This window comes from Chryseobacterium hilariae, assembly GCF_051400735.1.
Taxonomy (GTDB): domain Bacteria; phylum Bacteroidota; class Bacteroidia; order Flavobacteriales; family Weeksellaceae; genus Chryseobacterium.
The window spans coordinates 281,005-338,675 of the sequence record NZ_JBLFFJ010000006.1 but is presented as its reverse complement, the minus strand read 5'-3'; the positions used below and the strand labels follow the sequence as shown (position 1 = coordinate 338,675).

At 36.3% G+C, this 57,671-nt stretch carries 51 protein-coding genes and 1 tRNA gene; 28 read left to right on the top strand and 24 right to left on the bottom strand.

The features are described from left to right. The first annotated feature begins 298 nt into the window (after window positions 1-298). Window positions 299-550 carry a helix-turn-helix domain-containing protein gene (locus ACMGDK_RS18140; RefSeq protein WP_436809216.1) on the top strand — a complete coding sequence of 84 codons (252 nt, stop codon included), beginning with the start codon at window positions 299-301 and terminating at the stop codon, window positions 548-550. A gap of 37 nt (window positions 551-587) precedes the next feature. Here the strand turns inward: ACMGDK_RS18140 and ACMGDK_RS18135 are convergent, their stop codons facing one another. Beyond that, a complete protein-coding gene (locus tag ACMGDK_RS18135) occupies window positions 588-1,883 on the bottom strand; it encodes a tyrosine-type recombinase/integrase (RefSeq protein WP_436809215.1) in 1,296 nt (431 codons plus the stop codon). Between the two features lie 1,037 nt (window positions 1,884-2,920). Continuing rightward, a complete protein-coding gene (locus tag ACMGDK_RS18130) occupies window positions 2,921-3,370 on the bottom strand; it encodes a hypothetical protein (protein ID WP_436809214.1) in 450 nt (149 codons plus the stop codon). A 207-nt stretch (window positions 3,371-3,577) separates the two neighbouring features. Between ACMGDK_RS18130 and ACMGDK_RS18125 the strand changes: the two genes are divergently transcribed. The 8 genes from ACMGDK_RS18125 to ACMGDK_RS18090 all read left to right on the top strand — a co-directional run bounded on the left by ACMGDK_RS18125 (window position 3,578) and on the right by ACMGDK_RS18090 (window position 12,912). Continuing rightward, window positions 3,578-4,129, top strand: a complete 552-nt coding sequence (locus ACMGDK_RS18125; RefSeq protein ID WP_436809213.1) for a YMGG-like glycine zipper-containing protein — start codon at window positions 3,578-3,580, stop codon at window positions 4,127-4,129. A gap of 55 nt (window positions 4,130-4,184) precedes the next feature. Next, on the top strand, window positions 4,185-5,810 hold the full coding sequence (locus tag ACMGDK_RS18120; protein WP_436809212.1) for an LIC_10190 family membrane protein: 1,626 nt from the start codon (window positions 4,185-4,187) through the stop codon (window positions 5,808-5,810). Between the two features lie 57 nt (window positions 5,811-5,867). Beyond that, window positions 5,868-6,938: a chorismate synthase gene (gene aroC / locus ACMGDK_RS18115; RefSeq protein WP_436809211.1), complete on the top strand. Its 1,071-nt coding sequence runs from the start codon at window positions 5,868-5,870 to the stop codon at window positions 6,936-6,938. A 17-nt stretch (window positions 6,939-6,955) separates the two neighbouring features. Beyond that, entirely contained in the window at window positions 6,956-7,519 is a 564-nt protein-coding gene (locus ACMGDK_RS18110; protein WP_436809210.1) for a thioredoxin family protein, read from the top strand. 47 nt (window positions 7,520-7,566) lie between these two features. After that, entirely contained in the window at window positions 7,567-8,106 is a 540-nt protein-coding gene (locus tag ACMGDK_RS18105) for a TlpA family protein disulfide reductase (protein ID WP_436809209.1), read from the top strand. 85 nt (window positions 8,107-8,191) lie between these two features. Next, window positions 8,192-8,533 carry a YkvA family protein gene (locus ACMGDK_RS18100; protein ID WP_111955123.1) on the top strand — a complete coding sequence of 114 codons (342 nt, stop codon included), beginning with the start codon at window positions 8,192-8,194 and terminating at the stop codon, window positions 8,531-8,533. A 125-nt stretch (window positions 8,534-8,658) separates the two neighbouring features. Beyond that, window positions 8,659-10,038 carry an orotidine-5'-phosphate decarboxylase gene (gene pyrF / locus ACMGDK_RS18095; RefSeq protein WP_436809208.1) on the top strand — a complete coding sequence of 460 codons (1,380 nt, stop codon included), beginning with the start codon at window positions 8,659-8,661 and terminating at the stop codon, window positions 10,036-10,038. A gap of 54 nt (window positions 10,039-10,092) precedes the next feature. Next, complete coding sequence (locus ACMGDK_RS18090) at window positions 10,093-12,912, top strand: aminopeptidase (RefSeq protein WP_436809207.1); 2,820 nt, start codon at window positions 10,093-10,095, stop codon at window positions 12,910-12,912. A 290-nt stretch (window positions 12,913-13,202) separates the two neighbouring features. Here the strand turns inward: ACMGDK_RS18090 and ACMGDK_RS18085 are convergent, their stop codons facing one another. Next, on the bottom strand, window positions 13,203-13,970 hold the full coding sequence (locus tag ACMGDK_RS18085; RefSeq protein WP_436809206.1) for a T9SS type A sorting domain-containing protein: 768 nt from the start codon (window positions 13,968-13,970) through the stop codon (window positions 13,203-13,205). Between the two features lie 415 nt (window positions 13,971-14,385). On the opposite strand from ACMGDK_RS18085, the gene ACMGDK_RS18080 reads away from it, so the two are divergent. Then, window positions 14,386-17,577: a DUF8818 domain-containing protein gene (locus tag ACMGDK_RS18080; RefSeq protein WP_436809223.1), complete on the top strand. Its 3,192-nt coding sequence runs from the start codon at window positions 14,386-14,388 to the stop codon at window positions 17,575-17,577. Between the two features lie 192 nt (window positions 17,578-17,769). Further along, window positions 17,770-18,765 (top strand): tRNA dihydrouridine synthase DusB, encoded by a 996-nt coding sequence (gene dusB / locus ACMGDK_RS18075; protein ID WP_426046382.1) that lies wholly within the window; start codon window positions 17,770-17,772, stop codon window positions 18,763-18,765. A gap of 46 nt (window positions 18,766-18,811) precedes the next feature. Here dusB and deoC read toward each other — a convergent pair whose 3' ends face one another. From deoC to ACMGDK_RS18050, 5 genes are all read right to left on the bottom strand, one after another. Continuing rightward, complete coding sequence (deoC, locus tag ACMGDK_RS18070; protein WP_436809222.1) at window positions 18,812-19,558, bottom strand: deoxyribose-phosphate aldolase; 747 nt, start codon at window positions 19,556-19,558, stop codon at window positions 18,812-18,814. 4 nt (window positions 19,559-19,562) lie between these two features. Next, a complete protein-coding gene (locus ACMGDK_RS18065) occupies window positions 19,563-20,033 on the bottom strand; it encodes an Lrp/AsnC ligand binding domain-containing protein (RefSeq protein WP_436809205.1) in 471 nt (156 codons plus the stop codon). After that, window positions 20,017-20,985 (bottom strand): endonuclease/exonuclease/phosphatase family protein, encoded by a 969-nt coding sequence (locus ACMGDK_RS18060; RefSeq protein WP_436809221.1) that lies wholly within the window; start codon window positions 20,983-20,985, stop codon window positions 20,017-20,019. The genes ACMGDK_RS18065 and ACMGDK_RS18060 overlap by 17 nt, the downstream gene beginning before the upstream one ends. 383 nt (window positions 20,986-21,368) lie before the next feature. Then, window positions 21,369-22,040, bottom strand: coding sequence for a tRNA (guanosine(37)-N1)-methyltransferase TrmD (trmD, locus tag ACMGDK_RS18055; protein ID WP_436809204.1), 672 nt, complete (start codon window positions 22,038-22,040; stop codon window positions 21,369-21,371). Next, window positions 22,037-23,299: an NAD(P)/FAD-dependent oxidoreductase gene (locus tag ACMGDK_RS18050; RefSeq protein WP_436809203.1), complete on the bottom strand. Its 1,263-nt coding sequence runs from the start codon at window positions 23,297-23,299 to the stop codon at window positions 22,037-22,039. Before ACMGDK_RS18050 ends, trmD begins: the two co-directional genes overlap by 4 nt. Window positions 23,300-23,364: 65 nt before the next feature. Here ACMGDK_RS18050 and ACMGDK_RS18045 point away from each other — a divergent pair, with 65 nt between their 5' ends. Next, window positions 23,365-24,228: a glycoside hydrolase family 25 protein gene (locus ACMGDK_RS18045; protein WP_436809202.1), complete on the top strand. Its 864-nt coding sequence runs from the start codon at window positions 23,365-23,367 to the stop codon at window positions 24,226-24,228. 73 nt (window positions 24,229-24,301) lie between these two features. On the opposite strand, the gene ACMGDK_RS18040 is transcribed toward ACMGDK_RS18045, so the two are convergent. Next, window positions 24,302-25,948 (bottom strand): alpha/beta fold hydrolase, encoded by a 1,647-nt coding sequence (locus ACMGDK_RS18040; RefSeq protein ID WP_436809201.1) that lies wholly within the window; start codon window positions 25,946-25,948, stop codon window positions 24,302-24,304. A gap of 142 nt (window positions 25,949-26,090) precedes the next feature. Continuing rightward, window positions 26,091-26,603, bottom strand: coding sequence for a 5' nucleotidase, NT5C type (locus ACMGDK_RS18035; RefSeq protein WP_436809200.1), 513 nt, complete (start codon window positions 26,601-26,603; stop codon window positions 26,091-26,093). Window positions 26,604-26,844: 241 nt separating this feature from the next. On the opposite strand from ACMGDK_RS18035, the gene ACMGDK_RS18030 reads away from it, so the two are divergent. Beyond that, entirely contained in the window at window positions 26,845-28,737 is a 1,893-nt protein-coding gene (locus ACMGDK_RS18030) for an ABC-F family ATP-binding cassette domain-containing protein (RefSeq protein ID WP_436809199.1), read from the top strand. A 104-nt stretch (window positions 28,738-28,841) separates the two neighbouring features. Here the strand turns inward: ACMGDK_RS18030 and ACMGDK_RS18025 are convergent, their stop codons facing one another. Next, window positions 28,842-29,897, bottom strand: a complete 1,056-nt coding sequence (locus ACMGDK_RS18025) for a Gfo/Idh/MocA family oxidoreductase (protein ID WP_436809198.1) — start codon at window positions 29,895-29,897, stop codon at window positions 28,842-28,844. A 185-nt stretch (window positions 29,898-30,082) separates the two neighbouring features. On the opposite strand from ACMGDK_RS18025, the gene ACMGDK_RS18020 reads away from it, so the two are divergent. From ACMGDK_RS18020 to ACMGDK_RS18010, 3 genes are all read left to right on the top strand, one after another. Then, entirely contained in the window at window positions 30,083-32,359 is a 2,277-nt protein-coding gene (locus tag ACMGDK_RS18020; protein WP_436809197.1) for a TonB-dependent siderophore receptor, read from the top strand. Between the two features lie 88 nt (window positions 32,360-32,447). Continuing rightward, window positions 32,448-32,963, top strand: coding sequence for a hypothetical protein (locus tag ACMGDK_RS18015; RefSeq protein ID WP_436809196.1), 516 nt, complete (start codon window positions 32,448-32,450; stop codon window positions 32,961-32,963). A gap of 160 nt (window positions 32,964-33,123) precedes the next feature. Then, window positions 33,124-33,714: a hypothetical protein gene (locus tag ACMGDK_RS18010; protein WP_436809195.1), complete on the top strand. Its 591-nt coding sequence runs from the start codon at window positions 33,124-33,126 to the stop codon at window positions 33,712-33,714. A 99-nt stretch (window positions 33,715-33,813) separates the two neighbouring features. Here the strand turns inward: ACMGDK_RS18010 and ACMGDK_RS18005 are convergent, their stop codons facing one another. Further along, entirely contained in the window at window positions 33,814-34,449 is a 636-nt protein-coding gene (locus tag ACMGDK_RS18005) for a peroxiredoxin (protein ID WP_436809194.1), read from the bottom strand. 95 nt (window positions 34,450-34,544) lie between these two features. Between ACMGDK_RS18005 and ACMGDK_RS18000 the strand changes: the two genes are divergently transcribed. Next, window positions 34,545-35,429, top strand: a complete 885-nt coding sequence (locus ACMGDK_RS18000) for a mechanosensitive ion channel family protein (protein ID WP_436809193.1) — start codon at window positions 34,545-34,547, stop codon at window positions 35,427-35,429. 194 nt (window positions 35,430-35,623) lie between these two features. Here the strand turns inward: ACMGDK_RS18000 and sucC are convergent, their stop codons facing one another. From sucC to ACMGDK_RS17970, 6 genes are all read right to left on the bottom strand, one after another. Then, window positions 35,624-36,814 carry an ADP-forming succinate--CoA ligase subunit beta gene (gene sucC / locus ACMGDK_RS17995; RefSeq protein WP_111955165.1) on the bottom strand — a complete coding sequence of 397 codons (1,191 nt, stop codon included), beginning with the start codon at window positions 36,812-36,814 and terminating at the stop codon, window positions 35,624-35,626. Window positions 36,815-36,945: 131 nt separating this feature from the next. Next, a complete protein-coding gene (locus ACMGDK_RS17990; protein ID WP_436809192.1) occupies window positions 36,946-38,223 on the bottom strand; it encodes a chloride channel protein in 1,278 nt (425 codons plus the stop codon). Then, window positions 38,223-38,609 carry a DUF423 domain-containing protein gene (locus tag ACMGDK_RS17985; protein ID WP_436809191.1) on the bottom strand — a complete coding sequence of 129 codons (387 nt, stop codon included), beginning with the start codon at window positions 38,607-38,609 and terminating at the stop codon, window positions 38,223-38,225. The genes ACMGDK_RS17990 and ACMGDK_RS17985 overlap by 1 nt, the downstream gene beginning before the upstream one ends. Before the next feature lie 2 nt (window positions 38,610-38,611). Continuing rightward, a complete protein-coding gene (locus ACMGDK_RS17980; protein WP_436809190.1) occupies window positions 38,612-38,803 on the bottom strand; it encodes a hypothetical protein in 192 nt (63 codons plus the stop codon). Next, the gene (locus tag ACMGDK_RS17975) at window positions 38,800-39,687 is read right to left on the bottom strand and encodes a hypothetical protein (protein ID WP_436809189.1); all 888 of its coding nucleotides are present in this window, start codon (window positions 39,685-39,687) and stop codon (window positions 38,800-38,802) included. Before ACMGDK_RS17975 ends, ACMGDK_RS17980 begins: the two co-directional genes overlap by 4 nt. A 166-nt stretch (window positions 39,688-39,853) precedes the next feature. Continuing rightward, on the bottom strand, window positions 39,854-41,182 hold the full coding sequence (locus ACMGDK_RS17970) for a hydroxymethylglutaryl-CoA reductase, degradative (RefSeq protein ID WP_436809188.1): 1,329 nt from the start codon (window positions 41,180-41,182) through the stop codon (window positions 39,854-39,856). Window positions 41,183-41,324: 142 nt separating this feature from the next. Here ACMGDK_RS17970 and ACMGDK_RS17965 point away from each other — a divergent pair, with 142 nt between their 5' ends. The 4 genes from ACMGDK_RS17965 to gap all read left to right on the top strand — a co-directional run bounded on the left by ACMGDK_RS17965 (window position 41,325) and on the right by gap (window position 45,761). Then, the gene (locus tag ACMGDK_RS17965; protein ID WP_426046402.1) at window positions 41,325-42,584 is read left to right on the top strand and encodes a putative DNA modification/repair radical SAM protein; all 1,260 of its coding nucleotides are present in this window, start codon (window positions 41,325-41,327) and stop codon (window positions 42,582-42,584) included. 103 nt (window positions 42,585-42,687) lie between these two features. Next, the gene (locus ACMGDK_RS17960) at window positions 42,688-43,446 is read left to right on the top strand and encodes a TIGR03915 family putative DNA repair protein (protein ID WP_436809187.1); all 759 of its coding nucleotides are present in this window, start codon (window positions 42,688-42,690) and stop codon (window positions 43,444-43,446) included. A 290-nt stretch (window positions 43,447-43,736) separates the two neighbouring features. After that, entirely contained in the window at window positions 43,737-44,723 is a 987-nt protein-coding gene (gene pfkA, locus ACMGDK_RS17955; RefSeq protein WP_436809186.1) for a 6-phosphofructokinase, read from the top strand. A gap of 30 nt (window positions 44,724-44,753) precedes the next feature. Then, window positions 44,754-45,761: a type I glyceraldehyde-3-phosphate dehydrogenase gene (gap, locus tag ACMGDK_RS17950; protein WP_111955181.1), complete on the top strand. Its 1,008-nt coding sequence runs from the start codon at window positions 44,754-44,756 to the stop codon at window positions 45,759-45,761. Between the two features lie 87 nt (window positions 45,762-45,848). Here gap and ACMGDK_RS17945 read toward each other — a convergent pair whose 3' ends face one another. Continuing rightward, window positions 45,849-46,679, bottom strand: a complete 831-nt coding sequence (locus ACMGDK_RS17945; RefSeq protein ID WP_436809185.1) for a hypothetical protein — start codon at window positions 46,677-46,679, stop codon at window positions 45,849-45,851. 430 nt (window positions 46,680-47,109) lie between these two features. Between ACMGDK_RS17945 and ACMGDK_RS17940 the strand changes: the two genes are divergently transcribed. The 5 genes from ACMGDK_RS17940 (at window position 47,110) to ACMGDK_RS17920 (ending at window position 53,165) form a co-directional block, all read left to right on the top strand. Further along, the gene (locus tag ACMGDK_RS17940) at window positions 47,110-47,883 is read left to right on the top strand and encodes a response regulator transcription factor (RefSeq protein ID WP_436809184.1); all 774 of its coding nucleotides are present in this window, start codon (window positions 47,110-47,112) and stop codon (window positions 47,881-47,883) included. Window positions 47,884-47,957: 74 nt separating this feature from the next. Further along, complete coding sequence (locus ACMGDK_RS17935; protein WP_436809183.1) at window positions 47,958-49,154, top strand: oxygenase MpaB family protein; 1,197 nt, start codon at window positions 47,958-47,960, stop codon at window positions 49,152-49,154. Window positions 49,155-49,357: 203 nt separating this feature from the next. Then, window positions 49,358-50,365 carry a recombinase RecA gene (recA, locus tag ACMGDK_RS17930; protein ID WP_426046412.1) on the top strand — a complete coding sequence of 336 codons (1,008 nt, stop codon included), beginning with the start codon at window positions 49,358-49,360 and terminating at the stop codon, window positions 50,363-50,365. Window positions 50,366-50,583: 218 nt separating this feature from the next. Further along, window positions 50,584-52,476, top strand: coding sequence for a molecular chaperone HtpG (gene htpG, locus ACMGDK_RS17925; RefSeq protein WP_436809182.1), 1,893 nt, complete (start codon window positions 50,584-50,586; stop codon window positions 52,474-52,476). 305 nt (window positions 52,477-52,781) lie between these two features. Next, window positions 52,782-53,165, top strand: a complete 384-nt coding sequence (locus ACMGDK_RS17920; protein ID WP_436809181.1) for a helix-turn-helix transcriptional regulator — start codon at window positions 52,782-52,784, stop codon at window positions 53,163-53,165. A gap of 164 nt (window positions 53,166-53,329) precedes the next feature. Here the strand turns inward: ACMGDK_RS17920 and ACMGDK_RS17915 are convergent, their stop codons facing one another. Beyond that, window positions 53,330-53,626 carry an MGMT family protein gene (locus ACMGDK_RS17915; protein WP_436809180.1) on the bottom strand — a complete coding sequence of 99 codons (297 nt, stop codon included), beginning with the start codon at window positions 53,624-53,626 and terminating at the stop codon, window positions 53,330-53,332. Between the two features lie 118 nt (window positions 53,627-53,744). On the opposite strand from ACMGDK_RS17915, the gene ACMGDK_RS17910 reads away from it, so the two are divergent. Next, window positions 53,745-53,891, top strand: coding sequence for a hypothetical protein (locus tag ACMGDK_RS17910; RefSeq protein ID WP_436809179.1), 147 nt, complete (start codon window positions 53,745-53,747; stop codon window positions 53,889-53,891). 229 nt (window positions 53,892-54,120) lie between these two features. Here the strand turns inward: ACMGDK_RS17910 and ACMGDK_RS17905 are convergent, their stop codons facing one another. From ACMGDK_RS17905 to ACMGDK_RS17890, 4 genes are all read right to left on the bottom strand, one after another. After that, a complete protein-coding gene (locus ACMGDK_RS17905) occupies window positions 54,121-55,095 on the bottom strand; it encodes a deoxyhypusine synthase family protein (RefSeq protein WP_306845031.1) in 975 nt (324 codons plus the stop codon). A 178-nt stretch (window positions 55,096-55,273) separates the two neighbouring features. Further along, complete coding sequence (locus ACMGDK_RS17900; protein ID WP_436809178.1) at window positions 55,274-55,654, bottom strand: GreA/GreB family elongation factor; 381 nt, start codon at window positions 55,652-55,654, stop codon at window positions 55,274-55,276. 347 nt (window positions 55,655-56,001) lie between these two features. Next, window positions 56,002-56,394, bottom strand: coding sequence for an alternative ribosome rescue aminoacyl-tRNA hydrolase ArfB (arfB, locus tag ACMGDK_RS17895; RefSeq protein ID WP_436809177.1), 393 nt, complete (start codon window positions 56,392-56,394; stop codon window positions 56,002-56,004). 73 nt (window positions 56,395-56,467) lie between these two features. Then, window positions 56,468-57,496, bottom strand: coding sequence for an AMP-binding protein (locus ACMGDK_RS17890; protein ID WP_436809176.1), 1,029 nt, complete (start codon window positions 57,494-57,496; stop codon window positions 56,468-56,470). Between the two features lie 99 nt (window positions 57,497-57,595). Between ACMGDK_RS17890 and ACMGDK_RS17885 the strand changes: the two genes are divergently transcribed. Continuing rightward, a tRNA-Gln gene (locus tag ACMGDK_RS17885) sits at window positions 57,596-57,666 on the top strand. The last annotated feature ends 5 nt before the right edge of the window (window positions 57,667-57,671 follow it).

Sequence of the window (57,671 nt, the reverse complement as noted above, 5' to 3'; positions counted from 1 at the left end):
CCCCATATTTTAATTATGGTTTTTAGGGTAGTTTTTAGCCAGATAAACAAAGTGTTTTCATAAGTGTTATTTTTAATGTTATTGTTTTACTTTATTTCTATAACAAAGATATAATCACAAGACGACAAAGCGTGTCGTATTATATAAATGCATAAATTAATTTACAATGACAAAAATAAAAATGAATTTCAAATAATTATTGTGAGTTACCATAAGTAAATATTATTTTCTGCAAATATACAAATTGTAGTAATATAAGGTTACAAAAATGCAGTACTTTATATTTCACTTTGTATAAGTGAAAATAATAGACGAAAATAAAATTACTGAATTAAAAGCCAGAATTCCTGTTGATGTTGGTAATCAGATTAGAAAGTTCCGTGAAAAAAAGAATCTTTCCCAGACTGAGCTAGCTGAGCTGATAGGGAAAGATAGACAATATCTATATAAAATTGAAAAAGGAAAAGTAACCTCAAATGTTTTCACTATAGCAGTTATTGCTTTAGCACTTGAGATTTCATTAAGTGAATTAATGAAAGAAATAAGCTAATCTAAAATTTTAGCATTTTAATAGCAAATTTCCTCTCTTAAGATATTTTATGTTTGGCAGAAAGTTCTTTAAATGTTTTAGCTGTTTGCATAGCCCAATCATCAGCAGTTCTTCCGATATAGTTTAAGAACTGTGCTTCCGATTTGTGTCCGGTAATTGCCATAATCTGCGGTGTCGTAAACATTTTATTTCCGTAAAAGTTTGTAGCAAATGAACGGCGGCAAACATGAGAAGAAACAAGTTTACATTTCTCCGTTTTTACAATTTCATTCTTTTTAGTGACTTCATTGAAATATCTGCCTTTTACTATATCATGAATCCCAGCCAATTCACAAACCTTTTTAATATGTCTATTGAACAATACAGAATTAGAATCCGGGTTATCTGCAAATACAGGTGGAAAATCACCATTATATTTCTTTAAGATTTCTTCAACCTCATCATGTAAAGGAATCACAACCTTTTCTCCTGTTTTTTGCTGCTTAATTTCCAGAAACCTGAATGAGTTGCCATCAGCATCTGTTTTAGTGTAAATCATTCTTTTTGTCATACGTAGAAGATCACTAGCTCTTTGTCCTAGATAACAACCTAGAATAAGCCAATCTTTTGCAAGATTCCAATTTTCTTCAAGTGTAACAACATCTTTAATTTTAGCTATTTCTTCAAGTGACAAAAATACTTTATGTTCGCTATTTGTAGTCCCTGTAGAAAAACCGGTAATCTGATAATGTATTTGCTTTCCATTATTCCTCGAATCAAAGATTACAGTTTTAAGGTTTTTAATAAAGCGAGTAGCAGTAGTCTCCATCAATCCACAATCTACGATGAGGTAATTTTTAAAATCAATTAATACCTTCCCACTAATATCTTCTATTAGGTAGTTCTTTTTCTTTTTTTTCTGATATGCTTCAAAACGATCTTGAAGGTTTTTTAGCTTATTAATTGTGCTTTTAGTGTATGATGAAATTCCCTCTTTGAATTCAATAAATTCTGTAAGATAGTTTAAGAAAATACTATCATCTTTTTTTTCATCAATTCTATTATAAAAAGAGTTTATTTTTTCGTCTAACCATTCTTTCGTAAATAAAATACCTTTTGTATAATCAGAATTGTATGATGTTAAAATGTGAGTTTCAAGATTTTTTAATTGAGTAGTAATTTGTTTATTTGTCGGATTGTTTTGTTTAGGAAGTGACTTTTCTTTGCTCCAATCACTCATACTAATTACAATACCTGTTTTGGATTGAAATTCTTTTCTATACCCAACTATAAAACGCAAGTATATCTGAGATGTTGAAGTTTTGGATCTTGTGAAAAACTTAACTGATGCCATGATTTAAATTTGAATAATCAAATATACAAACTTTCCCGATATTTTCCCGATAAATATAAGATTTATTGCAACTAAATACGGCTCAATAAAATCATAATTATCTATTAATAAAACAATTAAACTTTTTTTTAGATTACTTCACGTTTTAGCGATTATCTTAATTTGGGTACGCTAGGTACCTCATCATTAAACCCTATTCTATTTATTACAAATAGTTTAGGGTTTTTTCTTAAGTGTATCCACCACAATGAATGTACATTTTTAAATCAGGATTATTCTATAAACTTGTTTAATCAATAGGCTGATTATAGTTTAATCATTCAGATATCGAAAAAATTGAAATTTTTATTGTAGACCAAAATATTGTAGAATCCAATTTATTACTCCGGATCATATACAATTATCAACACTTATTCTACACTATCCTTCTCTAAAGCAAGGCTACTGTTTAAACCGTTAACACGGCTTGAACAGCATTGATACAGGATTAAGTAGGTATCAAAAAAAATCCCCGAATTGCTTCGGGGATAAAAACTAATAACCATGAAAACTCAAATTAAACATGAGTTGCTTCATATATTGAAAAATCGTGCCAAAGTCGTTCTTATGACCACTACTTTTTTTAATATTTTTTTCAATCTAATGTAAGTTATTTTAGCTGAACGAAATACAAAAAACCCTTACAGACCGCTAACTACAGCGCAATAGTAAAATGACAGAAGCTTTTAAAAATGAAGGCTTAATTAATATTTTATGATTAATATCATGTCTAACAATCTATACAGAATAGCTAAAAATAAAAAAGCCTCCTAGCGGAGGCCTAAAAAAACACAAATGATGAAAAAATTTTTATAATTAAATAAGAAAATTATTCTTTAATTCTACGGTTTAAAGGTAATACCTTAGCCTTTTTCATTTTATGAGTTCAATCATAAATGCTCTTTTTAAAGTCAAAAAGATTATATAAACTTTTGGTACTCTAATTCGGAAAGACTTAGAAACATAATAATAATTCTATTGAGAATTCAAAGTTTATTTTACTCAGCCCAGGTCACCGGAATATATACGGTAATGTATCCGTCAGCATCTACCTGAGCATCTGATACAGTTCCCGTCACAGATCCGTAACCTGTCCAGCCTCCCTGCCCCTGCATCGCAGAGAAAGTATAAGTTCCCGCAGGAATCCCTTCATAATAGGCAGGCAATGTCTGGAAGCCGCCTCCATAATAAGTATCGTAAACCTCGCCTGTCACTGTATTTTCAGCAAGGAAACTGCCTACATCGTGGCTTCCTGAAAGCGTTTTCGTTCCGTCCAAAGATATAAGACCGAATCTTACCTTATAAATTTTCGTTTTTGAAGCTTCTTTAGATGTTTCAGAATGAGGCTGAGACTGAATATCTGTTACCATATCATCATTCGAAGAACACGAAACGACAACAGCTGACAGAGCCACAAAAACCATCGTTTTAAAAATTGATATTTTCATATTAAAGTAATTTTGATATTTCAAAAATAACCAATTCATATGAATTGAATAAAAATTTTTAATTAACTTAAAATTACATCCGTAAATATTCAATTTTATAAAAAATTCATCACTTTAACATTTCTTAACTAATTTTGGCTTCATAATTGAAAATAACTAGAAAGTTGCTGGCCATTTTGGCTAAGACTACTTATTAAAATTTGAATTATGAGAAAGATAGTATTAGCAGGTTTTTTATCAGTCTTTTTACTGACAGCCTGCAAAAAGGACGAAAGAACCGCTGAAAAATCCCTGGAAGAACAGAAACTTGAATTTCAGGCAAGACAGCTTGAAATAGAAAAGCAAAAGCTGGCTATCGAGAAAGAAAAAATAGTGTACGAAGCACAGAAAAAAGCAGACAGCATTGCTGAAAGTAAAAAATCACGGGCAGCTGCTGCCAATAATTCAAAGCCTCAGATCATAAGAGAAACAAAAACAGTATATAGAGACAGAGGATCAAACTCTAATTCTGGAGGCGGAACCTATGCGGATAACGGAAGCAATTCCTCGCAGGGAACCACTGCCACCCAAAAGAAAGGTTGGAGTAAGGCAGCCAAAGGAACCGCTATTGGTGCCGTAGGTGGCGCCGCATTAGGAGCCATTGTTGCTAAGAAAAACAGGGGTCTGGGTGCAGTAATTGGTGGTGTAGTTGGTGGTGCAACCGGTTATACAATCGGTAGGGCCGGAGACAGAAAAGACGGAAGAGTTCAGCCACGTTAATTAATATTTTCACGATAACATTTAAAGATTGCTTATTTTTAGGCAATCTTTTTTTATGATTTTACTTTTACTTTCATCAGTTCTTATTCTTTCAGTACTTGCGGGCTGGGGGGAAATCATGGAAAATTTTGCCGGTTCTCTATTTGGTGGAATTTCGGGCAGCATTTTAACCGGAATATTAGGACTCAGCCTTATATGGACTGGTCTGGCTTTTTTTGTTCCTATTAATATATATGTAGAAATTCCCTTTATATTATCCGGAGTTTTTTTCTTTTTCAAAAAGACATTATATCAGAAAATTGATTCATTTTCAAAGAAAGATATTTTTCTAATGATCAGCATTTCACTGCTCATTTTATACAGCAGTTCCTTTTACCCTTATATATTGGATCATTTCGGATATTATGTTCCCACCATCAAATGGCTTACAGAATATGGACTGGTGAAAGGTATTTCCAATCTGGATCTTACATTAGGCCAAATGTCCGTATGGCATATTTTTCAGTCGGGCTTTTCCGGGTTTTCAGATCCTTATTTAAGAATCAATGCCATTCTTCTCATCGTTTATACTTTTTACATTTTTGAGAAGAAAAGCTGGATCCAGCTGAGTTTTATTCCCATACTGTTGCTTTTTTCGCAGTCACCAAGTCCTGACCTTCCTGTTATTACTTTATCATTGATTATTTTAAATGAAATCATGGCAGGAAACAAAAACATCAGTCTCCTCCTTGCTTATGCCGTTTATGTTTTTTCCATAAAACCTACAATGATATGGCTTCCAATACTCGTATTTCTGTGCTCTTTATTTATTTTTAAACCCAATTATAAAAACTGGACTTTAGGAATTGGGATTCTTATTTTGTTCTTTATTAAAAATATATGGACATTCGGATATCCTGTATTTCCTGTAGCCATAGGTGATTTCGGATTCAGCTGGAAACCCAATCCGGAAGTATTAAAAATTTCGTCGCAATATGCTGTTCAGAAAACATACGATATGCAGTATACCCACAAGGAAATTCAAAAATTTCCTTCTTATGATGCGGTCAGAAACTGGTTTACACTGGAAGGAATTAAGTCAAAAATCAATATAATCTTCATTTTAAGTCTGGCTGTTTTCTCTATTTTTGCTTTCATTAAAAAGAAAAAGATCATTAGCCTGATCTGCATTTCCCTATTGATAAAAAGTATACTGGTATTAGCTTTTTCGGCGCAGTACCGTTTTTTTCTTGATGTATTTTTTGTGATCGCGTTTATCCTGTTTATTCATTTCAGCAAAAAGAACTCACTCATTTTTCTCGCAATATCCGGTATATTGGTGATGGGAATTTTAAGTTTCCCCAATTTCATCCGCCAGTATATTCCGAGTTTCAGACCGGGAAACTTTATGGCCGGATTGAAAAAAGAACAGCTCTACAAACCTTCAACTTATCATTACAACAAATTTGAAACCTTCAAAACAGGAAATTTAAAGTTCAATGTGTCAAAGGATTATCCTTTTAATTTTGAAACTCCTATTCCTGCAATCTCAGCGGGTTATATTTTTGATGATGTAAAAGCGGGAATTTTTCCTCAGTACATTGACGAAAAAAACATCAGAAAAGGATTCATCTGGAAAAAACTCACACCGGACGAAAAAAAGGAAGTACAGAACATTATCCATATTATTAAAAAACACTAATAAATAGAACAAATCTAGAAACTTTATTATCTGAAGAAAAATAGGTAATTTTGTACTATGTTCAATACATTAGGTAATCTTCTTAGTCTTACAACATTTGGAGAAAGTCACGGCGTGGCTTACGGCGGTATCATTAATAATTTTCCGGCAGGTTTAACGGTAGATTTCGATAAAATTCAATATGAATTGGATCGTAGAAAGCCAGGTCAGTCTGCGATTGTCACTCAAAGAAAAGAAAGTGATACGGTAAAGTTCCTTTCCGGGATCTTTGAAGGAAAAACGACAGGTACCCCAATCGGTTTTATTATAGAAAATGAAAATCAGAAGTCTAAGGACTATGATCATATCGCAGATTCATACCGTCCGAGTCATGCAGATTTCACGTATGACCAGAAATTTGGTATCAGAGACTATCGCGGCGGCGGAAAATCTTCAGCCAGGGAAACCATCAACTGGGTCGTTGCAGGAGCATTGGCAAAACAGCTTTTATCCGGCATCGAGATCAATGCTTATGTTTCTTCCGTAGGCGATATTTTCTGTGAAAAACCATATCAGGCATTAGACTTTTCAAAAACGGAAAGCAATGATATGCGTTGTCCGGATGCTGAAACTGCAGAAAGAATGATCAAAAGAATCAAAGAGATCAAGAAAGAAGGCAACACTATCGGCGGAACAGTTACCTGCGTAATCAAAAACGTGCCTGTAGGAATTGGAGAGCCTATATTTTCTAAACTTCAGGCTGAATTAGGCAAAGCCATGCTGAATATCAATGCCTGCAAAGGATTTGAATACGGAAGCGGTTTCTGCGGTGCTAAAATGACAGGAAAAGAGCATAACGATGCTTTCAATACGGATTTCACCACAAAATCTAATCTTTCAGGAGGAATCCAGGGAGGAATTTCCAACGGAATGGATATTTATTTCCGTGTTGCATTCAAACCTGTAGCGACTATTTTAAGACCTCAGGACAGTGTAGATAAATATGGAAATCCAGTGGTAGTGGAAGGAAAAGGACGTCATGACCCATGTGTAGTGCCAAGAGCCGTTCCTGTCGTGGAAAGCTTAGCTGCATTTGTATTGGCTGACCTGTTTTTAATCAACAAGACAAGAAACATCAATAATTTTTAACATAAATATTTTTGGTAATGAAAAATTACTGGGATCAGGGAATTTCTTTTGAAGAATATGTCAGTATCGGAAAAGAAAGATTGGAAAATCCTTCCAGCCAACAGGAAATCGAATACAGGCAATACTACGAATTAGGGTTGCAGAGAATGGACAGAACATTAAAAAAATATGTCCCGGATGAAGAACAGTTAAAAGAGTTGGCTTCTAAAAATTTTGACGGAAAAATCCTGATTATTTCAGAAGCATGGTGCGGAGATGCCAGTGCTACGGTTCCTGCGCTTGTTACTTTCTTTAAAGGACACAATGATGTAAGAATTTTCCTGAGAGACAGTGACAAAAGCCTAATTAATCAATACCTGACTAACGGTACAGAATCTATCCCAAAAGTGATCATTCTGGATAAGGATTTCAATGTGAAAAATTCCTGGGGGCCACGTCCGAAATACGGATATGAATTATTAATGAAACATAAAGCAGATCCGGAAGCTTACCCAAAAGATAACTTTTATAACGACCTGCAGCTGTATTATGCTAAAAACAGAGGCAAGGATGCAGTCCAGGAGATTTTGGAACTCCTGTAATACAAACTGAATTCCATACAGCAAAAAATAACAGTAAAGATCCTCGCATGAAAAAGAATATCATTTATCTTGTCCTTATCATCATTATCGGTGTAGTAGCTTTTGTTCCTGGAGTAAAAGAATACCTGAGAGATCAGTTCTTCCCGATCGCCACGATTGAAAATGCGGTACATGTAAGTGAAGAAGATTATGACATTGAGCTGAAAGGAATCAATGTGCCAAGTACCAATCTTAAAACTTTTAAGAATAAGCCTGTTTTCCTTAATTTTTGGGGAACATGGTGTCCGCCGTGCAGAAAAGAATGGCCAAGCATTCAGAAATTATATGACTCAAGAAAAGGAAATGTAGACTTTATTCTTATTGCGATGAATGACAAGGAAGAGGATATAAAAAAGTTTTTAAAAGAAAATAATTATTCCGTTCCTGTCTATATTGCACAAAGCCCTATTTCCGAAAAAATTCTTCCAAAAGTATTCCCTACCACTTTTCTTATTGATAAGCACGGAAGAATCATCATTAAAGAAGATGCGTCCAGAGATTGGAACACAGAAACTGTGCATCAGTTTATTGACAACATCATCAAGTAATTATTTTTAACTAAATTTTATAATTTATTGGTATAGAATTTGCGAAATTTACTACGTTGAAAAATTTATTAAAACTAAACACAAAATGAAATATTCAAAATTGAATCTTGCAAAAGAAGCCATCAGCCACAAAGGCTTCGTTAAAAAAATTCCTGACATCTTCAGGATGGTCAAGTTATGGAGAAAAGGAGAATACCCGATGAGATCCATCGATATCATCCTTCCTCTTCTGGGACTTTTATACGTAATTTCCCCTATTGACATACTTCCTGAATTTGCCGTACCTGTTTTAGGTGTTATGGATGACCTGGCAGTATTGTCACTTACAATTCCAAAATTAATCAAGGAAGTGGACAAATTTTTGCTGTGGGAAGCAGAACAGAGGCTGAACGGCACTAAAATTATCGATGCAGAAATTGTAAAATAATAATTTACATAAATATTATTTAAGCCATCCTGAAACATTTCAGGGTGGTTTTTTCTTGACAAATGGTTGATAAATTTTTAAGCCTTGTTTCAAATCATTAAATTTGCAGTATCTAATAAAAAATAATGGAAAGTAAAAAAGAATTTTTCTTAGAGTGTTACAAGCTGGGCATCATTAAATTCGGAAGGTTTACGTTAAAAAGCGGTATCGAAAGTCCGTTTTACGTAGATCTGAGACCTTTGGCTTCAGATCCGAAAATCTTAAAGAATCTGGCTAATTATTTACTGGAAATGCTTCCACTGGATAATTTTGATTTAATCTGCGGAGTGCCTTATGCAGCGCTCCCGATGGCTACTGCGATGTCTTTGGAAAGCTACATTCCATTAATTATTAAAAGAAAGGAAGCCAAAAGCTACGGAACTAAAAAGCTGATCGAAGGAATTTACCAGAAAGGCCAGAACTGTCTTTTGGTAGAAGATGTAATCACTTCCGGAAAATCTCTTGTAGAAACGATTGCAGAGGTAGAACAGGAAGATCTTAAAGTAGCTGATATTGTTGTTGTTCTTGATAGGGAACAGGGAGGAAAACAGCTGCTGGAAAGTAAAGGTTACAGAGTTCATACCCTTTTCAATATTTCAGAAGTTTGCGCTATCCTTCAGGAAAACGGAGAACTATCTGATGAAGAAGTAAAAAGAATCCAGGATTTCCTTCAGGGAAACCATATTCAGTTTGAAGAAAAAACGAGAAGTTCTTACGAACAGAAATTAGAGCATGCGCAACATTCGGTTTCTAAAAAATTGCTGGAAACCGCTTTGGCAAAAAAATCAAACCTTATTGCTTCTGCAGATGTTACCACAACCCAGGAACTGCTTAATCTTGCTGAAAAAGTAGGACCTCACGTGATTGCATTAAAAACCCATATTGATATCATTTCAGATTTTGAATACGAAAAAACGATTGTTCCTTTAAAAGCTTTGGCTGTGAAACATCAGTTTTTATTAATGGAGGACAGAAAGTTTGCAGATATCGGTAATACGCAGGAACTGCAGTTCACCAGCGGTGTATTTAAGATTACAGATTGGGCAGATTTTGTCACTTCACAGGTGATCGGAGGATTTGAATCTTTGGACTGCTTTAAAAATGTAGGCGTTGTTGCTATTGTCGGAATGTCTTCCAAGGGAGCGCTGACTACGGCGAGCTACCGAGAAGAAGCTCTGAAAGTAGCCTTATCACATCCAAATGTGATTGGAGGAGTATCACAGAACCAAATTCCTGAAGAACTGTTACTTTTCACTCCAGGCGTTAATCTTGCAGATTCAGGGGACGGAAAGGGACAGCAGTACAATACTCCTGAACATGTTTTCAAAATGCTCCACTCCGATTTCATCATCGTAGGAAGAGGAATTTATAAATCTGAAGATCCTGAAACCGCTGCCATTACTTATAAAAATGAGGGCTGGAATGCGTATGTTAATTCTTTGCAAAAAAACGTGGTTCAAGGCTAAAATCCTGCTGGATATATTCAAAATAAGTTTATATTTGAGCTTTATCACAGGATTTTGAAAAAGATTACGACTTGCCTTGTTTTGTTTTGGGGAATTGTACAGGTTTCTGGGCAAAAAGACAGCATATACATTGAAGCTAAATTATCTGCGGACAGAAAAACGCTGGAGGTTAACCAGGAAATTGTGTATTACAATCATTCCGGTAAAGACCTGCAGTCTGTAAAGCTTCTCAATTGGGTTTCTGCTTATAAAAAAAAGGGCACATCGCTGGTATACAGAAAGCTGGAAGATAGAAACAGTGACCTTCATTTTGCAAAAAATGATCAGCTGGGTACACTTCTGGATCTGCAAATTAAAAATTCAGCACAGCCTGTTTCAGTGAATTCCACATCGGATGAGAATCTTTTTCTTCCTCTGAAGGAGGCATTGAAACCCGGCGAAAGCATCAAATTACAGCTTCAGTATAAAATGCACCTTCCCGATAAGAAATTTACGGGTTATGGTACTTCAGATAAAATCACTGCATTAAAATATTTCTTTATTGTTCCGGATCATTTTGATCCGGACAATATTTCCAAAAGAAACTACCATGATATTGAGGAATCGGTAAGTTTCAATACTTTCTGGACCGTCAATTTTGATCTTCCGCCTAACAGTTTCATCGAAAGTAATCTGCCACAGATCCAGATGAATGCATTTAAGGGTTATCTTGATTCTGATCCTGAATTTGTGATCTCACAGAACGGGCTTCCCTCCATAAAAATAAATGTAGAAGGAGCTGATACCGAGATCAAATTCGGATATAATCTGAAACCGGAAGAAAAACAGAATCTTGAGTTTTATCTGCCTTTGCATTTAAAATTCATTAAAGAAAAAATAGGTTTTCTCCCAAAAAATCTATTCATTTCGGAAAAGTTTAAATCTTCGGAAGATTTCTTCGGGAGTAATGATATCTCTTTCTGGAAATTTAGATTTCAGCTGTTCACAGACTCCGAGAAAACAGATCTTGATTATTTCGGAATCATGGCAAAAAAAATACTTGACGAAAGCATTATTGCAGATAAACAGAAAGATCACTGGTTTAAAAACGGTTTAAAATCATATCTGGAAATCCAGTACCTTCAAAAGTTCTACAAGGAGACTAAATTATTGGGTAATTTGCCTGAAACGCGTATTTTTGGCGTAAAGCCGTTAAAGTTATTCCATGCCTCTAAAGTAAAATTGATCGACCGTTACGGACTTGCCTATCAATACATCATGTCACAGAATCTGGACCAGAAGATCAGCGAAAACTTTACGGTTTTGAGCAACTTTAATGATATGGCAGTCAGCAGTTTTGAAACAGGAAGCCTTTTTAATTATACTGCCGAAAAAATGGGCTATGAGCAATTCAATAGTATACTGAAAGATTATATTTCCAAAAATACGGACAAGAAAATTGAGCCGGAGGAATTTCTTAAAGAACTGGCTGAAAAAGATAAAACATCAGAATATCTCGCCAAATTTTTAAAACAAAAGAACAGGGCTAACTTCAGACTGAAAAATGTCAGGAAGCAGGACGATTCTTTGAATATCAAAATTGGTAAAAATATGGATTCTCCCATCCCTGTACGTCTTGAAACACAGACCAGCGAAGGAGAAATAAAATCTTATTGGATAGAAACAAAAGAAAACGAAAGAATCACCAATTTTAGTCTTCCTGCTTCAGAAGATATCCATAAGGTAACCTTAAACTCGGATTATATTTTCCCGGAGTCTAAGTACCGTGACAATTTTTTGTATGCAAAAGGGTTGTTTTCGAATGCAAAAAAAATAAAATTTAAACTTATCAAGGACATCCCAAATCCTGAATATAACGAAATATACGTCAGCCCAAGGGTGCGTTTTAATAATACGTATGATAAATTCCTTTTGGGTGTTAATTTAAAAAACCAGTCTTTCTTCGATCAGAAGTTTCTGTACTCTTTTACACCAACTTACAGTACCGGAACCGGAAAACTGACCGGGTCAGGCGCTATCTCCTACTCTTTTCTTCCAGCTGGAAGTGTTTTCAGAAGTATTACTTTTGGAGTATCGGGCTCTTACTTCCATTATGATTACGGGCTGGCTTACAGGAAAGGTTCGATCTTTTCCAATTTCAACTTCAGAAAAAATCCCCGAAGTACGGTAAGCAGAAGCTTAGGGTTTTCTTACAATTATTTGGAGAGGGATCTCAGCCCCAAAATGATCGCTAATAAAGATTATGACAAATATAATCTCTGGAGTGCAGGCTATGGGTACAGCGACAGCCAGATGATCCATGAAAAAAGCTTAAGCTTAAGCACTCAGGGTATGGAGGATTTCAATAAAATAACTGCAGAAGGATTTTACAGATGGGAATTTGCTCCAAAGCAAAAGTTAAGCGTTAGATTATTTGCTGGTTATTTTATAAGAAACGAGACCCGGAATAATACGTTCAACTATGGAATCTCAAGGGTATCCAACTATTCTTTCTCTTACAATTTGCTGGGGGAAAGTGCTAACAGCGGTCTTCTGTCACAACAGTTTATCCTGGCTGACGGAGGGTTTAAATCTTTCATCCCGGGATCTGTCAATCAGTGGATCACTTCTTTTAACGTAGATTCAAGTGTATGGAAAATCTTTCATGTGTATGCAGATGCAGGGATCTACAAAAATAAAAACCGCCCAGCAGAATTTATCTGGGACAGTGGTATCAAAGTGAGGCTTATCCCCGATTTTCTTGAAGTATATTTCCCAATACAATCATCATTAGGCTTTGAACCTTCTTTCAAGGATTATGCAAAACGTATAAGATATACTTTGGTACTTAATCTTGGTGCCGTTATCAATGCTGCGAGAAGAGGTTGGTATTAAAATAAAAAAAGCAACTGTAAAACAGCTGCTTCTTTAACATGTTATATTGAAAACTAACTATTAATCGTTTTGAAGTAATTTCATTCAACATAATGACATTACTATTCATGGCAAGTATACATCAAATAAAGGACCAAAAATTAAAATATTCAAAAGAGCTAAAACAAAAAAAAATAATATGCATTATTAGATGTTTTAGTTTAAAATTTTAATAAAAATTCTATTATTAAAATAATAAAAAAGCTCCGGCCATTTCTGCGAAATGGCCGGAGCATATATTGAAACTAAAATTAGTCTTTCAAAATCTTCTGAGATACCGGCTCGTTATTTACAGTTCCTGTAACGATATAGTTTCCTTTTGCCAATTCATCAACATTCACAGTTTCATTTTCTTTTACAGAAAGAGATTTTACAACTTGCCCGAACATATTAAAGATTTTTACATCTTTACAATTTTTCGCAAAATTAATCTCTGATTTAACAAAGGTATTTTTAACTAAGCTATATTTTGATGATGAGAAATCAATTGTAGATAAAGATCCGTTTTGGATTAAAGAAAACTCATCAAAACTAGCAGTAGAATTATTATAAGCACGTACTTGCAATTGGAATTGTGCTGCAGATGCCGGAGAAGTAAAAGTTACTGTTTTTTGAGTCCAAACACTTACTTTAGCCAAATAACCATTATTATTTCTCAATGGATCTGTTGATGCATCACTTGTCAAATAGACAGGTGCTGCAGAAGCGTCTAAAAAGCAAGACCAAATTCTGGCTCCATTCCCACTACCAGACGACTTATACCAAAAACTAACTACATATTGGGTATTGGCACTGATAGGAATGTTTTGGTAAAAGCCATTTGTTGCTGTTGCTACATATTTAGCATAATTTAGTCCTTGGTATGGAGTATCCGTTTCAACAGTAGGTAATGTATAAGATGTTCCTGTACCAGCTGTCCAGCTGCTAACCCCACTTTCAAAACTTGGGTTTTGAACTAAATTCTGAGAAAATCCGAAAACACATGAAGTGATTCCTAAAATAGTAAAGATTTTTTTCATTATAAAAAGTTTTTAATTATGAGATAAAAATACAAAAAAACCTTTACTATATTAAAATGATGGCATATAATTAACAATTAATTAAAATTGCTTTTTAACTATCTTTCCCGAAACCCTTACTACCATTGATATTTCATATTGTAGACTAAATCACTCTTCCCAGAATTATTATATTTAAAATTGTATTTCCACTAATTGATGTAGATTTAACTATGAATAAAAATTCAATGATTACTAAATTCAATTATTAATAATTTACATCATAAAATCACCTGTAATTTTCAGTGATTTACAATAATTAGATTAAATTTCTGTTAATAATTCTAAACTCCTTTCCATTAACATTTTTTAGCTATTTTTACGAATTATTTTTAAACACTTGCGCAATCTTTTTCTTCTGATCGGTTTGGTTTTCATGGGCATATTTTCGGCCCATGCGCAAATATTTTCGTGGAAAAATCCAAACATTCCGGAAGACAGTATTAAAAAAGACAGCATCCTTGCGGCCCGTTTTGAACAGGACATTTTTGCAAAAGACACCCTGGATTTTGTGAAGACCAACAATAAAATAATCGTAGACGAAGCAGTACTTGTCAAAAACGATAAGAAAAGATTTTTAGGAGAACTGAACTCTAAAGGTTCCATCATCCGTGGAATCACTTTCGGTAATAACCAGGGACAGTCTGTACAGAGTTCCATGGATCTTCAGATTTCCGGAAGGCTTTCTAAGGATGTGACTATCCTGGCAAGTATTTCGGATCATAATCTTCCTATTCAGGCTGATGGCTATACCCAGACACTGGAAGAGTTTGATAAGATCTATATGCAGCTGAATATTAAGGATAAGTCGATCCTCAGAGCGGGGCATCTTGATCTTGTAGAATCCAAAAATTATTTTGCAAAATTCCAGAGACGAAGCATGGGGCTTGAGTTTCAGACTGAATTCGGAAAGGATAACAAAACTTTTGTGGATGTTTCCATGGGTGTTGCCCGGAGTGAATTTCACAGAGTGCGTTTTCAGGGTGTGGAAGGTAACCAGGGCCCCTACCGTTTAACCGGGAAGAATGGTGAGCAGTTCATCACCCTTATTTCAGGTTCTGAACAGGTGTTTATTGATGGTATCCTGATGAAGCGTGGTGAAAACCAGGATTATGTCATTAATTATAATACGGGAGAAGTAACCTTTACCAGTTTCCGCCCGATTTTCCAGCAGAATTTTATTACAATTTCATATAATTACACGAACAGGAATTACTCCCGATATTTGTTTTCCGGAAAATTAGAGCATCAGAGAGAGAAGTTTAAAGTAGGGCTGAACTGGTTCATGGAAAATGACAACAAAAATGCTCCTCTTTCTTTAAATCTCTCCAAAGAAGATGAACAGATCCTTGCCGACGCCGGCAATGATCCTAATCTGATGTATGCGCCTTCAGGAGTAGTTACTCCGTATGATGTTAATAAAATTCTGTACCGCTTAAATCCAGCCGGAAACTTCTACGAATTTTCGACAGATCAGAATGAAACACTTTATCAGGTTTCTTTTACCTACTTTGGTATTAATCAAGGGGATTACAAAATTACGCAGACAACCAATAACGGCCGCGTTTTTGAATATGTCGGGAATAATATGGGAGACTATAAAGCGGTAAGAAAACTTCCTTCTCCTCAGAAATCGCAGGTGTATTCGGTAAATTCCGAATATCTTTTAAAAGAAGGAAAAATAGGCGCCGATTTCTCACTGAGCAATTATGATTTGAATTTATTTTCGTCTAAAGACGCAGCTCAGAATATAGGATATGCATGGCGTATTTTCGGAAATAAAAGTTTTACAAAAAACAACTGGAAAGGAACTCCGAGTTTTGAATATCAATATATAGATAAGCAGTTCCATATTCTAGACCGTATCAATGATGTAGAATTCTCGAGAGATTTTAACCTGGTACAGGAATTCAGCCAGAGAACTCAAAACAGGTTTATATTCAGTTTTTTAAATAAATGGAACAATAAATCCACTTTGAATTACCGTATGAACTACCTGGATGAACAGGATACCTACAAAGGGATAAAAAATGATCTTGATCTTAGCTGGATCACAGGAAAGTTCTTTACAAAAGGAAACCTGTCATACCTTAATACGAATGCTACACTTCAGGACACGAAATTCATCCGGGGTGGAGTTTCTACAGAGTTTACCGGTAAAAAAGGAAGCTGGGCTGTCGGAGGAAGCATGGAACATAACGAGAAGAAGTATAATGATACGCAGCTCATGGATGTTACCAGCTTCAGCTGGAAAGAGATCTTTGTTCAGAAAAAAATCGGTGACAGCACACGTACTAAGCTTCTTGCAAAAGTGTATATGAGAGATAACGACTCTGTACGAAACAACAGGCTGGAGAGTATGAATAACATCCTGGGAATTATGGCGGAAAGCCAGCTTATCAAAACTGAAAGAACTACTTTAAATGCTTTGATACATTATAGAAAATTCTTTTACCAGAGTGATGAGGCAGACATGACCCGAAATAATGATTTCGTTGTCGGAAATATTCTATATAACCAGCAATTATTCAGAAACGGGATGCGCCTGCAGGCATTTTATGAACTTGGAAATGGGCAGGAAGCGCAAAGGGAATTCCAGTATCTTAAGGTAACAGACGGACAGGGTGTTTATAAATGGACCGATTATAACGGAGACGGTATCCAGCAGCTCGATGAATTCGAAATTGCAGAATATTCTGACTTAGCACAGTATATCAGAATTTATACAAATTCCGTACGTTACATTCCTTCAAATAAAAATAAAATCCAATTGGCATTATTCGTTAATCCGTCAATTGTTTTCAATTCTGAAAATGCATTTTTAAAACGCTGGAATTTTAATGTTTCATTAAACTCACAAAATTCTTTCTACAAAAAAGACAAGGTTCTGGTACTGAATCCTTTTGAAAAGAACAGTGATCAGATCCTGAAAAACCAAAATATTTTAGCTTCTGTTCAGTTTAATCCAACTGAGAAATCCGGCTGGAACGGAAACTACCGTTTTATCACCAATGATAACCTCATCAATGCCAATTTCAGTAATGAAGAACGTGAACAGGTTTCCCATTTTATCAATATAGGATATTGGTTTAACAAGGAATTCAGAGTTGATTGGGAAAACTCAATCCATGATCTTAAAAATTCATCCCAGCTATTTGCCACAAGAGATTACCGTTTAAATAATATTGAAACAAAGCCAAAAGCAACCTATAAATTTACAGATGCCATCCAGGCCGAGCTTTCTTCTGCATACCGTCAGAAAAAAAGAATAGACGGTGAAGAGCTTCTGAAGGCTTTTGATATTACAGGAACCATTCAGTGGGAGCGTAAAAAAACTTCTATCAGGGGAAATTTCTCTTTCATTAACAATGATTTTACCGGAAACAATTTCAGTATTGTAGGAAACCAGATGCTGGACGGCCTTAAACCCGGCAAAAACCAGGTATGGAGTGTTTTCATTCAGCAGGCTATCAACTCTTTCCTTCAGCTCAATTTAAATTATGAGGGAAGGAATTCCGGAGAGCGAACCATCCATATCGGAAGTATGCAGGTAAAGGCAAGCTTTTAATGAGTCATTGGATGAAAGTATACGAGTGTTAAGTTTCGTTGCTGGTTATTAGTTTTACTGTAAAGCCTTTGTCTCTCACTTGCGAAGCAAAATTCACTATTCACCTCAATTCCTTTCAAATAGATATCCAACATTTACAGTCATAGATATTATCATATTTTCTAAATGTTTATAATTTCGTAAATTTGCCGCATGGTAAAAATAGGCAATATAGAACTGCCGGAATTTCCGCTTTTGCTGGCTCCGATGGAAGATGTAAGTGATCCTCCATTCAGACGCCTGTGCAAAATGCACGGTGCAGATCTGATGTATTCAGAATTTATTTCTTCTGAAGGCTTGATTCGTGATGCAATGAAGAGCCGCAAGAAGCTGGATATTTTCGATTATGAAAGACCGGTTGGCATTCAGATATTCGGTGGAGATGAAGAGGCAATGGCGATGTCTGCAAGAATTGTAGAGACGGTAAATCCGGATCTGGTAGACATTAATTTCGGATGCCCTGTAAAAAAAGTAGTTTGTAAAGGAGCGGGAGCAGGAGTTCTTAAGGATATTGACCTTATGGTGCGCCTTACCAAAGCTGTTGTAAGTTCTACTCATCTGCCGGTAACGGTTAAAACCCGTCTGGGATGGGACAGCACCAGCATCAATATAGATGAAGTGGCAGAACGCTTACAGGAAACAGGCATCAAAGCTTTAACTATCCATGCCAGAACCCGTGCACAGATGTACAAGGGCGAGGCAGACTGGGAACATATTTCCAGAATAAAACAAAATCCTAATATTGAGATTCCTATTTTCGGAAACGGCGATATTGATTCACCGGAAAAAGCTCTTGAATACAAACAAAAATATGCATGCGACGGAATTATGATTGGTCGTGCAGCAATTGGATATCCCTGGATTTTTAATGAAATCAAACATTTTTTCAAAACGGGAGAGCATCTTCCGGAACCTGTTATTGCAGACCGTTTACTTGCTGTCCGCCAGCACGCAGAATGGAGCGCGGAATGGAAAGGTGAAAAATTGGGCCTTATTGAAATGAGACAGCATTACAGCAATTATTTCCGTGGGGTTCCTCATTTTAAAGAATTCAGAAAAAAATTCCTTGAGGTTTTTACTTTGGAAGAAATGGATGCTTTAATTAAAGAAACGCAGCAATTCTACGAAGAATATCAGGCACAGGTATAAAATAAAAAAACCATCAGATTTGAAATCTGATGGTTTTTTGTATGTATTAATATCCTCCTGATGAAGATTCATTTTTTATTAAATTCAAAGCAGAAGAGGTCCCGATTCTCTTTACTCCCATACTGATCATTTTTTCAGCATCTTCTGGGGTTCTTACTCCTCCGGCTGCCTTTACAGGAAGTTTACCTGCATTATCCAGCATAATTTTTATGCCTTCAAATGTAGCTCCGTTCGGCTTTCCGTCTTCTGTTTGGTAAAAGCCTGTAGAAGATTTAACAAAAATATTCGGCAGATCATTTTCGGAGAAATTTTCTACCGCCCAGTTTGAGATATTTTTAGTAATATCTGCAATCTGTACATCCGTGAGTGCAGCAATCTCAATGATCCATTTTGCGATCTTATGATTCTGGAGCGCCAGTTCTGTACATTTTACAAATTCATCTTTTACCAGTGCAAGATCTCCTTTGAGATAAGCCTTGTAATTAATAACAAAATCGAGTTCATCTGCTCCGTCTTCAATTGCTTTTGAAGCTTCAGCAAGTTTTTCATCAACAGAATAGGTTCCTTCATGAAAACCTATTACGGTTCCTACCACAATATTTGAATGTCTTTCCTGAATATACTTTTTGATATCGGCTACATAATCCGGACGGATCATTACGGCAAAAATACCATTGTCTATGGCTTCCTGTGCAAGCTTTTTATCTGTCTGTAATGTTTCTTCGTTTGAAATACCTGACTGTGCAGGTGTTTTCAAATAGGTTGAATCTAAATATTGGGCAATCTTCATAATCTTTTTATACTTTCAGTTGTCTGTAAATACCTTGTTCCAAAGATATGAAAGTTTCTGTTCTTGTCACTCCTTTCAGCTTCTGAAGTTTGTTCAGGATCTGCATAAGATGGTCATTGTCTTTACAAAGAACCTTTAAGAATATGGTGTAATTTCCTGTTGTATAATGGGCTTCTACTACCTCATTCACTTCTTTCAGAGATTTTACAAGCTCCGGATAGTGGCTGGGCTGGTCCAGAAATATTCCGATATACGAAATTACTTTATATCCAATTTTTTTAGGATTAAGGAACGAAATAGAGTTTTCAATAACTCCCGCATGCTCAAGTTTCTTAATTCTCTGATGTACTGCTGTTGTGGAAATTCCGACATTTTTCGAAATGTGGGCCAAGGATGTTTTAGCATTATCCATTAGCATGTAAATGATTTCCTTGTCAATCGAGTCTAAATGATAGCTTGTGTTACTTGAATTTTTCATTTTCTACTTTTTTATTTATGTTTTTGTTTTCTTCAAATTTTACAAAAACCGGAAAGTGGTCGCTGTATCCGCCTAAATACCGTGTACCGGCATAGGTTCGGAAGGGGCGTCCTTCAAAATTTCTCACCTGGCTGCTTATTTTTTCAGAATTAAAAATGTGGGCACTCTGAAAATTCAAAGCATCATTATCAAAAAGAGATTTTGAAATGATAATCTGATCATACAGCAGTCCAGACTTATAATGAAAAGTAGAATAATTTCTTGTATTAAACAACTCTTGAAAAGGGTTTACCAGGACCTTCTCGTGCTTGTTGTCGTAGAGAATTTTTACTAAATTTTCATCATCAGGGTTTTCGTTAAAATCACCACACAATATTACATGTTCTTTTTCATTATCTACAATTTTCAGAATCCGGTTCCGGATTTCATTAAGAATAAAGTCTCTTTTGGGCTTATTAACATCTTTTTCTCGCTTAGAGGGAAGATGGGCGATAAAAACATTAATAACAGTTTCTTTATACTTAATTTTAGAAAACAGTACATCTCTGGTTGTGTCGTAATTTTCTGTGTTTTTTCTATTTATAATTTCAAAGAAGAAAGTAATAGTTTCTGAGTCTATTATCTCTACTTTGTCTTTATGGTATAGCATAGCTACATCTACCTTTCTTTCATCCATAGAATTGTAATGTACAATTCCATATTCTGAATTAAAAGGTTCCATTTCCACCAAGTCTTCTAAAACTTTCCTTCCGGAAACTTCAGAAAGCCCAATTAAAAATGGGAGGGCACCATTTTCCTCCTTCATTAATTGAAAAACATGTGAAATTTTAAAAAGTTTATTCCTATATCTTTTTTCATCCCACCCTTTCAAGCCGGATTTTGTAGGATCTAATCTATGAAGAGGTTTCGGATCAGGTAAAAATAAATTTTCAACATTATAAAAAGAGAACATCTCCATCTGCAAAATTGCTATCTTAAAATTATGAATTTCTTTTTCGTTGTAAATTTATTATTTTTTTTCAAATTTTATTCATTTATTTATAATATTTTCCTGTTAATATTATGTAAGTAATATAAAATATTTAGCGAAAATTATCAATAAAAAACACCTTTATACAATCAAATTATTAAGCATTTAAAATTATCAACACATAAATCAAAATCAAAACAATATATGGTTGCTTAATTAACAAGAAAAAAATCATAGCTGTTTATGAAATACAATTGATAATTTTCATGCATTTCGGCTTTATGTCGATTCTTATTCCATTTCGGCAATAGACTCTCTCAACCATGAAAAAAAAATGCTTGATTACTCATTTTGCATTATTTTTTTCAGAGCAAATCAGGACGTTTTTCCTGTGTGATCCTTACAGCTTCCTCATGACGCCATTCTTCAATCCTGGCAAAATTTCCACTTAGTAATACCTTTGGCACCTCCAATCCTTTATATACCTCAGGTCTTGTATAAATAGGGGGCGAAAGAAGATCGTCCTGGAAACTGTCTGTAAGCGCGCTTTGCTCATCATTCAAAACTCCCGGAAGCAGCCTGATAATTGAATCAGCAAGAACACATGCCGCCAGTTCGCCTCCCGTAAGTACATAATCACCAATTGAAATTTCTTTGGTAATATGCAGGTCACGCACTCTCTGGTCAATGCCTTTGTAGTGACCGCAAAGGAATATCAGATTATTTTTTATGGAAAGACTGTTTGCAATTTTCTGGTTTAAGGTGATGCCGTCCGGTGTAAGATAAATTACTTCATCATACTCCCTTTGGGATTTAAGTTCAGAAATACATTTATCCAACGGCTCTATCATCATTACCATTCCTGCTCCGCCTCCATAAGGTTCATCATCGATCTGTCTGTGCTTGTTGATGGCCCAGTCTCTCAGATGATGGAAATGGACTTCCACTAAACCTTTATCCATTGCTCTCCTTAAAATAGAAGTCTGAAACGGACTTTCCATTAATTCGGGAAGCACGCTTATTATATCAATTCTCATTGTACTGTCTCGTTTTTCTTATTAGGTGAAATAATTAATCTTAAAGAAGAATCTTTGTTGAAATAGCTCCACATCCAGTTGAAAAAGACTGCAAGCTTATTTCTTACACTCAGGATCAGCATCAGGTGAAGGAACATCCAGAAATACCAGGCCAGGAATCCCTGGAACTTCATAAACGGAAGATCTACAACAGCTCTGTGTTTTCCAATGGTTGCCAGCGAGCCTTGATCCTTATATTCATACTCTACCCACTCACCGTCATTCTTCTTCAGGAAATTTTTCCCTAAATTTTTTGCTTGATTAATGGCTACGTTTGCGACCTGAGGATGTCCCTTCGGATACTTGGGCGTTTCCATGTAGGCAATATCTCCAACTGCGTAAATATTGTCGTAACCTTTTATTTTATTAAATCTATCTACTATATACCTGTTTTTTACTAATTTTTCTTCCGGAAAACCTCCGACTACATTTCCCGTAACACCTGCTGCCCAGATCACATTATTGGACGGAATGTCTTTTCCGCTCTTTGTGTATACCTTATTGCCGTCGTAATCCGTAACAACTTCACCGCTCAGAAAAGTAACACCCAGATCCTTAAGGTATTTTTCAGATTTTTCCTGCGCCTCACTGCTCATTACGGCAAGCGGCTTTTCTGTGGAACTTACCAGAATGATCTTAAGCTGATCAAAATTCATGTATGGATAATCTCTGGGAAGAATTTCTTTTTTCATCTCGGCAAAAGCTCCTGCCAGCTCTACACCGGTAGGTCCGCTTCCTACAATAACGATATTCCAGTTGCCATCATCGCTTCTGCTTTTTTCAAGGATGAGTTTTTCAAAGGTCATCAGTACATGATTCCTGATGCTTATTGCTTCCTGGGTATTTTTCATCCCGAAAGCCCTTGATTCCATGTCTTTGTTTCCAAAGAAATTGGTTTTGCATCCTGTCGCGATGATCAGTTTGTCATAGGTAAATTCGGCCTCATCCGTGATCACTTTATTGTTGGCAGGATCAATCTCTTTAACTTCGGTAAGACGAAACTGTGTATTTCTGGATTGCTGAAAAATCTTCCTGAAAGGGAAGGAAATATTGGATGGTTCTATCCTTCCGCATGCAACCTGATAAAAAAGCGGCTGAAACATATGATGATTCACCCGATCCAGAACAATGACTTTTTTGTTTCTGTTATTCAATGTTTTTGCAAGTTGCAGCCCCGCAAAGCCTCCTCCTATGATGATGATCTTTTCGCGTGTTTCCATAATACACAAATTTACTGATTTTATTTAGCATTTAGTAGTGAAATAAGTTAGTTTTGCAAAACTTTATGACACCAAAAAAGTACACCAAAAAAACTGCCAAAAAAGTACATGAGAACCGTCGGAAGAATTATTTTTTCCGGAGAAAAATAATATTGGCTGTTTTAATTCTTGCTTTAATAGGAACAGGATTTTACCTGAAACAGTCTGTAAGTTACTACTATGCGCTGTACTTTAATAAATTCAGACATAAAAAGCTGCACAACAGCGAAGTAGAAGCAGCAAGGATACAGAAGATTCTTACCGCTAATCTCGACAAAACATATGGTTTTGATGTTTCCCATTATCAGAACAGGGAAGATATCAAATGGGACAGCCTGAGCATTGGAAATAAAACAATTCCGCTGGAATTTGTAGTCATGCGGGCCACCATGGGAAACCGCAATGCCGACAAACATTTCGATGAGTTCTGGATGAAAGCCCAAAAACACAAACTGATTCGTGGAGCCTATCATTTTTACAGGGCTGATGAGGATCCTGTAATCCAGGCCAATAATTTTTTAGCCAATGTAAAACTGGAAAGCGGTGATCTTCCCCCTATTTTAGATATTGAAAAGATCCCGAAAAGAAAAACGAATAAAAAACTGATAGAAGATCTAAAAGTATGGTGCAAGATCGTAGAGGAAACTTATGGGGAAAAGCCTATCATCTATACTTATTATCATTACTATAAAGACTTCCTGAAAGGAGAATTTGATGATTATCCGCTCTGGCTGGCAAATTATAATGATGTACCCTCTCCCACTCCTAATGATCATTGGGACTTCTGGCAGTTTACGGAAAATGGCATCGTTCACGGGATTAATACCAAGGTAGATCTTGACATCTACAATGGAAGCACCTGGTCATTGAAAAGACTCACGCTGGATTAGGAGCGGAATTGAAATTATCATTCGTTTGTACACTTTCTCTCTTCATTACAAAATCAAAGATTTCAGGACCTCATCATTTCCCCAGAAACTTTAAAATATCTGCATTCAGCTCATCAGCATTTTCGAAAGGAATCATGTGGGTTGCATTTTTGTAGATTTTAAGCTCGGCATTTGGGATCTGCCTGGCTATCATTTCGGTATGTTCCTGTTTGATTACATCTTTATCACCTGCAATTACCAGAACCGGACTTTGTATTTTTGCCAGATCTTTTTTGCTGATGTGTGGCTCATTCAGCATAATTTCTACCAGTCGGCGTTCGTTGAATTTCCCGGGTTTATTCTCTATATCCAGTACCAGAAGCTGATTTTTCATATGGGAAATAAGCCTTTCATCAACACCTTCAGGAAAGGCATTAGCCCCAATAGCAATTAATTTATTCAGGTTTTCCGGATATTTTAAAGCAAATTCTAAACCTGTAACTCCACCGTCGCTCCATCCCGCAATATTAATTTTTTGCAGTCCCAATTTGCCTGCAAGTGCTTTTATATCTTCTGCAAATTGGGTATAGGTAAAATCTCTTTCAGAAGTATCGGTACTTTTGCCCTGTCCCCTGGTATCTACAACAATCACTTTAAACTGTTTGGAGAGAACCGGAATCTGCTGGTAAAAATCCTGTATGCTTCCTGAATTCCCATGAAGAAGAAAAAGCGGCTCGCCTTCACCGTAAACCTCGTAGTACAGCTTTGTATCTTTTAATTGAAGGTAATTGCCCGAAGATTCATTTTTTCCGTATACAGAATTCTTAGATTCTATGTTATATTGGGAAACATCAGGAATCAGCCCTTCAAGATCATCTCCGGAAGCAGCTGTTTCATCTTTGATATTCTTTGCGCTTTTATCCACTTTTACATCGATATTAATGGCTGGTGCCGCCAGGGTCATTTTCTGCCAGTCTCCATAAAATTGTCTGATAAATCCTGTCCTGAACAGTGCAGCACTGATATTAACCTTTCCATCAAATTCTTTTAAAAACTGAATTCCTATAAAGAATTTTCCCTGCACCCAGATATTATGATCATTCACGTTGAGTGTATATACTCCGTCTTTGATCATATCTTCTGTAAGTGCCACTGTGATTTCTTCATCCAGGATATTCTGATCAGGGAAACCATTTTTTCCTGTATAAAGACTGTACCTCATCAGCACCGGTTTGTCTGAAGTATAGCTGGCAATATTCAGGTTGATATTTTTGATTTTGGATCTTCTGCTGGCATTAAATTCCAAAGCAGTTTCGCCAAGAAAATCTTCTTTTTTGAGCTTAGGATTAACGGAATACAGAACACTTTTTGTTTTCGTATTGACGCCCCAGTTTTTATCAACCAGCTTTTTAACTTTAATATTGACTTCTTTTATATTTTTAACTTTTTCTTTTAAAAATATCTGCTGACCATCGTATTTCCTGAAATTCTGTACAGTTTCAGCATACGGCTCATATCCCGGAACCTCTATTTTTAGTTTTCTTGAAGGATCAAATCCGGAAAGATCAATAGAAAAATTTCCTTTCTCATCGGAAACAGTACCGGCGTTCTCTTTTTCTACCCCGATTTTCACGTAAGGCACCGGCTGCTTTTCAGTTCCCGAAATTACAGTTCCTGAAATCACCTGTGCATTAAAAAAATAAGCTGCTAAAAGTAAGAATAAAGCATTGAGTTTTTTCATAGGTATAAGTTTGTTGCAAAATTCTTTGTTTTCCCTCTTGAATACTCACAATACCTTATTAAATTTTAAAGCGGTTTAGTTAAATTTATTTTAAAATATCACCTGCTTGTGACAATATTTGTAAAAAATATATAAACTTTTTTTAAAGCATATTCATGATCTCTTCCCAGGAATGCACTCTTTTATAGTTTTCATTTTCTATCAGCTGATTATGAGGCTGGGTAAAAATGAATTTTTCTCCGGCAAAATGATCCAGGTTTTTTGGATAATCATCAATCATAATATCTCCGTGAACTACTTTTTTACTGCCACATAAAACAATCTGTTCCCAGCTGATAAACGGAAAGTGTTCTCCCAGCCAGTCAAACTTCTCTCTTAAGCTGTTTGGGAATTCCATTCCAGCTGAAACAATGTACAGATCATATTTGCTGTTAATATATTCTAAAGCAGCACGGCTTCCCTCCATTACAGGAAGCGTTCTGAAAAATCCAATTTCATGAACATGTTTTTTACCATTCGGGAATGCTTCAATTTCTGGCATTCCTGCCAGACTACTGATTTCAATTTCTTTCCCTGAATCTCTTTTCTCAAACTGCACAAGCTGATGATAAACATCTGCCATAACCCCGTCCATATCTACAATTACTTTTTTCATTATTTAAATCAGATTTAGCATTTTCAGCATCAAAAATCAAGCCTTCCAGTCTTCTCAAAATTACTAAATGGCTTTCAGAAAATTCATAGTATTTATATTACGAAATTTTAAATAATATCCTGAGCAATATATTTAAAAAATTAAATTTCAGCGCCCAAACCTTATTCCATAAAACTTTTCTAGTTACATTTTCGTACTTTTGCCGCTCAATTGAATTCTTAAATCAAACCATTAAATTCCAATGAATTACGTTTCTGTAGAAAATCTTACTAAATCTTATGGCGTCAAAGTTTTGTTTGAAAATATCTCTTTTCATGTAAATGAGGGAGACAAAATAGCCATTGTCGCCAAAAACGGAAGCGGAAAATCTACCCTTCTTAAAATATTAATGGGGAAAGAAATTGCAGACAGCGGGACTGTAAATATTAATAAAGACATCCAGGTGGTTTTATTTGACCAGGAAATTGAATTTGATTCTGATTTGACGATTGACGAATTTATGATGACTCTTGATTCCGCTCCTATTCAGGCCTTGAAAAATTATCATCAATCTCTGCTTTCTACAGATTATGATTTCATTGAAAAAGCTTTGGCTGAAATGGAGATTCATAAAGCATGGGATCTTGAGAATGACATGAAACAAATTCTTTCACAGCTGAAAATTACTGATCTGGAAGCCAAAATGGGAAACCTTTCCGGAGGACAGATCAAACGTGTTGCCTTGGCCAAATTACTGACTGAGACAAGAGCAGAGCACCGTCATACTCTTCTGATCATGGATGAGCCTACCAACCACCTTGATGTGGAAATGGTAGAATGGCTGGAAAGCTACCTGAGCAAAGCCAAAATAACATTGATCCTTGTAACTCACGACAGGTATTTCCTGGATGCAGTTTGCGGAATTATATGGGAAATGGAGGATAAAAATTTATATTTCCATAATGGTTCTTATGCCACTTATCTTGAAAACAAAATGATTCGTGAGGATAATATGAATTCCACCATTGATAAGGCCAATAATCTTTACAGAAAAGAGCTGGAGTGGATGCGCAGACAACCTAAGGCACGAACTACAAAATCGAAATCCAGACAGGATGATTTTTACGAAACTGAAAAAATAGCTAAAACCGACACCAGAAAAGAAACTCTGGAACTCGATTTCGAAATGAAAAGGCTTGGAAATAAAATTCTGGAGCTTAAAGATATTTCTAAAAGCTATGGTGATAAATTATTATTAAAAGATTTCAGCTATCAGTTTCAAAGAGGCGAAAAAGTAGGTATTGTAGGAAAAAACGGAGCCGGAAAATCTACATTGCTGAATATTATTCAAGGACTTGAACCAAAAGATTCCGGGGAAATTGAAACGGGGGAAACAATAAAATTCGGATATTTTTCACAAAAAGGGCTGAAGTATAAAGAAGATGAAAGAGTTATTGATTTTATCAAGGAAATTTCTGAAAACTTTCCTTTAGCCAACGGAAGAACCATCTCTGCCTCTCAGTTTTTGAGACTATTCTTATTTGATGACCAGACCCAATATTCGCCTATTTCAAAACTTTCAGGAGGTGAAAAAAGAAGGTTGCATTTAATGTATATTCTATATCAGAATCCCAACTTTCTGATATTTGATGAACCTACCAATGATCTTGATCTTCCGACTTTAACCGTGCTGGAAAATTTTCTGCTGAATTTTCAGGGCAGTTTAATTATTGTATCTCACGACAGGTATTTCATGGACAGAATTGTTGACCATATTTTAGCTTTTGAAGGGGAAGGAAAGATCAGAGATTTTATCGGAAACTTTTCAGAATACAGGGAAGCCAAAAGCCGCGAGGATGCACTGGAAAAAAATGCAGCTTCCAAACCGGAACCTGTAAAAGAAATTGTTGCAGCACCAGAAGTTCAACAACCTGCTGTTTCTCAAAAAAGAAAAATGTCTTTTAAGGAACAAAGGGAGCTGGAAACGATAGAAAAGGAAATGCCTGAGCTTGAACAGCATCGGGCTAAGATCATGGATCAGTTAAATAACGAAACGGATTATGAAAAAGTGGCCAAACTTTCTGCTGAATTAGAGGCCATTTCTGAAAAGCTTGAAGAATATGAGATGAGATGGCTGGAGCTTCAGGAAATATAATGAGTGAGAGTGTTTGAGAGTGGGAATATTTTAGGGTAATTGTGTTCGGAAGTATAAATCGGATACTTTACACTCAAACACTCCCACTTTCAAACTCCTCTTCCTTATAAGTATACTACTCTTCCTTCTTTTGAGCTTTCCATGGATGCATCTATGATCTTCATATTCTGGACAACTTCTCTTCCCTGAGATGGCAATGCATATCCGAAAACGATATATTCATAAATCTGCTGATAATAATCCATATAGTTTCCTGGTTCGCTGGCAGTCAGAATTCTTTCGGTTTCTGAGTTTTCATTTAAGACATTTAAAATTCCGTCTGTTCCTTGTAAAGGCTCTGTCCATTCCTTGCCATAAACCGGGACAGCTCCTGCAACCAGTTCATTTTCCTGATTATCGGTTCTTTCCTGCAGGAAACTACCTTTTTCTCCGTGAATAGCATAGGCATAATGAGCTTCTTTGGTAAACACAGATGATTTCAGCCTTACTCTCAGATTGTTTTTATAATAGAGCAGAATTTCAAAATAATCATTGGCAAATTCCTGTCCTTTCATGGAAAATACATCAGCAAAAAGCTTTTCAGGATAACCAAAATACTGAACGGCCTGATCAACAAGATGGGCACCAAGATCATGCAGGGAACCTGAACCTGTCTGCTCCGGATCCTCTTTATGCTGTTTTCCGCTGGGTGTGGTACGGAATCTGTCGAAACGGATTTCGACTTCTTTAATATCACCTAATTTTCCGTCATTCAATATTTTATGAACCTGCAGAAAATCGCGGTCAAATCTTCTGTTTTGGTACACACTCAGAAACAGTCCTTTTTCTTCTGCCAGACTTACAAGCTCTTCTGCTTCTGAAACACTAACGGTGAAGGGCTTTTCAACAATTATATTTTTTCCTGCTTCAAGTGCCATTTTTGCATATTCGTAATGGGTCTGTACCGGTGTATTTATGATTACCAGCTCTATATCTGCATTCTTAAGCATTTCCTCTACCGAACGGTAAATGGTAGCTTCCGGATATTTTTCTTTTGACTCTTCTTTACTTCTCTCTACTACGGCAGCCATAAAAAATCCGGGATGTTCTTTCAAAAACGGAGCGTGAAATATTTTTCCGCTCATTCCAAAGGCGCACAGCCCTGCTTTTATCAATTGCATAATATATAATTTTCAACAAATATATTCAATAATCCTCAGTTTAATAGGGTATATAAGCAATCGATTTTTTTACAGCATTCATAAAGTATGATTTAAATCATTTTATTATTTTTATCAATTCTAAATTAATATTTGGAAAATCCTTATTTTTGCCGCTATTTAAAACTAGTCTACATAAAAATAAAATGAACAAACAACTTGCATCTATAGGATTTTTACTGGCAGCCCTGTCTGTAGGCGCCCAAATGAAAAATGCTGAAGCAGATACCATCAGAACCCAAACCATTGAAGACATTAATCTTCATAAGACAGGTAATCCAAACCAGGCAAGACCTCTATCTACAAAGTCTGCCCTTACGGTAATGGAAACCCCTCAGCCAATTTCTATTGTAACTCATGAAATTATTGAGCAACAACAGGCGAAGCAGCTGAGCGATGTTCTTCAAAATGTAAACGGTATGTACATTACATCATCCAGAGGAAATTCTCAGGACAGTTTTGGAGGACGTGGGTTTATTTTGGGAAATGATAATATTTTTAAAAACGGTGCAAGAGTTAACAGTGGTGTTTTTCCTGAAGTAAGCGGTCTGGAAAGAGTTGAAGTGCTTAAAGGGGCCAATGCGATGCTGTACGGAAATACAGCTGCAGGAGGCATTATTAATATGATCACTAAGAAACCTAAATTTAATTTTGGCGGAAGTGTAGGATTAAACGGCGGAAGCTGGAACTCTTATAAACCAACAGTTGATATTTATGGGCCTTTATCTAAGAACATTGCATTCAGAGTCAATGGTGCTTATGAGTATGCTGAAAGCTTCAGAGATGTTGTAGAATCTGAAAAATACTATTTCAATCCTTCATTTTTATTCAATTTGAGTCCAAAATCTCAGTTAATTGTAGAAGCGGATTATCTTAAGAATAATTTTACTCCGGATTTTGGAATTGGTTCTATTACCAATGCTGACAAAAGCTATACTATGAATAATTTACTGTCCAGAAACGCATTCCTCGGAACAGACTGGCAGTATCAAAATGTAGAGCAATTATCCACTAATATCACGTTCAATCATCAGTTCAGCGAAAGATGGTCATTGAATGCCACTGCTTCTTATCAAAATTACACTAAAGATTATTTTTCCACAGAAAGGGTACAGTGGGAATATACAACCGGTAATCGGTTAGCATGGAAAAGACCTTTAAACAGAACTTACAACGAGCAAAATTATACATCATTCCAGGCTAATATCAATGGTGAATTCAATACAGGGAAAGTTAATCATAAAGTTTTAATAGGTGCAGATGCTGATTATGGTCTTGCAGATTCCTATACTTATTATGATCCAACTATTGCTGATCCTAAAAAGGCGTTATATGGGACTGGCTATTTGTTCGGTACAAACGGAAACCCTAACGGCCTTGTTTATTTGGATGATCCGTCTACATGGGCAGGTGGCAGCATGCCTACTTCGGAGCATGTAGCGAAATTTGAGCGCTCAAGAATTCCTACACAAAGGATTGGTGTATATGCTCAGGACTTCATCAGCATTTCAAAACAGTTTAAGGTACTTGCGGGCTTAAGATGGTCTTATGTAGAAAATAAAAGCACAAGAAAAGAAAACTTCAAGGACAATACCACTCCGTATGTTCCGTTTTCAAGTTCTTCCGATATGGCTATATCACCAAAAGCAGGTATCATATACATGCCCAATGATAATTTATCTGTATTCGCAACCTACACCAATTCTTTCTCCAATAACGTTGGTTTGAATAGACTTGATCAAAAACAAGCTCTTAAACCTACTTATATTGACCAATATGAAGTAGGAGCAAAGAAAAATCTGTGGAATAATGCCCTTGCTATTAATCTTACTGTTTACCAGATTCTATACAAAAATTATTACCAGGTTGCTTTAGATGATAAAGGAGCACCGCTAGATCCTAACGGGCTTTTAAAAGATTTTGCAGGAAAAATGAGAAGCCGCGGTGTGGAGTTGGATATCACAGGAAATCCTACAGAAAATTTATCCATTATTGGAGGTTTCTCTTACAACAATTCAGTATATCTTGATACTCCTGAACAATTTGGATATGTAGAAGAGCAGAGACTGGTAAGAACTCCCGCAACAACTGCAAATGCTTCAGTATTCTATAAATTCACAAGATTTGCCAAAGGATTAAAAATAGGAGCAGGCGCTTATTTCATTGGTGACCGATTGGCAGGATGGAATGACACAAAAACTGGAAGCAATAGTCTGGCTGCCAGAAATGGAGTAAGCAGAGTATTTGAATTAAAAGATTATACAACAGTAAACGTATCAGTAGGCTACGAATGGAATAAATTCTCCATCCAGGGAAAAGTGGGTAACCTTTTTGATGTAGTGAATTACAACGTACATGAAAACTATTCTGTAAATCCTATTACGCCAAGAAACTACTATTTTACACTGACATATAAACTTTAGAATTAAGTATTATAATAATTTCATCATTCAAAGTGGAAATTGCATTTTTGCAGTTTCCATTTTTAAATATAAAAACAAACATTACGATATGGATAAGATCAAAGACACAAGAAGTTTTATGAGGATTACACACCGTTATCTGGGATATTTTCTTGCAGGTATAATGGCTGTATATGCGTTGAGCGGTATTTTGCTTGTTTACAGGGATACCGATTTCCTTAAGAAAGAAAAAAAATATGATAAAACTGTTGCTGTCAATCTTTCAGAAAAAGAGCTTGGAAAAGAACTGAAGATTAAAGGTCTTGAAGTAGAAAAAACAGAAGGTACTGTTCTTTATTTCAAGCAGGGAACTTATGATGCCACTACCGGAAAGGCAAAATACACTAAAAAAGAGCTTCCTTTTGTACTGGACAAGATGGTTAAACTTCATAAATCCCAGTCAAAAGAAACCTTGTCGCCTCTGAATACATTTTTCGGGATCTCTTTATTTTTCTTTGTGATTTCCAGTTTCTGGATGTTTAATCCTAAAACAAAAGCTTTTAAACGCGGAATAAAATTTACTATTGCAGGCCTTATTATTTCGGTGATCCTTTTATGTATTTAAATTATAAAATCATCAAAAAAATGACCAAATAATTCACATTTCGATTACCCGGAAATTAACATTTATTCTGAGTTTTTATCTAAAATTAAGAAGCTTGGCACATTTCTTGTTTTTTCTTTAATCTACAAATGATAACATTTAATTATTAAAATAATAAATTATGAAAAAACTAATTTTTGCAGGAATATTGGCAGTAACAGGTTTAACTGCAACAGCTAACGCTCAAATTCAAAAAGGCAACTGGCTGGTAGGAAGCAAGTTGATATCTAGTAATTTTGGTTTAAACACTGGAGGAGGATACAATATCGCTATACAGCCACAAGGTGCTTACTTCATACAGGATAATGTAGCAGTGGGTGGATATGTGGATTTAGGAATCAATAAAGTTACTAATGGCAGCCCTACTGAATTCACTTATGGTGTAGGTGGTTTGGGGCGTTATTATCTATCACCGGGAGAAAAAGGTGTTGATAACTTGCTTCACCACGGAAGATGGTTCCTTGAAGGTAACCTAGGTATCGGAGGAAGATCAGTGGAGAATGCAGATTCTACAACTGGGTTAGACTTTGGCGCGGGTCCTGGTTATTCTTACTTTATTACTCCAAACATCGGTATTGAAGGTTTAGTAAAATACAAAGGAAGAGCAGGATTTGGTAGCGAAGGATTAAACTCGAATATTACATTCAACCTAGGATTCAGTATTTACTTACCTACTTCAAAGGCTAAAGAAGTGGCTAATGATTTAAAATAATCACTTTATAATCACTTAAATAAAAAAATGAAATCGCCCCGAAATATTTCGGGGCGATTTTCGTACAAATTAAAACTAAACTATAAAAAATCAAATAAATCATGTATTAGGCTGGGGCGTATATCTTAGATACGGCTTTATTTCTGTAACTCCTTTTGGAAATATCTTTCTGGCATCTTCTGTTGAAATAGCAGGCGGTACAATAACGTCATCCCCATTTTCCCAGTTGACAGGAGTGGCTACTTTGTGTGAATCAACCAGCTGAAGGGAATCAAGCACTCTGAGGATCTCATTAAAATTTCTACCTGTAGAAGCAGGATAAGTAATGATCAACCTTACTTTTTTATCAGGATCAATGATCAGTAAAGACCGTACGGTAGCTGTAGCTGAAGCGTTCGGATGAATGAAATCATAGAGCTCCGAAATCTGTCTGTCCTTATCTGCAATAATAGGAAACTGAACATCCGTATTCTGGGTTTCGTTAATATCTTTAATCCAGCTTTGATGGTCTTCTACTCCATCTACACTTAGTGCAATAACTTTTGTTTCTCTTTTATCAAATTCTGATTTCAGTTTTGATGTGTATCCCAGCTCTGTAGTGCATACCGGAGTATAATCTGCAGGATGTGAGAATAAAATTCCCCACGAATTCCCTAAGAATTCATGAAATTTAATATCGCCTAAAGACGTCTCGGCCTGAAAGTCCGGTGCTGTATCTCCTAGTTTAAGTGACATAATATTCTGCTTTATTAGTCTACAAATTTAGTAGACTTTTTGATACTGGCAAAATTTTTGTTGAAATTTATTTATATTTAACAAATTTTTTTTTCATGCAGAACAATGGATACAGCTACGTAGATGTTATTTACAGGGTTTTGGAGAGCTGGTATATGAGGTTTGCCGAGCTTACACCGAAACTTATCGTTGGAATTTTAGTATTTTCTTTTTTCCTTATCACCAGCAAATATCTTAGTTTAGGAGCTGTAAAGTTATTCCATAAATTTTTCCCTAAAAGCCAAAAAGAAGGCTCTCTTGTTACTTTAATCAGTATTTTCAGGTTTCTGATTATGCTGATGGGAACTTTTATAGCTTTGGAAATTATGGGCTTCAGTGGTTTCCTCTGGAAATTTATCGGAAGTTTGGGAGTAGCCGGGGTTATTGCCGGGGTGGCTTTGAAAGATCTGGTATCGAGTATTTTTTCAGGAATGCTGATCGGAATTGATAAAGCTTTTAAAGTGGGTGATTATATTACCATTGGAAATCATTCAGGAACTGTTCAGGAAATAGGATTTTTAACGACCAAGATTATTACTGATGACGGGAAGAAAGCTTACATTCCCAATCAGGTAATCTTCAACGCTCCTTTTTACAATATTACGGCATCACCACAGCGCAGGATTATTCTGAATTTTGAAATTCCGGCAGATGAAGATATTACAAAAGCTCAGAAAGGAATGCTGGATGTCATTAAAAGCCTGGATGGTGTAGACCGTCTGGATACTTCGGAAGTTATTTTCACCGATTTAAAACAGGGCAATTTTAACCTCCAGGCTAAATTCTGGATGAAAATAGGTGCCAATATGCTTCAGGTGAAAAGTGAGGCCTACCTGAAGATCAAAGAACGTCTGGATACTGATAATATACAGCTGGTAACGCCTACGAGCATCAGTATTACCAATGGAGAATCTCTTCCTGCAGAAAATCAGGATAAATAATATAAGCAGCTTCTTTAAGCGGTATTATGTTTTGAATTATTTTTTTACCATCTAATAGGTGGCTGTTTTTAAATCTCGTTTCAAAAGAATCATTTTCAGTTGACACAAAATATTTGTGACTTTGCGGTTAAAAAGAAATAAAAACCCGTTCCAAAAATTGGAACGGGTTTCTGTATTATTTTAAAAGTTCTGGCTTATGCTAAAACTTCTTTTACTTTGTTTGCAGCTTCTTCTAAAGTAATTGCTGAGTGTACAGGAAGACCTGAATCATCAATTAATTTTTTAGCTTCTACAGCGTTAGTTCCCTGTAATCTTACGATCAATGGAACTGGAAGGCTTCCCATAGCTCTGTAAGCATCTACAACACCCTGAGCCACTCTGTCGCATCTTACGATACCTCCAAAGATGTTGATCAGGATAGCTTTTACATTAGGATCTCTCAGGATAATTCCGAAAGCAGTCTGAACTCTTTGAGCATCAGCAGTACCTCCTACGTCCAAGAAGTTTGCAGGGTTACCACCTGATAATTTGATGATATCCATCGTTGCCATTGCAAGACCAGCTCCGTTTACCATACAAGCAACGTTACCGTCAAGTTTCACGAAGTTAAGACCAGCTTCACCCGCTTCAACATCCATTGGATCTTCTTCTCTTGTATCTCTTAGTTCAGCTAAGTCTTTGTGACGGAACAATGAGTTGTCATCCAAAGTTACTTTAGCATCAACAGCGATAATTTTGTTATCAGAAGTTTTCAGCACAGGGTTGATTTCAAAAAGAGAAGCATCAATTCCAGTGTAAGCATTGTAAAGAGATGCAATGAATTTTGTGAATTCTTTGAATGCATTTCCTTCAAGACCTAGGTTGAAAGCGATTTTTCTAGCCTGGAATCCCTGAAGACCCAAAGCAGGATCAATGATTTCTTTGTGGATCAAATGAGGAGTCACTTCTGCAACGTGCTCAATATCCATCCCTCCTTCAGTAGAATATACGATTGTATTTTTACCTTCAGCTCTGTCTAAAAGAATAGAAACATAAAATTCTTTAGTTTCAGATTCTCCAGGATAATAAACGTCTTCTGCAACCAAAACAGAGTGTACTTTTTTACCTTCAGCAGAAGTTTGTGGAGTTACCAACTGCATTCCGATGATGTTCTGTGCATTTTCTTTAAGCTTATCCATGTTTGGAGAGAACTTAACACCACCACCTTTACCACGACCACCTGCGTGAATCTGTGCTTTTACTACCCAAGCCTGAGCTCCGGTTTCAGCAGTAAGCTTTTCTGCAGCTGCTACAGCTTCGTCTACATTATTCGCTACGAAACCGCGTTGGATAGCTACTCCATACTTTGATAAAATCTCTTTTGATTGATACTCGTGAAGATTCATATTATTTTTATTATTTTATTATAAAATTTAAAGGTTGACAAATTTACTAAAAAGACATGGAAGTTCAAGTTTATTGACTTAAAAATTAAAGTGCAGTGAACTTGATTTTTAACATGTTTACGAAATTTACTCTATTCTTCGGATAATTTTTCAGACTGCGAACCGATGAAGGGTATCTTTGGAGCCAGGAAATATCCTGTTAAGCTGGCAAAAAGTATCGGAACGAAATAGGTAAAGCCGGTTAAGGTTCCCAGAATAATCGTGGTACTCATTGGTGTTCTTGTCACACAGGCATTAATCGCCGCCATACAGCTTACAATGGCTAAAGTAGTATCAACCGAAGGAAACAGCTGGTGAATAATCAGCCCTAAAGTGGTGCCTACAAAAAACAGCGGGATAATGAAACCTCCTCTCCATCCTGAAGTCACCGTAACCGCAATAGCTATGATTTTAAAAACCAGGATCACAACTAAAAAGTTCAACGCGAAATTCCCGTTGATCAGCTCGTTAATCTCATGATGACCAAAGTATCTTGTAATCGGAAAATTATAGGCAATAACTCCTAAAATAATTCCTCCAACCAAAGTTTTTATATAGATGGGAAACTGTCTGTATTCGAAAACCTTTTTGAAGAATTTTACAACGAAAATAAAGATCCATCCGAAAATAGTGGCTACTACTCCAAATAAAAAAGCGTAGATGAAATCATATACACCTGAATAATGATAAGCTTTCAGATCCCACGTTGCACCTATTCCCAAATGAATGATCAAAGCAAACATCACGTAACTGAAACAGCTCGCCACCAAAGCCGGAATAATGGCTTTATAATACTCTACCGCATGCTTGTGATGCAGGATTTCCAGTGAAAAAAGGCTTCCTCCAAGCGGTGCTCCAAACAGAGCCGTAAAACCTGAAGCCATTCCGGCAATGCTAAGGGAACGCAGCTCCTCTCCTTTCAGTCTAAAGATTTTTCCCAGCCAGGTTCCGGTAGATCCTGTGACCTGAACCAAAGGTGCTTCAGGACCGAGACTTCCGCCAGATGCTACACAAAACAGGGACGAAAGGATCATGGAAGGATTGTTTTTTGGCTCTAATTTTCCTTTATTAAACCTGATATTATTAACGATCAGATGGATTTCTCCCGGATCTCCGATGAAATGGATCACAAGTCCTGCCAGCAAACCGCACACAGCCATGGTAGGAATAACCATCCAGCCTTGAAATTCAGCTAGAAATTCAGTAAAATGTTCCAACACTATCCAGTAACCTCCTGCAATAGCTCCTCCCACAAGACCTGTGAAAGCCCACATGAAAAAAGTCCGGCTGAATACAAAAGGATTGAATCTTATGGGTTGATCCAGGAGATTCAATGTTTTTATTAACCGTCTTCTCCGATTGATTTTCATTAAATTCTGTTTTTAGCAAAGTAAAGAATAAGCATTCCCCAGCTCAGGATCATAAAAAGACCTCCCAGTGGAGTAATAGGTCCTAAAAACTTTAGGTTTGCTCCCAGATAATCCTGCAGGCTAAGGAAATAAATACTGAAAGAAAATAATATGGTTCCCACAATCATCAGAATGGAAGTCCATTTTTCAGACGAAGTTTCAAATTTTAAAATATATCCGATGATCAGTAAGAAAAATGCAGCATACATCTGGTATCTCACTCCTGTCTCAAAGCTCTCAAGTCTTTCCACAGACAATATTTTTTTTAAAGCATGTGCTCCGAAAGCGCCCAGAATAACAGACAGCATTCCATACGCAGCACCGAAAATTAAAGTAATTGTTTTCATTTTTATAATTCTTCTAATTCTAGATTTAAATATTTTTTTGTTTTGTAATCCTGCCAGGTTCCGATGATCTTGCTGCCTTTTTTATTGGCCTCAATAAAAGCCCTCGGAATCCATTTTTCCAATTCTTCATCGTAGTGATCATTCTCCGTGATGGAAATATGATCCCCGTTAATCTTTCCATTCCATTCTATCAATTTTTTATTTTTATCATACCAATACATGGCAGAAAAAGCATTTCTTCATTATCCGTGTAAAGATGTTTGATCAGAACCATAATGGGATATTTATCAATTTTTCCTTTCAACAGCTTATACTGGAAACTTGTTGCATCAGTTTTTTCAGAACCTGACAGAAGATTTTTTGCGTAAGGGCTCCAGTATTTCTCAAGATCTTTGTAAGGAATTTCAATGCTGTGACTTCCCAGATCATCCAATGCTCTCATTGCATGATTGGAACATCTTCCGGCAACAAAAGTCAATTGATCCTTTCCAAAATAGAATTCAATGTATTCCAGGGTATGCTCTAAAAAACAGTCTTCATACATTGCAATCTGCTCCTGAACTTCTTCTGTAGGATTTTTATCGGCTTTCAATTCTTTAAGAAAATCATCAACTCTTTTCCTGATTTTTTGATTGATTAAGTTTTCAATCGTTTTAACAGCGCCGGGCTGAAATAAATCAGGGCAATTGATAAAGTTTCCTGTTCTGAGATCAAAATTAATCCATTTGGAAAAACCTTCAGGATAAGCTCCCGAAGCCTCGCCATCTATACCAATACTTAAAATATTTTTAGGGGTTTCTAATTTTTCCCAACTGTAAAAATAGAGATAATTGGTATAGGAATTTGTCGCAGTGGCAGCCTTCTTAAATGGATCAGGACCGGAATTCGGTATATATTCCAGTTCATTGACCTGCAGAAAAGTATTGATTTTATTTTCTACCAAAGGATTTTCCGTGAAGGAAACCACCGGAAAAACAGTATCTTCAGATTTCGGCTGTAAATCGCCGATCTTTACATTTTTCTGCTGAGAAAAACTTAAACCAGAAATCAACAGGAAGAATACTATTTTCTTTCTCATTATTTTGAATGAATGTAGATTAAAATCAGTTTTGCCACCAACGTCGAGATTCCTAATATAATAAAGATATTAGAAAGCTTTTTAGAATTTCTGAAGCCCGGTGACGTCGTTTTCTTCAAAAAGATCCCGAAGATGATAAATACTATAGGTAGAATAATCTGCAGCATTATTGAGCTCTTAATCTGTTAAACTCGTGAATAACCTCATGATGGCTTACCGTTTTGTCTTTAAAATAGTTTACAAAATGCTGTTTTTCCTCTTCTGTAGCGCCCATTTGGTTTAGAATATTCAACAGGTGCATCTTCATGTGCCCTTTCTGGATACCGGTTGTCACTAAAGAACGGAGAGCGCCAAAATTCTGAGCAAGTCCGGAAACAGCCAGAATACTCATCAGCTCCTGTGCAGAAGGCTTTCCAAGTAATGCCAAGGAGAATTTTACTAATGGATGAAGATTGGTCAGACCTCCGACTACTCCTACAGAGATTGGAAGATCTATCCAGAATCTGAAAATTCCGTTGTCCGTTGTACAGTGCGTAAGAGATCTGTATTGCCCGTCTCTCGCTGCATAGGCATGAGCACAGGCCTCTGTTGCTCTAAAGTCGTTTCCTGTGGCAATTACTACAGCATCTACTCCATTCATCACGCCTTTATTGTGTGTAGTTGCACGAAAAGGCTCTATTTCAGCAATGGTAACGGCCTGTTTGAATTTTCTTGCAAATTCTTCATTGGAAATCCCACTGTCATCCTTTAAATCCTCAATTTTACACGAAACCTCAGCTCTTACGAGACAGTCCGGTGTAAAGTTGGAAAGAATATTCATCACGATCTGAAGCGAGTTTTTCTCTTCCTGTGTAAAATCTTCACTCGTTGCAATCTCCTGCTTCATTGTTTTTCCGAACTGCTCAAGACACGAATTGATAAAATTTGCACCCATGGAATCTACTGTGTCAAAGCTTGCTTTAAGCTGGTAGTAATCCGGCATTTCGGAGGTTTTATCAATTAATTTGATATCCAGAATTCCACCGCCTCGTTTTCTCATATTGGCGGTAATATCTTCTGTAGCTTCAAACAGTTTTTTCTTTAATTTGAAATTAAAGAAATGCAAAAGCTTATGAGATTCCACATTGAAGATAAAGTGGGTATGTCCTAATTTTTCGTTGTTGATGATGGTTGTTTTAAAACCACCTTTATCAATCCAGAATTTCGCGGCTTTTGAAGCAGCTGCCACCACTGAACTTTCTTCAACAGCCATTGGAAGGGCGAATAATTTCCCGTCAATTAAGAAATTTGGGGCAATTCCGTAAGGCATATAGAAATTGGAGATTGTATTTTCAGAAAACTCTTCATGAAGTTTCTGAAGATCAGCATTTTCGTTCCAGTATTGTTTTAATATATTTTGATATTCTTCGTTTCCTTCAAGGTATTCGCTGACAAGCCAATCGATTTTCCCTTGCTTTGTAAGTTTAGAGAAACCTTCTACCGGTTTATGATTCATAGCATAAATTTAATAAGTGTAAAGATAGTAATTTTGAAAGTTTCCATTGTTGATAACTTCCAGAGAAAAAGATTGACATTTATCAATTTTGGAACTACTTTTGAACAAAGTTTAGATACAAATTATAACACCCTTCTGAAAAATGAATTTTGAACGCCTGAAAGAAAAGCTCGAAATCCTTGCGGATGCAGCGAAATATGACGTTTCCTGCTCATCCAGCGGAGGAACGCGAAAGAATAAAAAAGGCGCTTTGGGCGACAGTTCCGTAAGCGGGATCTGTCATACCTATACAGAAGACGGACGATGTGTTTCCCTGCTCAAAATCCTGCTGACCAACCATTGCATTTACGATTGTGCCTACTGCGTATCCAGAAGCTCCAATGATATTAAAAGAGCGGCCTTCACGGTAGAAGAGGTAACAGATCTGACCATTAATTTTTACCGCAGAAATTATATTGAAGGGTTATTTCTCAGTTCCGGAATTTTTAAAAATGCAGATACCACGATGGAACGTCTGGTAAGGGTGGCAAAAAAATTACGTTTAGAAGAAAATTTTAACGGTTATATTCATTTGAAATCTATTCCGGGAGCAAGTGATGAGCTGATGCAGGAAGCGGCTCTTTATGCAGACAGGTTATCCATTAACCTTGAAATTCCTACAGAAAGCGGGTTAAAATTATTGGCTCCGGAAAAAAACCGACAGGATATGCTCAATCCTATGAAATATATTCAGAACGGGATTGCCCAATATAAGGATGAAAAGAAGATTTTCAGAAAAGTCCCGAAATTTGCTCCGGCAGGACAATCCACGCAAATGATCGTGGGAGCAACCAATGAAAATGATCTGCAGATCATCAAAGTTGCCGATCATTTTTATAAGAATTTTAATCTTAAAAGAGTTTATTATTCCGGATATGTTCCTGTTTTGGAGGATAAAAGGTTGCCTTCTCTGACTACAGAAGTTCCGATGCTTCGTGAAAACCGTTTGTATCAATCGGATTGGCTGATGCGTTTTTATGGTTTTAAAGCGGAAGAGATTCTGGATCCGAATATGCCGTTTTTAGATCTTGAAGTGGATCCTAAACTGAGCTGGGCCTTGAGACATTTGCATCAATTCCCTGTTAACTTACAGACTGCGGATTATCAGATGATTTTAAGAATTCCGGGAATTGGGGTGAAAACTGCTCAGAAAATTGTGAGTGCAAGACGTTTTCAGGTTTTAAATATGGATCATCTGAAAAAACTGGGAGCTGCAGTCAACAGGGCAAAATATTTCATTGACTTTAACGCTGGAAATGCTTATCTTAAATATTTAACGGATAAAAATTTCAGGAAGCTGCTTGTGGGTGGAAGCTCTTCCAAGTTTCATAACCAATTTTCGCAGCAGCTTAGTTTGTTTTAGAGGGATTGAAAAATTTAAGAATTAAAAGATTGAAAGATTTAAAAATAGGCATTGGAAGCCATCAGCGCCGTTATTTTATCTCATAAGCACATAATCGCATCACATGACCACACTCCTTTACGACGGCAGTTTCGACGGACTTTTCACCGCAGTATTTGAAGTTTTCGAGTACCGATATAAAGATGTGGAAATAGTGAGTAAGGAGAGGTTTCATCAGGAAAATATCTTTGCTGAAATCCATGAAGTCATTACTCAAAATGATAAAGCTGAACGGGTTTTAAACAAACTGGAACAAAATATCGGACAGTCAGGAATACATGAATTATTAAAAGTTTATTTATCAGAAGATCCTGAATCGGAACATCTTATTTTATCGGCTGTAAAACAGTCTGTAAAACATCCTGATGAAAATATTCTGCAAAATTATGCTGACAGTGATATTCTAAAAATCTCAAAAATCTGCAAATCCGTAAGCCGGGAAAGGCACAGAATGACTGCTTTTGTGAGATTTGAGAAAATGCATGATAGTGTTTTCTTTGCGAAAATAGATCCTGATTTTGATGTTCTTCCGCTTATCCGTAAACATTTTAAAGACCGGTATCAGGACCAAAAGTGGATGATCTATGATCTGAGAAGGAATTATGGAATTTTATATGATCTGGAAACCTGTGATTTCTTTTATCCGGAAGAAAAACTGGATCTGCATCAGTACCATCAGAAGTTTCATGATGATGAAAACAATTATCAAAAGCTGTGGCAAAGGTACTTTACAAAGACCAATATTGTGGAAAGGAAGAATCTAAAACTGCACGTTCAGCATGTTCCAAAAAGATATTGGAAGTATCTTACGGAAAAGCGGTGATGTGATGACAAATTCCGATCCAATGCAAACGTTTGTACAAATTGTGTAAAAGTTATTTTTTTTAATCGAAGGATCTCATCCGGCACATCACACATACTTTCAATCTTTTCGATAAAAATATTTCACTTCGTATAGCATTAATATAATTCTTCAGAAACAAAAACAGCAGGGTATTTTTTTAAGCCTTCAAATTTTAGGAGCTTTTAATTATTTATATTCAAAACTCTTATAAACTTACTGCCATTATCTGAACTTGTTTTTGTAAATTTGTGTTCGAAATTTTTTACTAGATGAAAGAAAGTGCTGTAAAAAAAATTGCAGTTCTTACTTCAGGAGGTGACTCTCCGGGTATGAATGCAGCATTAAGAGCGGTCGTTAGAACTGCAAACTATTATAATATCGAATGCTACGGAGTAAGGGAAGGCTATAACGGACTCATCCATGATGATTTCCTGAAAATGGGCCCCCGTTCTGTAAAAAATATAATCAACCAGGGCGGAACGATTCTTAAATCTGCCAGATCTGTAGAATTCAGAACTCCTGAAGGACGTCAGAAAGCTTACGACAACTGTGTGAAACACGGTGTGGATGCATTGGTATGCATTGGAGGTGACGGAACTTTCACCGGAGCAAAAATCTTCAATGAAGAGTTCGGGATTAGGGTAATCGGTGTACCGGGAACTATTGATAATGATATTTTCGGAACAGATAACACCATCGGCTACGATACGGCATTAAATACCGCTATGGAAGCTATTGACAAGATCCGTGATACGGCAACCTCCCACAACAGAGTTTTCTTTGTAGAGGTAATGGGCCGTGATGCAGGTTTCATCGCTCTAAATAGCGGACTGGCTACCGGTGCTCTGGACATTCTTATTCCTGAGAAGAAAGACAGCATGGAAGATCTTTTCGCCAATTTCAGAAAAGCTGAAAAAACAGGAAAAGCATCAAGCATTGTTGTAGTGGCTGAAGGTGAAAAGCTGGGAAGCATCTATGATCTTGCCGATCAAACCAAAAAAGAATTCCCTGATTATGATATCCGCGTAACGATCTTAGGACATATCCAGAGAGGCGGTTCTCCAAGCTGTGCAGACCGGGTTCTGGCAAGCAGACTGGGCTATGGCGCCGTAGTGGGACTCATGGAAGGAAAAACAAATGTAATGGCCGGAATGCGTTCCAATGATATGGTGTACACACCGATCGAAGAAGCCATTAAAAAACATAATGAAATCAATAAAGATCTTTTACTGATTTCTGAAATTTTAGCAATCTAATTATTTTTTTATAATCTAAAACAAACTATTATGTCAACAATCAAAGTAGGTATCAACGGTTTTGGTAGAATTGGACGTCTTGTTTTCAGAGCAATGACTGAAAGAGATAACATTGAAGTAGTAGGAATCAATGACCTAATCAACGCAGAATACATGGCTTACATGTTAAAATATGATTCTGTACACGGTATCTTCCCGGGAGAAGTTTCTGTAGAAGGAAATGACCTTGTGGTAAACGGAAAAAGAATCAGAGTAACTGCTGAGAAAGATCCTAACAACCTAAAATGGAATGAGATCGGTGCAGACTATATCGTAGAATCTACAGGTCTTTTCTTATCTAAAGATTCTGCTCAGGCTCACATCAATGCCGGTGCTAAAAAAGTAATCCTTTCTGCTCCATCTAAAGACGACACGCCAATGTTCGTAATGGGTGTGAACCACAAAGAACTTACTGACGATATCAAAATTTTATCTAATGCATCTTGTACAACCAACTGTTTAGCTCCTTTAGCTAAAGTAATCCACGATAATTTCGGGATCGTTGAAGGTCTTATGACTACTGTACATGCTACAACAGCAACTCAGAAAACAGTTGACGGTCCTTCTATGAAAGACTGGAGAGGTGGTAGAGCTGCTCTTAACAACATTATCCCTTCTTCTACAGGTGCTGCTAAAGCGGTAGGAAAAGTAATTCCTTCATTAAACGGAAAATTAACAGGTATGTCTTTCAGAGTACCAACTGTTGACGTTTCTGTAGTAGATTTAACAGTGAGAATTGAAAAGGCTGCTTCTTATGAAGAAATCTGTTCAGTAATTAAAGCTGCTTCTGAAGGTGAATTGAAAGGAATCTTAGGATACACTGAAGATGCAGTAGTTTCTCAGGACTTCGTAGGAGATAAGAGAACTTCTATCTTCGACAAAGATGCCGGTATCATGCTTTCTCCAAACTTTGTAAAACTTGTTTCTTGGTATGACAACGAAATGGGTTACTCAAACAAGTTGGTAGATATGCTTGTACACGCTGCTTCTTTATCATAAATAATGAGCAACTAGCAATAAATAATGAAAACCTTCCCAATGGGAAGGTTTTTTTGTTGCAGAAAAGATCATTAATTTTCTATATTTTCATTTTCCGAGATTACTTACAGAGCTTCCCGTGTTATCATTCTGACCGCTGAAAGCAACATTGATACCCAGCCCAAGCCAGCCTTTTCCATTGTATTTCCAATCATAATTATTCTGATCGTTTCTGCTGATATGATCAAATCCGTAGGTAAAACCAACATTGATTGACTGATTAATATGAATTAGCAAACCTGTATTAATTGAAAACGCACTTATATTTGTACTCTCAGCAGTCTTACTGTTTGACTCATCAAGCTTAATACTGGCTAAACCGAATCCTAAAATAGGTTCCAGACCAAACCCATTTTTAATCTTCCTGTTCATTCTAAATTTCGCTCCTAAATTCGCTCCAAGGTTTACATTAGCGTCAAATGAAAATTCACTAAGCCTTAACTTAAATGGAACAGTAAAAACTCCAACCCGCCAATCTACCATATTGTATACAGGTTTTGTATAATCTTTGAAGTCTGTTAACGGTAAAGAATAGACTGTTTTGTCATCTCTTTCTTTATTGGCAGATATAGAAACTTTAAAGTTTTTATTAATTTTACTCTCTAAATCAGCTACACTCCCTGAAAAATTACCAAAAACAAAATACACCCTGTCATTTTTAATATTCTGAACGTGAACATTAAATAGGGAACCCTCAATTTCATTTTTAATTTCGCTTAAGGAAGAACCATCCTTGATAGCCGTTTCATTTTTAAAATCTTTTAAACTTTCAGTTATCGGATAATTAAAATAGTAATTCCCGTCTGTCCGAATATCATTCTCCTGACCAAAGGCTATTCCTGTCCAAAGTAGGAACAGCAGTAATAAATATGTTTTCATGGCTATTAGTTTTCTACAAAGTTTGGAATTCCATGAATACAAGTAAATTACCCGTTCGGGTGATTTTGAATATCAAAAAGAGCAATGTTTGACGGAATATATTACAAAAGAAAAACCTCTCCAGCAAAGAGAGGCTAATAGTTTATCATTTTCAAACAACTAAAAAGAAAAGAGTAAACTGTTTTTATAACATTCATTAATTAACTTCGAATAAACCGTGTAAAAATTCAATGCTCCGAGACTTACTATTTTCCTAATTAAAATAAATTATGGAAAAAAATAAATAATAAAACAAAACGGAACAAAAAAAATTGAGTCGCCATGGTTATTAGCTGGTACAAAGTTTAGCATTTTATCAGTGTAAAAAAATCCCCCTTTTGTGGTATTTTGTAAATATTTTAGTTTTATTTTAGCTAAAACTAATTCATTCATGGACAACTCAGAAAAAAAACATCCTCTCATTGAAGTCTGGAACACATACCCGGGCGTAAGGAGAGACAGAAAGATCCTGGACAAGCCACCCATAGAGCGCATCATTGGCGAAATGTTTTCTATAGGAGAATTTTATTATTATGCCCTGAATCTTACAAACAGTACGCTTTCACACCATCATGAAAACATTCTGAAGCTCCACGGTCTTCCATCATATCCAGAAAATTTAAAAGATGTCATTGATCTTACTCATCCTGATGATATAGAATTTGTGATTAAAGCCGAACATGTCCTTATTAAGAAAATAACAGAGATCGGCCTGGAACATCAGCTTTACATTAAGGGCAGCTATTGTTTCAGAATGAAAACAGCAGAAGGAAATTATGAGCTCTTCCACCATCAGTCTATTATCACCATGGAAGATGAAACCGGAACTCCTGTCCAGGCGATAAACATCCATACCAACATTCATCATATCACAAAAGAAAATCCTTATACCGTTCTGGTTTCCGGGATAGGTCCCAGAAATGACTTTCACCAGGTAAAGCTGGACGCCTTTTCAAAGCCGGAAAATTTTTCTGAACATTTAACGAAAAGGGAAATGGAAATTCTTGCCCTAATCACCAAAGGATATTCCGGACCGGAGATAGCCCAGGCACTGATTCTGTCTGAACATACAGTTCGTACACACAGAAAAAATATTTTACGGAAAACAGATTCCAGAAACAGCAAGGAACTTGTAAAAAAGGCTTTTGAAAGAGGGCTTATCTGACATCTTAAACATTCGGGAAAGACTGATAAATCTCACTACTGAATTTCGGTGCAAAACTTGTATTTTTATACGAAATGGACATACCGATTATACAACCGCGCTTTAAAGATTCTTCCCATTTCAAAAATTTTTGGGGGAAAGGCAACGGGAAGCAGCTTATTGATTTTTCCGGAGCGGAAGTGAGCTTTAAAGATTTTGACAAGTTTTCATCCTATTTTTATCATGTGGATACAGTAGGTGATGAAGTTGTCCGGAATGTTTACCTTACTAAAAAATTTCATGAAGCATCTAGAGAAATTGAAGGCTATATACGAAATGGCATCTCTGAAACAGATGATGTTCCTGAAAGTGTAAAAAAACTCTTCACCCAAACCCAACAGATTCCTGAATGGCTTGATTACAACCTGTTGAAAAGCGGCGCAGAACTCTGCATGCGAAGCAACCTGGACTCGCTGATTTCATTAAGGGATTACTGCCTGATGGGTGGTTATGACTATGCCTACCTCAACAAGCCTCTTACCGCTACAGAAGCATTAAAAAAGGGCGCTGTAAAACGTCTTTCAGAAACCCTGGATTTTTGGGTAAATGTCACACGCTACGATGCATTGGAACTGCATGCAAAAGGCTACGAATTTGCCATAAAAACCCGCCTCATCCACTCTTACGCCAGACTTTCCATTAAAAAATATTACAAAGAATGGGATACTGAAAACTGGGGCGAGCCCATTAATTCGTGGGATATGATGGCTACTTATATAGGATTTAGCCTTGTTTTTCTTCATAGTCTTCAAAAATTAGGAAATACTTTTTCTGTTGAAGAGGAAAAAGGAATTTTCCATCTCTGGAAATATGTCGGATATCTATTGGGAATTCCTGAACACCTTCTTCCGGACAGCAAAAAGCAGGCAACGGAATATTTCTACCTGTGGACTTCTGTACAGCCGCCATCAGATAAAGATTCTATTCTGCTCGCTCATTCTTTATTGAATGAATCTCTGGAAAACCCGATCTTAAAATTCAAATTTCAAAGGAAAAACCTGAGATACCTGCATATTTGCTGCACATGGTTTCTACTGGATGATGAGGTATGTAAAAGACTGCAGATCCCTGAGGTTTCCAACCGGAAAATGTTTCCTAAAACCAAAATGATCATCAACAAAATTTATGATAACCTGGTAAGCCGGGACACAAGAATAAAAAAAGGAAATAAAGATCAGACGAAAGTGCTGGAAGACTATCTTAGAGTTACTAAAAATTCAAATTTTCATTAGAAGAATCCTGAACAGCAAATACATTAAGCGGAAAAAAAATATTTTTATGTTTTGAATCATAAAACTCTGCATTCCATTCGTAATGAATAACATCAGTCTCAAAATATTATTATTTTTTAACGTTAAAAACAGTTTTTCACATTAAATAATATTAGTTTTTGACGTTAAAATTCCGTAATTTTGAGCAATTATTTTAACAACAGATGAGCAACATAGACGATAAGAAAAAAGCACTTGCATTAGTGCTTGACAAGCTAGATAAAACATACGGAAAAGGAACTGTAATGACCTTAGGTGACAGTACGATTGATACTACCATTGAAGTTATTCCTTCCGGATCTTTGGGATTAGACATCGCTCTTGGAGTAGGTGGATATCCAAGAGGAAGAATCATTGAGATCTACGGACCTGAATCTTCCGGTAAAACAACTTTAACGCTTCATGCTATTGCAGAAGCTCAAAAAGCTGGCGGAATTGCAGCATTTATTGATGCAGAGCACGCTTTTGACAGAGGTTACGCAGGAAAACTGGGAATTGATCTTGAAAACTTAATCATTTCTCAGCCGGACAACGGTGAGCAGGCTCTGGAAATTGCTGATAACCTGATCCGTTCGGGGGCGATTGACATCGTAGTTATTGACTCCGTTGCAGCCCTTACTCCAAAAGCGGAAATTGAAGGGGAAATGGGAGATTCAAAAATGGGTCTTCACGCAAGATTGATGTCTCAGGCATTGAGAAAACTTACTGCTACCATTTCAAGAACGAAATGTACCGTAATTTTCATCAACCAGCTGAGAGAAAAAATTGGTGTGATGTTTGGAAATCCTGAAACAACAACCGGTGGTAATGCATTGAAATTCTACGCTTCTGTAAGAGTAGATATCAGAAAAGCAAGTGCACCTATTAAAAATGGTGATGAAGCTATCGGAAGCCGTGTGAAAGTGAAGATCGTGAAAAATAAAGTAGCACCTCCTTTCAAACAAGCTGAATTCGATATTATGTACGGTGAAGGAGTCTCTAAAACAGGAGAAATTCTTGATCAGGCTGTAGAGCAGGGAATTGTAAAGAAAAGCGGTTCTTGGTTCAGCTATGAGGAAACTAAGTTGGGACAAGGTCGTGACGCTGTAAAAGATGTATTGAAAGACAACCCTGAGCTTGCTGAAGAATTGGAAAATAAAATTAAAGAAGAATTGAAAAATAAAGTGAAATAATCTTTTTTCAATATATAAATTTAAGACAGCTTTCAGGCTGTCTTTTTTTGTTTATAATGTCGGTTTTGGCTAAAGCCCACTCTATTGAATTTAATAAGATTGTTTGAATTTTGAATGTTTTAATCTTAATCACAATATTGGTTCTGTCATTCTGTCACATTCTTCTTCATGGTATTTTTTTTGAGACCTGTATAGAAAATTAAAAAACAAAAATTATTATGACTAAAGGAAATATTAATGTATCTGTGGAAAATATTTTCCCGCTTATTAAAAAATTTCTTTACAGTGACTACGAAATATTCCTGAGAGAGCTGATCTCCAATGCAACTGATGCCACTTTAAAATTAAAGCACCTGACAAGCATTGGGGAAGCAAAGGTTGAATACGGAAATCCGAAGATTGAAGTTAAAATTGATAAGGAACAGAAAACTTTACGTATTATCGACCAGGGAATTGGTATGACTGGTGAAGAGGTTGAAAAATACATCAACCAGGTTGCTTTTTCCGGTGCCGAAGAATTCCTTGAAAAATATAAGGATACTGCAAAAGACTCCGGAATCATCGGACATTTCGGCCTTGGTTTCTATTCTGCATTTATGGTGGCCGAAAAAGTAGAAATCCTTACAAAATCTTATAAAGAAGGTTCTGCTGTAAGATGGATCTGCGACGGAAGCCCGGAATTTACGCTTGAGGAAACATCTGACAAAACTGACAGAGGAACGGAAATCATTCTTCATATTGCAGAAGATTCTACGGAATTTTTAGAAGAAACTAAAATCCGTGAATTGTTGTCAAAATACAATAAATTCATGCCTGTTCCGATTAAATTCGGGACAAGAACGCACACCCTTCCATTACCGGAGGATGCCCCGGAAGATGCAGTGGCTGAAACCGAAGAAGTTGACAATATCATCAATAATCCAACACCGGCATGGACCATTGCACCGAGCGAGCTGACGAATGAAGATTATATGAAATTTTACCATGAACTGTATCCTATGCAGTTTGAGGAGCCTTTATTCAACATCCATCTGAACGTCGATTATCCTTTCAATCTTACAGGAATCTTATTTTTCCCGAAACTGAGCAACAATTTAAATATTGACAAGGATAAAATCCAATTGTATCAGAATCAGGTATTTGTAACGGACGAAGTAAAAGGTATTGTTCCGGATTTCCTTATGCTTCTTAGGGGAGTGATTGATTCTCCGGACATTCCATTGAATGTTTCCCGTTCATACCTTCAGGCTGATGGTGCAGTGAAGAAAATATCTTCCTACATCACTAAGAAGGTTGCTGATAAAATGTCTTCTTTGATCAACGAAAACCGTGAAGATTATGAGCAAAAATGGAATGACATTAAAATAGTGATCGAATACGGAATTATCACGGAAGATAAATTCGCAGAAAAGGCAGATAAATTCACATTATATCCTACCACAGACGGAAAATATTTCCTGTGGAATGAATTAATTGAAAAAATCCAGCCTGCCCATACGGATAAAGACGGCAATACAGTAATCCTTTATGCAACGAATGCTGATGAGCAGCACAGCTATATTCAGGCAGCTAATGATAAAGGTTATGATGTTTTGTTATTAGACTCACCAGTGATCTCCCACGTGATCCAAAAACTGGAAACTACAAAAGAAAAAATCTCATTCGCAAGAGTGGATGCAGACCACATTAATAACCTTATCAAAAAAGACGAACCGGTTATTTCCAAATTGAATGAAACTGAAAAGGAATCTTTAAAGAAAGACGTGGAAGAAGCTGTAAAAGATGCCAAATTCACGGTACAGCTTGAAGATCTTGACAGCAATGATGCTCCGTTTACGATCACGCAGCCGGAATTCATGAGAAGAATGAAGGAAATGCAGGCAACCGGAGGAGGCGGTATGTTTGGAATGGGAGGTTTTCCGGAGATGTATAATCTGGTAGTGAACTCGAACAGTGAACTCTCGAACCAGATTTTAAAGACAGAAAATCCTGAAGAAAAGGAAACCCTGATCAAATATGCTCTTGATCTGGCGAAACTTTCACAGAACCTGCTGAAAGGAAAAGACCTGACAGATTTTATCCAGAGAAGCTATAAGCAGCTGGAAAAATAATAAAACAGTACAGAATTGAATAAGGCTGTTCTCTTCATTGGGAACAGCTTTTTTCATGCTTTTGAATCTAAAAATCTGATTGTTATTGCAGATAAAGAGAATCCGATCTCGTTTAGTTAAAGACTAATGTTAAGCAAGGAGCATTATAATTTAAAAAAGAAAAATATTAACATACTGGTTGGATAGGTTTGATATTCTAAACTTTTCAAGCATTTTTGATTAAATTCTGCGGTTCACTGCATATTTTTTCCCTTTTTTATTGTACACATTGTGCTTTTTTTCCATTTTTGTATAAAATGTAGGATATGCAAAAAGAAAAATTACGCGTTATCAGAAAACAAAAAGGCTATACTCAGCAGCAGATAGCTGATATTATTGCGACTGATGTATCCAACTACAGCAGAAAGGAAAGTGGTGATGTTAATATTGTAAGGGATGAATGGGACAAAATTGCCCGTTTTTTGGATGTTTCGGTAGAAGATATTTATGAGGATGAGGAATCAAAAGTTGTGATCAATAATAATCATCCTGTATATAATGACCACTCCTCTTCATCATCAGGAACGATCACTCAGTTTCATAATATATCAGCTTCCATTATTCAGAATCTGCAGGATTATATTGCCCTGTTGAAAGAGGAAAATGAGAAATTAAAGGAAGAATTAAGGACACCGAAAAGCAGAAAATAAGGTTGTAGTTTAAAAACATACCCGTTTTTCCCGTATAAATTTTAAAGCTTTGAACACTTTGAGTATCAAGGCTTTTTTATTGATATTGATGAACCGGGAGTATTTAATAGCTGCGGATTAGACGCCTAAACTGTAAATATTTTAACTGCCCAATACATTTTATTCTAAATCTCCTCAAGTGGATTCCAGAACAGTTTTTTAAAATCTTTTATCCTCAAATTCTCAACGGTAATACCTTCTGCTTCCAGTCTTTTTTGAAATTCGGGAACAGATAATATGCCTGAGCTGGATATGACGCGGTGTGCCGGGACATCTTCCGGGCATTCTCCCATCGCCTTCCCTACATGACGGGAATGATTAGGATAACCTACCGCCTTAGCTATGGCACCATAAGAGGAAACCCTTCCTTTCGGGATAAGCCTTGTAATCTCGTAGATCTGTTGTTTAAAAATTTCGTCCATAGTATAGCGATCTTTTTTATCGTGTTGAAAGACAGGGTTTAATTAATCTTTAAACGCCTTTTTGCATCATTTTTGGATTCTAAGTCATTCGATGATGTCTGATTGTAAATATAAAGATATGAAAAAATCATTTTTCCGGCTGCTGAATGCAGTCAATAAAAAGTTGCTCCCAAAGTTGAGCAATAAAGATCCGAACCAGCTTAGTAAAATTGAGAAAGGAATTCTTGCCTACCGGTACTTTGTACTGGTAAACTCTCTTGACTGACCTCCAAGTACGTCATTGCGAGCGAAGCGAAGCAATTTCTGAATAATCTTAACTGCTAACTTTTTCTTAATGATTTATTTTGAAACATTAAAGTTAGATAAGACTTTAAGAATAAGTTTAAACTTCATTTTTAAGTGAGATTGCTTCGCTTCGCTCGCAATGACGGACGGGAAATAAAAAACGCTTCAAAGTGAATTGAAGCGTTGATATTTTTATAAGAAATTTATTCTTAAGAATTTTCTAGGATGTAAGAGAACATCAATGGTGCACAGATGGTAGCATCACTTTCAACGATGAATTTCGGTGTTGTGATATCCAGTTTACCCCAAGTGATTTTCTCATTCGGAACGGCTCCTGAATATGAACCGTAAGACGTTGTAGAATCTGAGATCTGGCAGAAATAAGACCAGAAAGGAATGTCATGCATCTCCATATCCTGATACAACATTGGTACTACACAGATCGGGAAATCTCCTGCGATACCTCCCCCAATCTGGAAGAATCCAACTCCTTTTCCAGCTGAATTTTTAGTATACCAGTCAGCAAGGTAGGTCATATACTCAATTCCTGATTTCATAGTGGTTGCGGTAAGCTCACCTTTAATACAGTAAGAAGCGAAGATGTTACCCATCGTAGAATCTTCCCATCCCGGAACTACGATTGGTAGGTTTTTCTCAGCTGCAGCAATCATCCATGAGTTTTCTCTTGGAATTTCATAATACTGCTCAAGGACTCCTGAAAGGATCATTTTGTACATGAATTCGTGTGGGAAATAACGCTCGCCTTTAGCTTCTGCATCTTTCCAGATCTCCACAATATGCTTTTGAAGTCTTCTGAAAGCTTCTTCTTCCGGAATACATGTATCTGTAACTCTGTTAAGTCCTCTTTCCAATAGATCCCACTCATCCTGTGCCGTTAAATCTCTGTAATGTGGAACTCTTTCGTAGTGAGAGTGTGCCACAAGATTCATCAAATCTTCTTCAAGGTTGGCTCCTGTACAAGAAATAAAATCAACTTTCCCCTGACGGATCATTTCTGCAAGGATTTTCCCCAATTCAGCAGTAGACATCGCTCCTGCTAAAGTGATCATCATTTTCCCGCCATCTTTAAGATGTGCAACATACCCCTTAGATGCATCTACCAATGCAGCCGCATTGAAGTGCAGGTAATATTTCTCTATAAATTCAGAAATCGGTTTGCTCATTTTTTTAATTTTTGCAAAGATAAAACTTAAAAACGGAATGCAACATGAGTACTTAGAGAATCTCTTGCCTGAACATTGTTTTTTAACAAATGATAAAAATAGTTTATCCGTAATCTCTTCATGAAAAAGTACAGCCTTGAAGCTGTACTTTCATCTAACAAATATAGATACACAGGAATTACCCGTGACAAGATTCTACGTTTAAAATCTCAATTTTTCTTTCACCGTCTTTAAAAGGCCAATTGATGATATCTCCTACTCTATACCCAACTGTCGCAAGCGCAATATCCGATAATATGGAATGCTTATTTTTCGCCGGCTTAGCTTTTGAAGAAGCTACGAAAATATATTCATGTTCAAAATTCTGAGTATGGTCTTTAATTGTCACTTTTCTGTTAACCGTCACGACATCGGCAGGAAGCTCTCTTCTCAATACCTGTTTAGCTTTTCTCAATTCTTCAGCAAGCCTTTTTTCTTCGGGCATGCTGACTTTTTTTCTTCTGAGCGTATCTTTTATAGCGTCATAAATTCCGGTAGTTACAATAATATGATTGGACATTTTTTATATTTTTAAAGTAATGGATGCAGTTATTCCCAGTGATCCAATGCAGGATTACACCTCTACTCAGTTTTTCTCCTGTAGAAAACTGCAAAAAATAATACGTGAAATTTATTGAAATACTTTCCCTGCCGTGGATCCTGACAGGGCTTAATTGATAAAGTCCTTAGAACTCTTCAGAAAAGAATCTGTATGTAAATATAACAGCGACAACAAAAGGCCATTAGAATGGCAGTCTGCTGATAAAAGAGTAAGTGCTGTCATAAATTAAACTGTTATTAATAATATTCTAAGATACTCAAAAATTTTGATGTGTGAAAAGAAAACTGCCTTTTCTGCCTTAATCCCTAAAACTTAAATTTCCTGTTCTCTTTCTTCTCGGAAATTTTCTTTTTGGTATCCAGGCGTTTCTGTTTTTGTCCTTTTGATGGTTTTGTTGCCAGTCTTTTCTTAGGAACAATTAAAGCTTTATTAACGAGTTCAATAATTTTTTCAATTGCTTTATTCTTGTTCATCAGCTGGGTTCTGCTTTCAGATACGGTCAGAAAAAGATATCCCTCTGCATTGATCCTGTTTTTCAGTTTAGTAAATATCAGTTCCTTCTGATTCTCAGAAAAAAATTCAGACCCGGCAACGAACCATAGAACGGTCACCGAAGTTTCCACCTTATTAACATTCTGCCCACCCGCTCCGCTGCTCCGGGAAGTTTTAAAGCTGAGTTCTTTTGAGAAGTCTTTCATGTTTTTTATTTTAAAGGTCTTGATTCAAGAGCCAGGAATCAGGAATTAAAGTACATCAAATAACGGGCAAAATTTATTGTCTTTCGGCTATTATTTTATTCAGTTCTATCCGGTTCACTTTTCCGTTTGGTGTTCGTGGAATGTTTTCAATGAAAATAATCTCTTTCGGTTTGTGAAAGCTTTTTTCAAAAGATATTCCAGTAATTTTTTTGATCAGATCATCCGCCCCTGATCCTTCTATCACCAATATCAGCTTTTGGCCAAGACTTTCATCTTTCAGACCTATAAAAACAGCTTCATTAGGAATTTCTTTTTTCACCAATGCTTCCAGTGTTTCAGGAAAAATTTTCGCTCCACCGGAATTAATGACATTGTCTATACGTCCCAGGAACTTAAACTGCTTTTCATTTTTAATTTCAACTAAATCATTAGTCTGTAATACTTCAGCATTAACATTTGGAGCAAAGATTTTCAGACAGCCTCTTTCATCCAGGTTGACAGATACGGTTTCGAAAGCCGTAAAGTAATCTTCCGGTTCCGGCATAAGCTGCTTTAAAGCAATATGGGAAAGTGTTTCAGACATTCCATAGGTTTCAAAAATACGGATACTTTCTAATCTTTTATTTTGAGCTATATTTCTTTTTAATGACTCAGAAACAGCTGCTCCCCCAATGATCAGATTTTTGATCCAATGGAGTTTATCCAGCGAATTCTCTACCTGAAGTGGAGTCATTGCACAGAAATCAATTTCTTCATTTAAATATTCAAGTGGTTTTAGAGATGGTTCGGTGACAATCAGCCTTAATTTTCTCACAATAGAACGGACTACCATCATTTTACCGGAAATATATTCAACCGGAAGACACAACAACGCCTTATCACCTTCTTTCAAGCCTAAAAAATTGCAAGTCATCACAGCAGAATTGACCATTTTATTTTTTTCGATTTCAAAAACTTTTGATGTTCCTGTAGAACCTGAAGTCTGAACTTTTACAGTAGATCCATCAGAAAACCATTCTTCTAAAAAGATTTTAGTTTTATGTTCGAAATCTGTTTGAAAGGATAAATTATTAATATTGAGATTATTGAAGTCTATCAGCATAATTGGGGTACATAAAAAGTCTTGTAAATGTAAAAAAAACTTTAAAAAATTCTTGTATCTAAACAAAAAAGCTGTAAATTTGCCTCACCAAAATAAAACAGACCTATAGTGTAACGGTAGCACTCCGGTTTTTGGTACCGTCAGTCGGGGTTCGAATCCCTGTGGGTCTACAAAC

Excerpts from the sequence above, each read along its gene's own strand:
- ACMGDK_RS18025 (WP_436809198.1), bottom strand. The coding sequence starts at position 29,897 with ATGCAATTGATAAAAGCAGGGCTGTGCGCCTTTGGAATGAGCGGAAAA.
- ACMGDK_RS18035 (WP_436809200.1), bottom strand. The coding sequence starts at position 26,603 with ATGAAAAAAGTAATTGTAGATATGGACGGGGTTATGGCAGATGTTTAT.
- aroC (WP_436809211.1), top strand. The coding sequence starts at position 5,868 with ATGTTCAATACATTAGGTAATCTTCTTAGTCTTACAACATTTGGAGAA.
- ACMGDK_RS17920 (WP_436809181.1), top strand. The coding sequence starts at position 52,782 with ATGCAAAAAGAAAAATTACGCGTTATCAGAAAACAAAAAGGCTATACT.
- ACMGDK_RS18040 (WP_436809201.1), bottom strand. The coding sequence starts at position 25,948 with ATGAAAAAACTCAATGCTTTATTCTTACTTTTAGCAGCTTATTTTTTT.
- ACMGDK_RS17905 (WP_306845031.1), bottom strand. The coding sequence starts at position 55,095 with ATGAGCAAACCGATTTCTGAATTTATAGAGAAATATTACCTGCACTTC.
- gap (WP_111955181.1), top strand. The coding sequence starts at position 44,754 with ATGTCAACAATCAAAGTAGGTATCAACGGTTTTGGTAGAATTGGACGT.
- ACMGDK_RS17970 (WP_436809188.1), bottom strand. The coding sequence starts at position 41,182 with ATGAATCATAAACCGGTAGAAGGTTTCTCTAAACTTACAAAGCAAGGG.
- ACMGDK_RS17965 (WP_426046402.1), top strand. The coding sequence starts at position 41,325 with ATGAATTTTGAACGCCTGAAAGAAAAGCTCGAAATCCTTGCGGATGCA.
- ACMGDK_RS18130 (WP_436809214.1), bottom strand. The coding sequence starts at position 3,370 with ATGAAAATATCAATTTTTAAAACGATGGTTTTTGTGGCTCTGTCAGCT.
- ACMGDK_RS17945 (WP_436809185.1), bottom strand. The coding sequence starts at position 46,679 with ATGAAAACATATTTATTACTGCTGTTCCTACTTTGGACAGGAATAGCC.
- arfB (WP_436809177.1), bottom strand. The coding sequence starts at position 56,394 with ATGAAAGACTTCTCAAAAGAACTCAGCTTTAAAACTTCCCGGAGCAGC.
- ACMGDK_RS18080 (WP_436809223.1), top strand. The coding sequence starts at position 14,386 with ATGGGCATATTTTCGGCCCATGCGCAAATATTTTCGTGGAAAAATCCA.
- pfkA (WP_436809186.1), top strand. The coding sequence starts at position 43,737 with ATGAAAGAAAGTGCTGTAAAAAAAATTGCAGTTCTTACTTCAGGAGGT.
- ACMGDK_RS18060 (WP_436809221.1), bottom strand. The coding sequence starts at position 20,985 with ATGTTCTCTTTTTATAATGTTGAAAATTTATTTTTACCTGATCCGAAA.
- ACMGDK_RS18010 (WP_436809195.1), top strand. The coding sequence starts at position 33,124 with ATGAAAAAACTAATTTTTGCAGGAATATTGGCAGTAACAGGTTTAACT.
- ACMGDK_RS18020 (WP_436809197.1), top strand. The coding sequence starts at position 30,083 with ATGAACAAACAACTTGCATCTATAGGATTTTTACTGGCAGCCCTGTCT.
- ACMGDK_RS17960 (WP_436809187.1), top strand. The coding sequence starts at position 42,688 with ATGACCACACTCCTTTACGACGGCAGTTTCGACGGACTTTTCACCGCA.
- htpG (WP_436809182.1), top strand. The coding sequence starts at position 50,584 with ATGACTAAAGGAAATATTAATGTATCTGTGGAAAATATTTTCCCGCTT.
- ACMGDK_RS18125 (WP_436809213.1), top strand. The coding sequence starts at position 3,578 with ATGAGAAAGATAGTATTAGCAGGTTTTTTATCAGTCTTTTTACTGACA.
- ACMGDK_RS17935 (WP_436809183.1), top strand. The coding sequence starts at position 47,958 with ATGGACATACCGATTATACAACCGCGCTTTAAAGATTCTTCCCATTTC.
- ACMGDK_RS18015 (WP_436809196.1), top strand. The coding sequence starts at position 32,448 with ATGGATAAGATCAAAGACACAAGAAGTTTTATGAGGATTACACACCGT.
- ACMGDK_RS18005 (WP_436809194.1), bottom strand. The coding sequence starts at position 34,449 with ATGTCACTTAAACTAGGAGATACAGCACCGGACTTTCAGGCCGAGACG.
- ACMGDK_RS18120 (WP_436809212.1), top strand. The coding sequence starts at position 4,185 with ATGATTTTACTTTTACTTTCATCAGTTCTTATTCTTTCAGTACTTGCG.
- ACMGDK_RS18045 (WP_436809202.1), top strand. The coding sequence starts at position 23,365 with ATGACACCAAAAAAGTACACCAAAAAAACTGCCAAAAAAGTACATGAG.
- ACMGDK_RS18135 (WP_436809215.1), bottom strand. The coding sequence starts at position 1,883 with ATGGCATCAGTTAAGTTTTTCACAAGATCCAAAACTTCAACATCTCAG.
- dusB (WP_426046382.1), top strand. The coding sequence starts at position 17,770 with ATGGTAAAAATAGGCAATATAGAACTGCCGGAATTTCCGCTTTTGCTG.
- ACMGDK_RS17985 (WP_436809191.1), bottom strand. The coding sequence starts at position 38,609 with ATGAAAACAATTACTTTAATTTTCGGTGCTGCGTATGGAATGCTGTCT.
- ACMGDK_RS17890 (WP_436809176.1), bottom strand. The coding sequence starts at position 57,496 with ATGCTGATAGACTTCAATAATCTCAATATTAATAATTTATCCTTTCAA.
- ACMGDK_RS17915 (WP_436809180.1), bottom strand. The coding sequence starts at position 53,626 with ATGGACGAAATTTTTAAACAACAGATCTACGAGATTACAAGGCTTATC.
- ACMGDK_RS17975 (WP_436809189.1), bottom strand. The coding sequence starts at position 39,687 with ATGAGAAAGAAAATAGTATTCTTCCTGTTGATTTCTGGTTTAAGTTTT.
- ACMGDK_RS17910 (WP_436809179.1), top strand. The coding sequence starts at position 53,745 with ATGAAAAAATCATTTTTCCGGCTGCTGAATGCAGTCAATAAAAAGTTG.
- ACMGDK_RS18100 (WP_111955123.1), top strand. The coding sequence starts at position 8,192 with ATGAAATATTCAAAATTGAATCTTGCAAAAGAAGCCATCAGCCACAAA.
- ACMGDK_RS18000 (WP_436809193.1), top strand. The coding sequence starts at position 34,545 with ATGCAGAACAATGGATACAGCTACGTAGATGTTATTTACAGGGTTTTG.
- sucC (WP_111955165.1), bottom strand. The coding sequence starts at position 36,814 with ATGAATCTTCACGAGTATCAATCAAAAGAGATTTTATCAAAGTATGGA.
- ACMGDK_RS17990 (WP_436809192.1), bottom strand. The coding sequence starts at position 38,223 with ATGAAAATCAATCGGAGAAGACGGTTAATAAAAACATTGAATCTCCTG.
- ACMGDK_RS18050 (WP_436809203.1), bottom strand. The coding sequence starts at position 23,299 with ATGGAAACACGCGAAAAGATCATCATCATAGGAGGAGGCTTTGCGGGG.
- ACMGDK_RS18085 (WP_436809206.1), bottom strand. The coding sequence starts at position 13,970 with ATGAAAAAAATCTTTACTATTTTAGGAATCACTTCATGTGTTTTCGGA.
- ACMGDK_RS18030 (WP_436809199.1), top strand. The coding sequence starts at position 26,845 with ATGAATTACGTTTCTGTAGAAAATCTTACTAAATCTTATGGCGTCAAA.
- ACMGDK_RS17900 (WP_436809178.1), bottom strand. The coding sequence starts at position 55,654 with ATGTCCAATCATATTATTGTAACTACCGGAATTTATGACGCTATAAAA.
- recA (WP_426046412.1), top strand. The coding sequence starts at position 49,358 with ATGAGCAACATAGACGATAAGAAAAAAGCACTTGCATTAGTGCTTGAC.
- pyrF (WP_436809208.1), top strand. The coding sequence starts at position 8,659 with ATGGAAAGTAAAAAAGAATTTTTCTTAGAGTGTTACAAGCTGGGCATC.
- ACMGDK_RS18065 (WP_436809205.1), bottom strand. The coding sequence starts at position 20,033 with ATGAAAAATTCAAGTAACACAAGCTATCATTTAGACTCGATTGACAAG.
- ACMGDK_RS18105 (WP_436809209.1), top strand. The coding sequence starts at position 7,567 with ATGAAAAAGAATATCATTTATCTTGTCCTTATCATCATTATCGGTGTA.
- trmD (WP_436809204.1), bottom strand. The coding sequence starts at position 22,040 with ATGAGAATTGATATAATAAGCGTGCTTCCCGAATTAATGGAAAGTCCG.
- ACMGDK_RS18110 (WP_436809210.1), top strand. The coding sequence starts at position 6,956 with ATGAAAAATTACTGGGATCAGGGAATTTCTTTTGAAGAATATGTCAGT.
- ACMGDK_RS17940 (WP_436809184.1), top strand. The coding sequence starts at position 47,110 with ATGGACAACTCAGAAAAAAAACATCCTCTCATTGAAGTCTGGAACACA.